At 39.0% G+C, this 57,671-nt stretch carries 48 protein-coding genes, 2 tRNA genes and 1 pseudogene (2 of these 51 only partly in view); 27 read left to right on the top strand and 24 right to left on the bottom strand.

The genetic code is table 11. The features are described 5' to 3' along the window. The 7 genes from AY601_RS15725 to AY601_RS15755 form a co-directional block, all read left to right on the top strand. Positions 1-581, top strand: the 3' portion of a protein-coding gene (locus AY601_RS15725) for a response regulator transcription factor (protein ID WP_335340580.1). The gene continues 151 nt to the left of window position 1, outside the view; 581 of the gene's 732 nt are visible here — the last part of the coding sequence; the start codon falls outside the window, past its left edge; it ends in the stop codon at positions 579-581. 8 nt (positions 582-589) lie between these two features. Next, the gene (locus AY601_RS15730; protein ID WP_068402764.1) at positions 590-1,954 is read left to right on the top strand and encodes a sensor histidine kinase; all 1,365 of its coding nucleotides are present in this window, start codon (positions 590-592) and stop codon (positions 1,952-1,954) included. Positions 1,955-2,023: 69 nt separating this feature from the next. Beyond that, positions 2,024-3,313 (top strand): TolC family protein, encoded by a 1,290-nt coding sequence (locus AY601_RS15735; RefSeq protein WP_068402766.1) that lies wholly within the window; start codon positions 2,024-2,026, stop codon positions 3,311-3,313. Positions 3,314-3,320: 7 nt separating this feature from the next. Further along, positions 3,321-4,424 carry an efflux RND transporter periplasmic adaptor subunit gene (locus tag AY601_RS15740; protein ID WP_068402768.1) on the top strand — a complete coding sequence of 368 codons (1,104 nt, stop codon included), beginning with the start codon at positions 3,321-3,323 and terminating at the stop codon, positions 4,422-4,424. Positions 4,425-4,454: 30 nt separating this feature from the next. Continuing rightward, positions 4,455-7,604: an efflux RND transporter permease subunit gene (locus AY601_RS15745; protein ID WP_068402770.1), complete on the top strand. Its 3,150-nt coding sequence runs from the start codon at positions 4,455-4,457 to the stop codon at positions 7,602-7,604. A 202-nt stretch (positions 7,605-7,806) separates the two neighbouring features. Beyond that, on the top strand, positions 7,807-8,052 hold the full coding sequence (locus AY601_RS15750) for a hypothetical protein (protein ID WP_068402776.1): 246 nt from the start codon (positions 7,807-7,809) through the stop codon (positions 8,050-8,052). A 2-nt stretch (positions 8,053-8,054) separates the two neighbouring features. After that, positions 8,055-8,741: a YgaP-like transmembrane domain gene (locus AY601_RS15755; RefSeq protein ID WP_068402778.1), complete on the top strand. Its 687-nt coding sequence runs from the start codon at positions 8,055-8,057 to the stop codon at positions 8,739-8,741. 27 nt (positions 8,742-8,768) lie between these two features. On the opposite strand, the gene AY601_RS15760 is transcribed toward AY601_RS15755, so the two are convergent. Further along, positions 8,769-9,251: a DUF5362 family protein gene (locus AY601_RS15760; protein ID WP_068402779.1), complete on the bottom strand. Its 483-nt coding sequence runs from the start codon at positions 9,249-9,251 to the stop codon at positions 8,769-8,771. A gap of 132 nt (positions 9,252-9,383) precedes the next feature. On the opposite strand from AY601_RS15760, the gene ychF reads away from it, so the two are divergent. Beyond that, positions 9,384-10,478: a redox-regulated ATPase YchF gene (gene ychF, locus AY601_RS15765; protein WP_068402781.1), complete on the top strand. Its 1,095-nt coding sequence runs from the start codon at positions 9,384-9,386 to the stop codon at positions 10,476-10,478. Positions 10,479-10,581: 103 nt separating this feature from the next. Here the strand turns inward: ychF and AY601_RS15770 are convergent, their stop codons facing one another. The 12 genes and pseudogenes from AY601_RS15770 to AY601_RS15830 form a co-directional block, all read right to left on the bottom strand. After that, complete coding sequence (locus tag AY601_RS15770) at positions 10,582-10,911, bottom strand: DUF1493 family protein (protein WP_157287956.1); 330 nt, start codon at positions 10,909-10,911, stop codon at positions 10,582-10,584. A gap of 293 nt (positions 10,912-11,204) precedes the next feature. Beyond that, complete coding sequence (locus AY601_RS15780; protein ID WP_068402785.1) at positions 11,205-11,387, bottom strand: hypothetical protein; 183 nt, start codon at positions 11,385-11,387, stop codon at positions 11,205-11,207. Further along, entirely contained in the window at positions 11,384-11,803 is a 420-nt protein-coding gene (locus AY601_RS15785; protein ID WP_068402787.1) for a DUF4304 domain-containing protein, read from the bottom strand. Before AY601_RS15785 ends, AY601_RS15780 begins: the two co-directional genes overlap by 4 nt. 9 nt (positions 11,804-11,812) lie before the next feature. Then, positions 11,813-12,205 (bottom strand): hypothetical protein, encoded by a 393-nt coding sequence (locus AY601_RS15790; protein WP_157287960.1) that lies wholly within the window; start codon positions 12,203-12,205, stop codon positions 11,813-11,815. Between the two features lie 7 nt (positions 12,206-12,212). Next, a complete protein-coding gene (locus tag AY601_RS15795) occupies positions 12,213-12,734 on the bottom strand; it encodes a hypothetical protein (RefSeq protein ID WP_068402791.1) in 522 nt (173 codons plus the stop codon). A gap of 8 nt (positions 12,735-12,742) precedes the next feature. After that, positions 12,743-13,396 (bottom strand): hypothetical protein, encoded by a 654-nt coding sequence (locus AY601_RS15800; RefSeq protein ID WP_068402793.1) that lies wholly within the window; start codon positions 13,394-13,396, stop codon positions 12,743-12,745. 9 nt (positions 13,397-13,405) lie between these two features. Further along, positions 13,406-13,669, bottom strand: a pseudogene (locus AY601_RS26100) (RHS repeat-associated core domain-containing protein); the annotation flags it as partial. Between the two features lie 37 nt (positions 13,670-13,706). After that, entirely contained in the window at positions 13,707-14,132 is a 426-nt protein-coding gene (locus tag AY601_RS15810) for a hypothetical protein (RefSeq protein WP_068402797.1), read from the bottom strand. Beyond that, positions 14,098-17,238 carry a DUF6443 domain-containing protein gene (locus AY601_RS26105; RefSeq protein ID WP_068402799.1) on the bottom strand — a complete coding sequence of 1,047 codons (3,141 nt, stop codon included), beginning with the start codon at positions 17,236-17,238 and terminating at the stop codon, positions 14,098-14,100. Before AY601_RS26105 ends, AY601_RS15810 begins: the two co-directional genes overlap by 35 nt. A gap of 4 nt (positions 17,239-17,242) precedes the next feature. Continuing rightward, entirely contained in the window at positions 17,243-20,611 is a 3,369-nt protein-coding gene (locus AY601_RS15820) for an RHS repeat domain-containing protein (protein ID WP_157287962.1), read from the bottom strand. Between the two features lie 638 nt (positions 20,612-21,249). Then, positions 21,250-22,623 (bottom strand): magnesium transporter, encoded by a 1,374-nt coding sequence (gene mgtE, locus AY601_RS15825; RefSeq protein WP_068402803.1) that lies wholly within the window; start codon positions 22,621-22,623, stop codon positions 21,250-21,252. 93 nt (positions 22,624-22,716) lie between these two features. Continuing rightward, complete coding sequence (locus AY601_RS15830) at positions 22,717-23,409, bottom strand: TetR/AcrR family transcriptional regulator (protein WP_068402805.1); 693 nt, start codon at positions 23,407-23,409, stop codon at positions 22,717-22,719. 257 nt (positions 23,410-23,666) lie between these two features. Here AY601_RS15830 and AY601_RS15835 point away from each other — a divergent pair, with 257 nt between their 5' ends. From AY601_RS15835 to AY601_RS15850, 4 genes are all read left to right on the top strand, one after another. Continuing rightward, on the top strand, positions 23,667-24,386 hold the full coding sequence (locus AY601_RS15835; RefSeq protein WP_198163539.1) for a LytR/AlgR family response regulator transcription factor: 720 nt from the start codon (positions 23,667-23,669) through the stop codon (positions 24,384-24,386). Between the two features lie 605 nt (positions 24,387-24,991). Further along, positions 24,992-25,984: a sensor histidine kinase gene (locus AY601_RS15840; protein WP_198163540.1), complete on the top strand. Its 993-nt coding sequence runs from the start codon at positions 24,992-24,994 to the stop codon at positions 25,982-25,984. 67 nt (positions 25,985-26,051) lie between these two features. After that, positions 26,052-28,883, top strand: a complete 2,832-nt coding sequence (locus AY601_RS15845) for a lantibiotic dehydratase (RefSeq protein WP_068402812.1) — start codon at positions 26,052-26,054, stop codon at positions 28,881-28,883. A gap of 161 nt (positions 28,884-29,044) precedes the next feature. Further along, on the top strand, positions 29,045-29,620 hold the full coding sequence (locus AY601_RS15850) for a hypothetical protein (protein WP_068402813.1): 576 nt from the start codon (positions 29,045-29,047) through the stop codon (positions 29,618-29,620). A 52-nt stretch (positions 29,621-29,672) separates the two neighbouring features. Here AY601_RS15850 and ligD read toward each other — a convergent pair whose 3' ends face one another. Further along, positions 29,673-32,321 (bottom strand): DNA ligase D, encoded by a 2,649-nt coding sequence (gene ligD, locus AY601_RS15855; RefSeq protein ID WP_068402816.1) that lies wholly within the window; start codon positions 32,319-32,321, stop codon positions 29,673-29,675. A gap of 120 nt (positions 32,322-32,441) precedes the next feature. Between ligD and AY601_RS15860 the strand changes: the two genes are divergently transcribed. The 3 genes from AY601_RS15860 (at position 32,442) to AY601_RS15870 (ending at position 34,275) form a co-directional block, all read left to right on the top strand. Then, positions 32,442-33,212, top strand: a complete 771-nt coding sequence (locus AY601_RS15860; RefSeq protein WP_068402818.1) for a Ku protein — start codon at positions 32,442-32,444, stop codon at positions 33,210-33,212. A gap of 297 nt (positions 33,213-33,509) precedes the next feature. Continuing rightward, a tRNA-Arg gene (locus tag AY601_RS15865) sits at positions 33,510-33,581 on the top strand. A gap of 184 nt (positions 33,582-33,765) precedes the next feature. Continuing rightward, positions 33,766-34,275, top strand: a complete 510-nt coding sequence (locus AY601_RS15870) for a helix-turn-helix transcriptional regulator (protein ID WP_068402819.1) — start codon at positions 33,766-33,768, stop codon at positions 34,273-34,275. 395 nt (positions 34,276-34,670) lie between these two features. Here AY601_RS15870 and AY601_RS15875 read toward each other — a convergent pair whose 3' ends face one another. Genes AY601_RS15875 through AY601_RS15890 form a run of 4 tightly spaced genes read right to left on the bottom strand, consistent with a single transcriptional unit; the run spans position 34,671 to position 39,384 of the window. Continuing rightward, on the bottom strand, positions 34,671-35,447 hold the full coding sequence (locus AY601_RS15875; RefSeq protein ID WP_068402820.1) for a hypothetical protein: 777 nt from the start codon (positions 35,445-35,447) through the stop codon (positions 34,671-34,673). Between the two features lie 40 nt (positions 35,448-35,487). After that, positions 35,488-36,216: an MIP/aquaporin family protein gene (locus AY601_RS15880; RefSeq protein ID WP_068402821.1), complete on the bottom strand. Its 729-nt coding sequence runs from the start codon at positions 36,214-36,216 to the stop codon at positions 35,488-35,490. Between the two features lie 24 nt (positions 36,217-36,240). Next, positions 36,241-37,755 carry a glycerol kinase GlpK gene (glpK, locus tag AY601_RS15885; protein WP_068402823.1) on the bottom strand — a complete coding sequence of 505 codons (1,515 nt, stop codon included), beginning with the start codon at positions 37,753-37,755 and terminating at the stop codon, positions 36,241-36,243. 42 nt (positions 37,756-37,797) lie between these two features. Continuing rightward, a complete protein-coding gene (locus AY601_RS15890; protein ID WP_068402825.1) occupies positions 37,798-39,384 on the bottom strand; it encodes a glycerol-3-phosphate dehydrogenase/oxidase in 1,587 nt (528 codons plus the stop codon). Positions 39,385-39,668: 284 nt separating this feature from the next. Here AY601_RS15890 and AY601_RS15895 point away from each other — a divergent pair, with 284 nt between their 5' ends. Continuing rightward, the gene (locus AY601_RS15895; RefSeq protein ID WP_068402826.1) at positions 39,669-40,439 is read left to right on the top strand and encodes a DeoR/GlpR family DNA-binding transcription regulator; all 771 of its coding nucleotides are present in this window, start codon (positions 39,669-39,671) and stop codon (positions 40,437-40,439) included. A gap of 9 nt (positions 40,440-40,448) precedes the next feature. Here AY601_RS15895 and AY601_RS15900 read toward each other — a convergent pair whose 3' ends face one another. Beyond that, positions 40,449-41,003, bottom strand: coding sequence for an acyl-CoA thioesterase (locus tag AY601_RS15900; RefSeq protein WP_068402827.1), 555 nt, complete (start codon positions 41,001-41,003; stop codon positions 40,449-40,451). A 56-nt stretch (positions 41,004-41,059) separates the two neighbouring features. On the opposite strand from AY601_RS15900, the gene AY601_RS15905 reads away from it, so the two are divergent. The 3 genes from AY601_RS15905 to AY601_RS15915 all read left to right on the top strand — a co-directional run bounded on the left by AY601_RS15905 (position 41,060) and on the right by AY601_RS15915 (position 44,561). After that, positions 41,060-41,584, top strand: a complete 525-nt coding sequence (locus tag AY601_RS15905; protein ID WP_232324614.1) for a TspO/MBR family protein — start codon at positions 41,060-41,062, stop codon at positions 41,582-41,584. Between the two features lie 84 nt (positions 41,585-41,668). Further along, on the top strand, positions 41,669-43,987 hold the full coding sequence (locus AY601_RS15910) for a patatin-like phospholipase family protein (protein ID WP_232324615.1): 2,319 nt from the start codon (positions 41,669-41,671) through the stop codon (positions 43,985-43,987). 43 nt (positions 43,988-44,030) lie between these two features. Next, a complete protein-coding gene (locus AY601_RS15915; protein ID WP_068402828.1) occupies positions 44,031-44,561 on the top strand; it encodes a hypothetical protein in 531 nt (176 codons plus the stop codon). Positions 44,562-44,714: 153 nt separating this feature from the next. Here the strand turns inward: AY601_RS15915 and AY601_RS15920 are convergent, their stop codons facing one another. Beyond that, positions 44,715-47,090: a BamA/TamA family outer membrane protein gene (locus AY601_RS15920; RefSeq protein ID WP_068402830.1), complete on the bottom strand. Its 2,376-nt coding sequence runs from the start codon at positions 47,088-47,090 to the stop codon at positions 44,715-44,717. Here AY601_RS15920 and AY601_RS15925 point away from each other — a divergent pair. The 3 genes from AY601_RS15925 (at position 47,081) to AY601_RS15935 (ending at position 48,171) form a co-directional block, all read left to right on the top strand. Then, on the top strand, positions 47,081-47,830 hold the full coding sequence (locus tag AY601_RS15925; protein ID WP_068402831.1) for a TrmH family RNA methyltransferase: 750 nt from the start codon (positions 47,081-47,083) through the stop codon (positions 47,828-47,830). The genes AY601_RS15920 and AY601_RS15925 overlap by 10 nt on opposite strands. 49 nt (positions 47,831-47,879) lie before the next feature. Further along, positions 47,880-47,950: transfer RNA gene (locus AY601_RS15930), tRNA-Cys, on the top strand. A 38-nt stretch (positions 47,951-47,988) separates the two neighbouring features. Then, entirely contained in the window at positions 47,989-48,171 is a 183-nt protein-coding gene (locus AY601_RS15935; protein ID WP_068402833.1) for a spore protein, read from the top strand. 104 nt (positions 48,172-48,275) lie between these two features. On the opposite strand, the gene AY601_RS15940 is transcribed toward AY601_RS15935, so the two are convergent. After that, positions 48,276-49,304 (bottom strand): quinone-dependent dihydroorotate dehydrogenase, encoded by a 1,029-nt coding sequence (locus AY601_RS15940; RefSeq protein WP_068402834.1) that lies wholly within the window; start codon positions 49,302-49,304, stop codon positions 48,276-48,278. Positions 49,305-49,461: 157 nt separating this feature from the next. Between AY601_RS15940 and AY601_RS15945 the strand changes: the two genes are divergently transcribed. Both AY601_RS15945 and AY601_RS15950 read left to right on the top strand, forming a co-directional pair. Then, the gene (locus AY601_RS15945) at positions 49,462-51,372 is read left to right on the top strand and encodes an ABC-F family ATP-binding cassette domain-containing protein (RefSeq protein WP_068402835.1); all 1,911 of its coding nucleotides are present in this window, start codon (positions 49,462-49,464) and stop codon (positions 51,370-51,372) included. Positions 51,373-51,377: 5 nt separating this feature from the next. Continuing rightward, positions 51,378-52,646: a DUF5103 domain-containing protein gene (locus AY601_RS15950; protein ID WP_068402837.1), complete on the top strand. Its 1,269-nt coding sequence runs from the start codon at positions 51,378-51,380 to the stop codon at positions 52,644-52,646. A 30-nt stretch (positions 52,647-52,676) separates the two neighbouring features. On the opposite strand, the gene amyA is transcribed toward AY601_RS15950, so the two are convergent. Then, on the bottom strand, positions 52,677-54,167 hold the full coding sequence (gene amyA, locus AY601_RS15955) for an alpha-amylase (RefSeq protein ID WP_068402839.1): 1,491 nt from the start codon (positions 54,165-54,167) through the stop codon (positions 52,677-52,679). Positions 54,168-54,243: 76 nt separating this feature from the next. Here amyA and AY601_RS15960 point away from each other — a divergent pair, with 76 nt between their 5' ends. After that, entirely contained in the window at positions 54,244-54,765 is a 522-nt protein-coding gene (locus AY601_RS15960) for an acyl-CoA thioesterase (protein ID WP_068402841.1), read from the top strand. Between the two features lie 21 nt (positions 54,766-54,786). Next, positions 54,787-55,977: a sodium:proton antiporter gene (locus AY601_RS15965; protein WP_068402843.1), complete on the top strand. Its 1,191-nt coding sequence runs from the start codon at positions 54,787-54,789 to the stop codon at positions 55,975-55,977. Here AY601_RS15965 and AY601_RS15970 read toward each other — a convergent pair. Together AY601_RS15970 and holA are read right to left on the bottom strand one after the other, a co-directional pair. Then, positions 55,974-56,378, bottom strand: a complete 405-nt coding sequence (locus tag AY601_RS15970) for an EVE domain-containing protein (protein WP_068402848.1) — start codon at positions 56,376-56,378, stop codon at positions 55,974-55,976. The two genes, AY601_RS15965 and AY601_RS15970, sit on opposite strands and share 4 nt — an antisense overlap. A gap of 102 nt (positions 56,379-56,480) precedes the next feature. Beyond that, on the bottom strand, positions 56,481-57,506 hold the full coding sequence (gene holA, locus AY601_RS15975) for a DNA polymerase III subunit delta (RefSeq protein WP_068402850.1): 1,026 nt from the start codon (positions 57,504-57,506) through the stop codon (positions 56,481-56,483). Positions 57,507-57,560: 54 nt separating this feature from the next. On the opposite strand from holA, the gene AY601_RS15980 reads away from it, so the two are divergent. Beyond that, on the top strand, positions 57,561-57,671 hold the 5' portion of the coding sequence (locus AY601_RS15980; RefSeq protein WP_068402852.1) for a type I restriction enzyme HsdR N-terminal domain-containing protein. It continues 351 nt past the right edge of the window; the window shows 111 of its 462 coding nt (coding positions 1-111); the start codon lies at positions 57,561-57,563; its stop codon lies off the right edge, out of view.

Consider the following 57,671-nt stretch of genomic DNA (forward strand, 5'->3'; position numbering starts at 1 on the left):
ATGGCATAATGGCCCTTTATACCTTTCAGGAAGAGAAATTCGATCTGCTGATCCTGGACGTCATGATGCCCGGAATGAACGGGATTGAAGTTTGCCGCCAAATCAGACAAACCAATAAAGAAGTTCCGATCCTGATGTTAACGGCATTAGGTTCCATTGACGATAAAGTACTGGGGCTCAACTCCGGTGCTGATGATTACCTGGTTAAACCTTTCCACTTCAAAGAGTTACTAGCCCGTATTGAGGCTATGCTCAGAAGACAACAAACCGTACAAAGCCAACTTAAACATACCCTTGGTTTTGAGGATATCCTGATGGATACCTATTCCAAAACTGTTCAGCGCGCAGGTAAAGACATTACACTTACCGCGAAAGAATTCACGCTGCTTGAGCTCTTCCTTAAAAACCCAAACCGCCTTTTATCCAGACAATATATTGCTGAGAATGCCTGGGATATTAGTTTTGATACCGGCACCAATGTAATTGATGTTTATGTAAACTTCCTGCGCAATAAGATCGAAAAGGGATTTGACAGGAAAATAATCCATACAAAAATTGGTATGGGTTATATCATGAAATAAATAATTCCATGAAGATTAAAGACCGCCTGGCTCTATATTTTACACTGATCAGTACAATTACACTGCTTTGCGTATTATCAGTGACGTATTTCACCTTTAAAAAAGTGATGGAGTCAGAGTTTTTTGACCGCCTGACCGACCGGACTATGGTAACGGCCAAACTCTACCTGGAAGCAGATGAAATTTCGGATGAAGCTTTAAATAAAGTAAGAACACAGTATCTGGAAAAGCTGAACGGAGAAGTCATCCGCATTTATAACGAGCGCAATAGTGCCACTTTTATTGGCGATGATCAGCAATTCTGGAGCAGTCATACTATTGACAGGGTAAGAGAATTAGGAAAAGTCCGTTTCAAAGAAGGAGAAAGACAGGTAGTCGGGATTTTCTATAAAGACAATCAGGGTGATTTTGTGATCCTTGCTTCTGCAATAGATCAAAGTACAACGCTAAGAATCCACAAACTATTAAAAGTAATGATTGGCGTGTTCATCATTATCTTTCTTGGCTTGCTGCTTTCCGGCAGATGGATCGCCAAAAGAATATTAGCCCCGCTTGATGTATTCATCGGCCAGGTCAAATTAATCAAGTCGAATAACCTCCATTTCAGGGTAGCAGAAGGGACCAATAAAGACGAGATTACTTTACTGGCACAGAATTTCAACAACCTGATGGAGCATCTGGAACACTCTTTTATTTTGCAAAAGACATTTGTTGCCAATGCCTCTCACGAACTGCGGACCCCGGTTACCCGGATGATTATCGGAGCTGAGATTGCGCTTTCCAAAGACCGCCAGAAACAAGATTATGAAAAAGCACTGCACTCGGTACTGGAAGATGCTGAAAAATTAGAAAATATCATTACCGCGCTGTTTAATCTCGCACAGGCCGATCTGGAATACAGCTCTTCACTCGCCGAGAAAATCCGTATGGATGAACTGATCTGGCAATTGCAAGCAGAATGGAACAAGCGTAAAGGCCCAAACAAACTTCTGGTGGAAATGACAAATCTCCCGATGACAGACGATACCCCTTTAATCCTTACCGCAAATTCTACCTTACTACAAATCGCACTCGACAATATCATCAGCAATGCGTTCAAATTTTCAGATGACCAGCAAGTTAGCTGCCATCTGGATATTTCACCTGCCGGAATGACTTTGACCATCAGTGATCACGGTGGGGGCATAGCTGAAGATAAATTGAAGGAAATCTTCAAACCCTTTTACAGTTCTTCTCATAAAGTAGAACATGCAGGCAATGGAATGGGCTTATATATGGCACACAAAATCATCACACTTTTTAACGGAAAAATCACAGTAACGTCATCTAATGCTATCGGTACTACTTTCCAGATTGAATTTCATTCATTTTAATCAGTTTTTAATATCCCTTTAATTCACCTTTAATTCCCCGAAATTAGATTTGTTTAAATATTTAAGCAAATGACCTCTAACTTCCTGAAAAATCAACTGTTAATCTTCGGCTTCGCTCTGCTAGGCTTCTCCGGAAATGCAGCAGCTCAGGCAACTGATACGCTCAAAATCAGTCTGCCCGAAGCAGAAAAGCTATTCGTACAGAACAATTATCAATTAATCGCCCAAAACTATCAGACCGATCAGGCCAGGGCAGAAATCATTACGGCCAAATTATTTGACAACCCGGAACTTAATGTAGAAACCCAGTTGTACAATTCCAAAACCAAAAGATTCTTCGAAACATCTAAAACAAACGGAGAATATCAGGCCTCCATTTCTCAGCTGGTTAAACTTGCCGGAAAAAGAAATAAAAACATTCAGCTCGCTAAATCAGGCGTAAAATTAGCAGAATACCAATATTTCGACCTCATGCGTACATTAAGATTTAACCTGCGGGCTAACTTCTACAAAACTTATTACGCACAGCAATCTGCAAAGCTTTATCAACAACAAATTGGCTCTTTGCAAAAATTGCTTTCTGCCTCAGAGCAGCAATTGAAAATGGGAAATATCGCAATGAAAGATATTATCCGGATCAAATCACTCGTATATAGTTTGCAAACAGAATATAATAACCTGGAAAACAGCATTGAGGATATGGAAACAGACCTTAAATTGATGACCAACCTTAAACCCGATGCGAATCTTGAGCTGACTGTAGATCCTTCAGAAGAACAAGCTTATCAATTGGATAAAGCAGTTTATACCAACCTGCTGGATTCTGCCCGTACTAACCGTGCAGACTTGAAAATGACGCAAACCGGAATTGATTACGCACAAAAAGCACTCAGCGTACAAAAAGCAAATGCTGTACCTGACGTACAATTCTCTTTAACCTACGATTTACAAGGAAGTTACCCAAATAATTATACCGGATTAGGGATGCATATCCCACTTCCTTTATTCAACAGAAATCAAGGAGAAATTAAAAAAGCGAAAATTGCTATTGATGCTGGGAAAAACCAATTGAATCAGCAAGAGTCTGCTTTACAAAATGAAGTCTTCAATAGCTATAAATCAGCTTTAAGAACAGAGAGTCTGTATAAAGGTTTCGATAAAAACTTTAGCAGTGACTTTGATAAACTGATTGGCGAGGTAATTAAAAACTTCAAAAGCAGAAACCTGAGTCTGCTGGAATTTATGGATTTCTATGACTCTTACAAAGAAAGCACCCTGCAAATGAATGACCTGAAATATCAGCGAATGAATGCGAAGGAAGAAATCAATTATGTAACTGGTACTACAATTTTCAAATAATACAAACATGCAAACCCAAATCAAAAAATTTACCAGGCTGACAATTGGTGTAATAGCCGCTTTTGTATTTTTACAAAGCTGTACAGAACACGTTAAAGAACCGCCTAAAGATGAAAAATTCGCCATTACTGATTCTCTGATCAACAGGTTACTGATTGATACAGTTAGAAATCCAAATAGCGAAACCGACTTGAGCTTCTCTGCCAAGATAGCTCCCAATGATGAAACCACAGCGAAAATATTCCCGATGGTAAGTGGTAATGTACGTTCAGTTCCAGTTAAACTCGGAGACCGGGTGAGTAAAGGACAAGTATTAGCCACCATGGGAAGTGCTGAAATGGCCGGATTTGATAAAGAAGCGATCAGCTCTTCTGCCGAGCTGAGAAACGCTGCAAGAAGCATGAAACTTGCTGAAGATTTATATAAAAGCGGCTTATCCTCTGCCAGAGATTTAGAAGAAGCAAAAAACAATTACCTGGTTAAACAAGCAGAAGAAAAACGTAGTAAAGCCGTGTTGAATCTGAATGGTGGAAGTACCAATGGGACTTATACTTTAAAATCACCAATCTCAGGATTTGTCATTGAGAAAAATGTAAACAGCAATATGCAGCTCAGACCTGACAATAGCCAGAGCTTGTTTACCGTAGCCGATTTATCGACTGTATGGGCACTGATTAATATCTATGAATCTGATATTGCCAGTATTAAAGAAGGTGATGAGGTGAAAATTTCTATCCTCTCCTATCCTGACAAAGTTTTCACAGGAAAGATTGATAAGATTTATAACATCCTGGATGAAGACAGTAAAGTGATGCATGCCAGAGTAAGTATCCCGAATCCAGGATATTTATTAAAACCAGGGATGATGGCCACCGTACAAATCGCTTCAAAATCTGATGTGAATCTGCCATCCATTAATGCAAACAACATCATTTTTGACGAGAATAAAAATTATGTCCTGGTATTGGATAAGGTAAAAAAAGTACGTATACAACAAGTAGAAATAGGGAGGAAATCGGGAGATAAGGCCTATATCAGTAAAGGACTACAACCAGGTGACCGTATTGTTGCCTCCAAACAGGTATTCCTTTATGAAAGCCTTAAAGACTAATTTTCTTACACCAGATAAAAATCCACTATAATGAATAAATTCATTAAGACGATCATAGGTTTTTCCCTAAAAAATAAGGTCTTCATTTTCTTTGCTACCCTGGTGATGATCGTGGCTGGTTATCTGAGCTTTAAGCACACCACCATCGAGGCTTTTCCAGATGTAACCAATACGAATGTTACGATCATTACACAATGGCCGGGCCGTAGTGCTGAAGAGGTAGAAAAGTTTGTAACCAGACCACTTGAAATAGCGATGAACCCGACCGAAAAAAGAACCAGTATCCGTTCTTCTTCACTATTCGGTTTATCTATCGTTAAAATAACATTTGAAGATGATGTAGATTATGCCTTTGCGAGAGTTCAGGTTAACAATCACATTGCCGAAGCAGATATCCCGGCAGGTGTAAATCCTGAAGTTGAGCCTCCTTATGGGCCAACGGGTGAGATTTTCCGTTATACTTTAAAAAGCGACAAAAAATCAATCCGGGAATTAAAAACATTGCAGGATTGGGTAGTGGAGAGAGAATTGCTTTCTGTACCCGGCATCGCCGATGTGGTGAGTTTTGGTGGAGAGGTTAAAACCTACCAGATTACTGTTGATCCGCAAAAATCTATACAATATGGCGTAACCGCAGCTGAACTTTTTGAGGCGGTATCCAAAAGTAATATCAACGTGGGTGGTGATGTGATCAACCAGGGCGGTCAGGCTTATGTAGTTCGTGGAATTGGCGTACTCAATAATATTGATGAAATCAATAATGTAATTGTAGACAATGTAAACGGAACACCAGTTTATGTAAAAACCATTGCCGACGTCACAGAGAGTGCTTTGCCAAGATTGGGGCAAGTAGGCCGCGACAATGACCCCGATGTCGTTGAAGGGATTGTAGTGATGCGTAAAGGCGAAAACCCGAGCGAGGTCCTGACCCGGTTAAAAGAGAAGATTAAAGATATCAATGATAATATCCTGCCGCCGGATGTGAAGATCAATACTTTCTATGATAGAGAGAACCTGGTGAATTTCGCAATCCATACCGTAATGCACAATATGATGGAGGGAATTATCTTCGTTACCGTTATTGTGTTCTTATTTATGGCAGACTGGCGGACTACGCTGATTGTGTCTATCATCATTCCACTGGCTTTACTATTCGCCTTTATTTGTTTGAAATTAAAGGGAATGTCTGCCAACTTATTGTCGATGGGGGCGATTGACTTCGGTATTATTATAGACGGGGCCGTGGTCATGGTCGAGGGGATTTTTGTTGCCCTTGATCACCGTGCACAGGCTACCGGAATGCAAAAATTCAATGGTCTGAGTAAACTCGGGATCATTAAAAGAGCTTGTTTAGAGAATGGTAAAGGTATATTCTTTGCCAAACTAATTATCATTACAGGGTTACTACCTATTTTTACCTTTGAGAAAGTTGAGGGGAAAATGTTCTCACCATTGGCATGGACGTTAAGTTTTGCCTTACTGGGTGCATTGATCCTCACTTTTACTCTGGTACCTGCACTGGCAAGTGTCCTGTTAAATAAAAATGTAAAAGAGAAACACAACTTCTTTCTGCGTGCCATTACCAACGGAACAATCCGGTTTTATAATGCTTGTTTCAAAGCGAGAAAACTGGTGTTCGGGATCTCACTGGTGATCCTGATCTTAGGCTTATTCAGTTTCAAATTCCTGGGTACAGAGTTTTTACCATCGCTTGATGAAGGTTCTATTTATGTCCGTGCAAGTGCACCACTAAGTATATCCTTAGATGAAACTAAAAAGCTATCTAATGAGATCCGCAAAATCTTCCTTCACTTTGACGAGGTTAAACAAGTGGTATCTCAGACCGGAAGACCTAATGATGGAACAGATGCGACAGGTTTTTATAATATGGAATTCCTGGTTGACATTTATCCGAAGGATGAATGGAAGCGCAAAGAGAGTAAAGAGCAACTGATTGAGCGCATGCAAGAGCGGTTAAAAGGTTATCCGGGGATTAGTCTTAACTTTTCTCAGCCAATCTCTGACAACGTAGAAGAAGCAGTATCAGGAGTAAAAGGATCGATTGTAGTCAAAATGTTCGGGAATGACTTTGGTTTCATCGAGAAACAGGAGGAAAAGATCGAGAACATCCTGAAAACAGTTAAAGGCATCCAGGATTTAGGGATTTTAAGAAACTTAGGACAACCTGAATTACAGATTAACCTGAATCAGACAAAAATGGCCTTGTATGGAATAAGGGCAGAAGATGCAAATGCTGTTATTGAAATGGCGATTGGCGGAAAAGCAGCGACCCAGATCTATGAAGGTGAACGCAAGTTTCAACTGAGGATCAGGTATCCGGATTCTTTCAGGCAAAATGAGGAATCTATTGGTAACCTGAGAATACAAAGTCTTTCGGGTGCAAAAGTACCATTGAGTGAAATTTCCACGATTAAAAAAGTAACCGGACCAAGTATTATATACCGTGATAAACACCAGCGGTATGGTGCGATTAAATTCTCGATCAGAGGAAGAGATATGGGAAGTACCATTGCAGAAGCACAAGCGAAAGTAAATGCAGCAATCAAATTACCTAAAGAATATAAACTGCAATGGGCAGGGGATTTTGAAAATCAGCAGCGTGCAACAGCGAGGTTATCTCAGGCTGTTCCAATCAGTTTATTGCTGATCTTCTTTATCCTGTTTGTCTTATTCGGGAATATTAAAGATTCATTGCTGGTCCTGAATAATGTTCCTTTTGCCATGGTCGGCGGTGTCTTGGCCTTGCTGGCATCTGGTGTCAATTTTAACATCTCGGCAGGTATTGGTTTTATAGCCTTATTCGGGATCTGCGTACAGAACGGGGTAATTTTACTGACCAAATTCAAGTCAAACATAGCAGAACTGAAGTACCACCCTACTTGGTCATTTCCAGATGCTTTGAAGGATGGTATTGCGACCAGGCTGCGTCCGGTAATTATGACCGCTATGATGGCAGCAATTGGCCTTATGCCTGCTGCATTGTCAACCGGAATTGGTTCTGAAGCTTCAAAACCTCTGGCAATTGTGGTGATCGGAGGTCTGATTACGAATACCTTATTTAGTTTATTTGTATACCCAATTGTATTTTATTGGGCTTATCATAAAAAAGCCAGACACCTGACAGACACCAGGGATACGGCAGGAGTAGCGCATCATTAAAGATGCGCAATCCTAAAAACTTTTTTTCAGTTGGTTAGGGTTGTGTTTGCATTAAGCAAAAGAATTGGCAGATTTTTGAAGCTTAATTGTGCAAACACTTTAAAGGGGTACCACGAAAGTGGCTACCCCTTTTTAATTTAAATCCATCTTTTGTGAAACAGTCCCGCTGTTGAAGTGTTAAGTAAGAATAAGCAATTAAATTATGGCAGATTTAGAATTACATAATCCGGAATTTGAAATTACAGCAGCGCTGAATGGAGCAGATCAAACCATTCAGGTACAACCAGATGAAACGAGCGATGGTGTTGAGTATTTTATCTGTAAATCGGAAGGTCAGGAAATTACTCAGATCAGACGGGACGAGGATAATAAATGGGAACAAATATGGGGAGACCTGAGCCAGGAAGATATTGATAGCATTGGACATCAAATTGAAAATAAATCATAATTATGGAAGCGCCAAAGACACATCTTAAATTACGTTCTGGTAAATTCTCAATTGAAAAACATGACTATTCAAATGTAGGCTTAACGGAACGTTTTGTCTCTGTATTTGCTGGAGCGATCTTATTAAGCAAGAGTCTGAGCAATCCTTTCAGGCCAAGATTTTTGTATGGCGCATATCTTACTTACAGAGGGTTTACCGGGCATTGTTTGTTTTATGAGCAATTGGGTATCGATGCCAGCAGGCCACAAGCCATTAATGTACGTGGTGAATTTGTAATCGACAGACCTGCTGCTGAAGTATACAGTTACTGGAGAAACCTGAAAAATCTGCCGGGAAGTTTGAATTACCTGATGGACGTGAAGATGATCGATGAACATTTATCAATGTGGAAAAGCAAGGTGCTGGGCAATTTAATCCCGGTTGACTGGAAGGCAGAAATTGTAAAAGATGAACCCGGACATTTGATTGGCTGGAAATCAACTGCTGATTCTGTATTGCGTCATGTAGGAAGAGTAGAGTTTGAAGAAACTCCGGATGGCCTGGGCACTGTGCTTAAGATTGTTATTTCTTACCACCCACCTGCAGGAGGGCTTGGAATAGGTGTTGCCAGGTTATTAAATCCTTACTTAGAGCATTTGCTGACGAAGGAGATTAAAACTTTCAAACACCAGGTAGAATTACCTGTATAAATATTATACAGGTAATTTTTTCAATGATTAAGCCGGTGCTTGTCCTGCAAAAGCGACAACCATAATAATCATCAGTATGTACATTGCGATCAGTGCAATAGTCAGCACCCCCCAGAATTTAAAGAATGATTTCAGCTTGCTTATGGCTTCGCCCAAGCTTGGCTGATCAGCAAATAAAACTGCTTTATTGGCCGAAGTAGAGAATTTATAAAGTAAAAAGCTAGGGTAAAACTGCAAAAGCCCTATTAATAAATAAAAGACAGTGAGTACAGTTGGCCCTAATTTCAACAAAGGATTTCCTGGCATTGCTGAGCTTAAAGTCGAATAAATCGCTCCTACGCTAAAAGCAGACATCACAAACATAGCTGCGAATACAAAGCCTACAATTGATAGAAATCTCGTCCATTTCGCAGCCTGATAGATATAACTGCGTATATCCTCCGTAATCCATAATGCATCTACCTCCGCATCCTCCTGCAATTCTGGTGTTATTTCCTCAAAGTTGTCCATGATCTTCTATTGTATTGAAAAATGTATTTTAATTTTTTAAACATAAAGAATATTTGGGTGTACCACAAGTTTATTGCGGGATGGATTTAAAAAAATTGATACCTTTGCGCCAAATCAAGAAAAAAATCATTCATGGCATTACAATGTGGGATAGTTGGTTTACCAAATGTTGGAAAATCCACCTTATTTAACTGTTTATCAAACGCAAAAGCTCAGGCTGCAAATTTTCCTTTCTGTACAATCGAACCTAATATTGGTATCATTACGGTTCCTGATGAGCGTTTAAACAAGCTCGCTGAGCTGGTAAAACCAAATCGCGTAGTTCCGAATACAATAGAAATTGTTGACATCGCTGGTTTGGTAAAAGGTGCATCCAAAGGTGAAGGATTGGGAAACCAGTTTTTAGGAAACATCAGAGCTACTAACGCGATCATTCACGTTCTTCGTTGTTTTGACGATGGAAATGTAATCCATGTGGATGGTTCTGTTGATCCTATCCGTGATAAAGAAATTATCGATACTGAATTACAGCTTAAGGATTTGGATACGGTAGAAAAACGTATTCAGAAAGTTGAGAAACTGGCTAAAACAGATAAAGAAGCTAAAAAGACTTTCGAAATCCTAAGTGTGATCAAGCCTCATCTGGAAAGCGGACAATCTGTTCGTTCGGCAGCTTTGACTGAAGAAGATTTCGACTTTATCCAGGATTTAGGTCTGTTAACACAGAAACCTGTCATGTATGTTTGTAATGTAGATGAGAATTCTGTAATTAATGGAAATGCCTATGTTGACTTGGTAAAGGAAAAGGTGAAAGGCGAAAACGCAGAAGTATTGATTATCTCTGCTAAAATTGAATCTGAAATTGCTGAACTGGAAAGCTATGAAGAACGTCAGGAGTTTTTATCTGATTTAGGATTAACTGAATCTGGTGTAAATAAACTGATCCTTGCGGCTTACCGTTTACTGAATTTATATACTTATTTCACTTCAGGTGTTCAGGAAGTAAGAGCCTGGACAATTACTAAAGGTTTTACTGCGCCTCAGGCTGCTGGTGTAATCCACACAGATTTTGAAAAAGGGTTTATCCGTGCTGAGGTAATTAAATATAATGACTTCATTACTTTAGGATCAGAAAATGCTTGTAAGGATGCTGGAAAACTTGGTGTTGAAGGTAAAACTTATGTAGTTGAGGATGGTGATATTATGCACTTCCGTTTCAACGTATAATCAATTGATAAATGAACTCCGGCCTGTTTGTTCAGGCAGGCCGGAGTTATTGCAATTGCGAGGCTGTAATGAAATTTTAGACAGTGCTATAGTCTTTTACTCTCTAAGAGTTTATTACTTGTTCATCAAGACGACCTGCAATCATCGCTTTTTCAAGATGTTTTATTCTTAATTCCAGACGTTTTTTTTCTTTCCTTCCTATGAAGAAATTGATGATAGCTGACAGAATAAAATCTCCTTCTCCACTAAAATAATCTGCTACCATAAAATTTGACACATCGACGTTAAATTCTTTGCCAAACGCAACGATAAGTTCAAATGCATCATCACCAGAGATACCCAGATCATCTTCTAATAAAGCTTCATCCGATAATTCTTCTATGGTTACACCAGCCTGTTTTATTAAAAAGATATAAAGAATGTCTTTGTCCATCAGGTTAATTTTAAACAAGTTTTTTTTATACAATTTCAACTATAATATAAAGTTTCTTCCTGGCAATATCCAGTATTGTAAGTTCATGGCTTCTGTTAAAGTTAGGAATTTTCGCCTTTTATACGTTCCGATTTTCAGGAGGGGTTACAATATTAATAACTTCATCTTTTTCATTTGAATGTATTTTATATATCAACTCTCCATTATCTTTAAATTCAATAGAGATATTTCCATATATCTGAAGTGATTTTACATCTAATGGATCCAGAATCCAATTACCAATTATTGTATCCTTAAGCATTAATTCCTAAGTCAAGTAAACAATCTTTGATGTTTTGTTCAAATGGTTTTCCTTTGGATAAAGATTTCAACTCTTCAATCTTTTCCCCTAAATCATTACTACCCCTAGCCTTAAGTAAGGCAATTAAATAAAGATACATTTGTTGCTCGGTTAGACCAGCAGAAGTTCTATTCATCCAATTTTCTTCCAAATTTTTATCAGTAATATGTTTTTTATCTCTGGTATAGCTATAGATATTAATACATTAGTCACTTCGGTTATTAAATAATCTAAAGAAATATTATCGTTAATATGCCACCAATAATCTTTCTGTTCAGGTAACAAGAAACCTATTCGCTGGCGCCAATGACAATCGGCTACCAAGGGTTTCGACTTTATCCCTGGTTGATCGAATATTTTTAAAGAATTGGAATAAACACCAATATTTATGGTAAACAATGTGATTTCAGAAGAGCTATCTTTACTTTTCTGAAGGTTTATTACTCCTATATTTCCATCACTATTGTAGTAAAAATTACTGCCTTTCTTTTTGAACCCCAAATCTTTAATAGCATTACTGATTTCTGATAATAATATTTTATACTTATCCATTATTTTAATTTATGGTTTTCTAACTACTTGAATCGGATATCCTCCCTTAGTATTAACATCAAGCCAAATATCCTTTAATCGTTGCATGGGGACATATCGTGAACTTCCAACTTTAGTCTCAATACCACCAAGTATTTTCCCGCCAGAACTTACTTCTATATCTATATATCTTGCTCCGTAATCATATCTTCCCCATTCCCTCTGTAATTCCTTACCATTATAAAGATAATTATTTCGCTGACCAAACATCCAGCTGTTAAAGGTCTTGCCAAAAGGATAGTAATCATCATGTTGTACCTCACGCGGCGCATTGTTGAAAATATCAAATGACAACCTGCTATTGCCCAGATGATCTTTCAAATCATATTGATACAAATAATTTGACCCGCTTTTTCTGGTCAACTCAAACTCAATGCTGATTCAATCTTATTTCTTCTTTTGTTGATTCTGGCCAGGTAAGAAGTATCATTGCAGTACCAGGCATAATCAGATTAAAAAGATATTTCTTTCCTCTAAAATTATATTTCAATCTATTCTCTTTTGATTTTATATTATATATACGACAGATTAAATATTCTTCATTTAAAAAGTAGAAGGGGATTTCCCCTTCATATTGAACATCAAAAGCCTGAGGGTGAAGTTCTCTAAGCTTAAATCTTATGAAAATTCTATGTTTTGACAGCATAGTATATAATTTATTATATCCTTCAGAAGGTAGCATCAATCGTCCAACATGGTATTCAAAAGGAATTTGGTCTTTTATAAACTTACCCGTACTGTCTTTAACTATGAAAAATCCATCATGAATATCCATTTCGGGTATTTCATCATCAATCTGTAAAACAAAATTAAATTGCTTAGTAAATTGTTGCGTATGCGCATTAAAACTAATTAGCATAAGTAAACCACAGAATAATATTATTTTTTTCATAATTCAAATTAAGGTTTCATAATTTTTCGCATCACTTCTGTACCTATTTGAAGTATACGATTTCCAGCTTTATCATAAAAAACAGCTCCATGATCAGCTTGTATAATATAAGTATTACCAATGTCATCGATTCCTAGTTTTGGAACAGATAAATGTCCCATGATCAAATTATTGTCGAACTTGCTAAATACGTTGACTCGGTCTAAAGGTCCTGGCCTTTGGGCCGAAGAATAGGTATCGTTTCCATCTTGGTCTTTAATAATTCCAAGTGGATGGGAATGTATGGAGGTATTACCTTCTCCTGGAGGGATGGGCATTTCACCACTAGCTATTATTTCACCACCTACATTTTCATATTTATTACTACCAGACTCACCTCTTATTATTTTACCTAAACTTGTCACAGCGGAACTCTCTTCTTTGAAGCCACCATTTGTAACCGTACGTTTTAGTACATTAAGCCCTTCTTCCAGTACAGTTTTTGTTGTTGAATAGTCCGATTGTACTAAGCTAGAATGAGTAAATCTACCTGCCTTTGTGTTTGCTTTGATCTTATCTATATCTTCTTGTTTGCTAACAAACTTTACCTTTCCATTAATACCATTTTCATCTTCACCAAGTAATGTTCCATCTAATCCATAATATTGATCAAATGGTATCATTCCATTAGGATCGGTAAATCTTATTGGATTGTTTCTCGTATAGTTGTAAGGCGAGTATTTGCGATCAGATTCAGACATTTTGTCAACCACATCCCATCTTCCAACCACTGGATCATAGAACCTTGCCCCGTAATCATACCTTCCCCATTCTGTTTGTAACTCCTTGCCATTATAAAGATAATTATTTCGCTGACCAAACGTCCAGCTGTTAAACGGCTTGCCAAAAGGATAATAATCATCATGCTGTACCTCACGCAGCGCATTGTTATAAATCCATTAACGAAAGTGGTAATTTACAATCTCAATAAACTTAAGATGATACCCACTCAACTATAACAGGTGGCCCACTAATAACATCAATAATATTATCAGAGTTACAGATTGCGTAATGTATTAATTCCATATCATCAAATACACCCCCACTTTCTTGTTTTATCCATTCAAGAAATTTAGAATTTGTTGAAGTATTAAGTGTACTTAAAGAAGGGTTATCATTTATTGTCTTTAGTCTTCCTGCTTCTTGCACAACTCTATAAGCAAGTACCCCATCAAATCTTATTCTGAGCGTCTTGTCTAATAATCCGATTTTTTTCAACATTATAGTTAACGCCCCCATCTCATTATGTAATTCGAAAAAATATAATACTCCTGAATCCCCTATAATTGGTTCCCATATTTCATAATTATCATTTGCCATTCTATTAATATCTAAATTTTGTTTCAATTTTTCTAGCATTAGGGTTATACACTTCTAAAGTTGGTCTACCGTCTAAGCTTTTATTTCTAACATTAACTGTTTTTCCATCTTGTGTTTTGCCTATTCTTCCTCCTGGAATTGATTTATTAGGCCGTTCAGAACCAGGCTCAACAATATCATCAAAGTCTTTATCAGCTTGTTGTATTCCACCATCTCTATTAATTATTTCTGTACCATTTCCAGTATGTCCTTCAGATTTTCCACCTTTCTTTAGGTCATCAATAGTTTTGTTGGCCATTCTCATACTATGAGCAAGATTCAACAAATTGTCAACTACACTTATTGCCCTTCCTAGTGGAGTAAAGGTTGTAAAAGTAGAATTTATTGCTGCTTGGCCAGCTAGTCTTGTAGCCTCAGGCAAGCGATAAGCTATAAACGACCCTTCACCAAATAATGGTGTTACAGTATAGGCAACCATTCCTTTATGATTACCTGATTTTATAACAACCTCTTTTAATTGTATTGGTTTTACTGGCGAAAGTGGAAGTACTTTCTTACTTGTATCGACATCCATACCATCCGGGTCTGTCATCAAAACCGGGTTGTTCATGCCGTAGTTATATGGTGATACGTGATCGAAATTCTCCGCCATCGGATCTACCACATCCCACCTACCGGTCAGGGGGTCATAGAACCTTGCTCCGTAATCGTATCTTCCCCATTCTCCCTGTAATTCCTTACCATTATAAAGATAATTATTTCGTTGACCAAACGTCCAGCTGTTAAACGCTTTGCCAAAAGGATAATAATCATCATGCTGTACTTCACGTGGCGCATTGTTAAAAATGTCAAATGACAACCTGCTATTGCCCAGATGATCTTTTAAATCGTATTGATACAAATAATTTGATCCGCTTTTTCTGACCAGTCCCTCTTCAGTTTGTATAAAATCAATGGCGCTTCCTGCGTATTGTATCCCGGCAATATATTCAGTGACTGCCAATCCAGTGACTTTTCTTAATTTATTCCCAGTTGCATCATAGGTATAAGTAGTGGTTATCCCTCCACTGATCACAGTCACAGGAAGATCCAGGAAGTTATAAGTGATTGTGCTGGTCCCATCAGTTAATGCATTTCCATTGCTATCATAGGTGTACGAACGGGTGATACCACTACTGACACTGCTTAACCGGTTACCGGTATAAGTGTAGTTCTGTACCGCTGCATCCCTTTTGAGTGACAGGATATTGCCCATCACATCATAACTGATTTCCTTTTCATGGTTCCCGGTTCCTGAAACCCCATCGGTCAGCCGGCCAAGTTTATCATAGCTATAGGTATAAGACTTGCCCAGGCTTCCCGGCGTTCCCCACTTTTGTTCGGTAATGTCACCATTGTAGCGTGGTATGCTGCCATCATTGTATTTGAGCTGCAGGGCAAAAAGCGGAGCCGAACTGCCGGTTAACCAACCCCGGCTGTTGTAGCTGAATGTCGTGGTCTGCAAACCATTGTGCAGACTTTTGGTATAAACCTGACCGAGCTCATTGTAAGCCACTTCGGAAAGCAAAACTTCGGTATTGGCATCCATTTGCTGGTACGTTTTCGTTTTACGTCCCATGTGATCATAGAGATAACGCATGGCGATTTGTACGACCTGGCTACCCCCTGCAAAATGTTTCCGGGTACTGCTGGCCAGCTCCCCGCTAAACAGGTAGGTATTGCTGACCTCGTCGTAATTGCCATTACTCACCGTAACCCCCAGGTAATGCTGGCTAAAGTATTTCTCCAGCTGTCCTTTATTATTATAAAAATTGAGACTTAACAGCAGGTTTGAGGTACCCAGTACATTTACTTTAGTCCCTGTCAAAAGCCCATTGGTCATCGTGCTGGCCGCACCATAACTATAAGTCGCTCCACCCGGGAAATTGTAATTGTCATAATAATTGATGCTTAAGGTCGTGCTCCAACTTGTCGGGTAAGTATTGGAAGTATACCCTGTACCAGTCAGTATACTGGTTTCCCATAAATTGCTATTGGCATCCACAGCTGCCTGCTGAACCGTTCTGTAACTGGTATTAGCCGCACTGCCTGCATGGACATAAATCCCGCTTATTCCCGGGCGGCCAAGTTCATCGAACTTAAAAATTGTCCATTCCTGGGGCGACTTAGCGCGCTGGGTAGCGGTCTGGGACATCACCAGTTGATAGAGTTTATTGTAAACCATAAACTCCCAGCCCCTTGCCGGGATTTTCTTCTCGACAACCTGTCTTTTGCCATTGTAATGGTAAGCATAGATATACCGGTCAAATGCTGCATTGCTCTCGGAAAACACGGTGGCCGTGAAGCCCGGAGGAAGGACATACCTCAGGTTGCTGAGTTCATCATACACATAATAAGTGCTCAGGTAACCACTGTTATCCTGAACCCTTTTTAAAAGGACTTTCCCCTCAAAGTCAGTATAGGTGATATTCTTGTTCCCATTTTCATCTGTCAGGGTATCTGTATACAACCTTGCTTTAGGGAAATACCCCGTCCCCACAGCGCCGGTATCTGTTATCTTCCATAACCTCACATCACTGGCTGCATTAAATCCATAACCCTGCTTCCTGGTATGAGTACCTCCAATTTTCCAGTCCGCTCCGGGAAATCCCTGCTGTTGTAGCCTATTCAGCGGAGAGGCTTCAAATTTGGTTTCTGAGTAAGCCACCTGTCCGGAGCCACTAACAATACCCACTACACCGGTAGGCGGGCTATTGTAAAACGTCTGCTGATCGGTCAGCGCGCCCGGCTGGTAAATCCCGCTGCTTACGCCAGAGACATAAGGCAAATATTGTTTGACCTCGCGTCCAAGGGTATCATAGGCGATGGGCTGGATCATATCCTTACCAAGCGGACTACCTTGCCGCTGCACCACCTGCATCGGCCTGCCCAGACCATCCAGATACTGGATCGTGACCTGTGCATTACTTTTATTGCCCATAGCAGTATTAACTGCTGCCTCTGTAGTTAAACCACTCGTACGCACCTTAGCGGTCTGAATATAATTTTGATCTGAAGATTGTGCCATCACCTGACTGGACAAACCAGGCAAAAGCATCAGCAGTGCATAAATTCCTAATAATTGATATAGAAAAGTTCTGTTCATGATCTTAAGGTTTATAGTGATACCATGTGTTCTCTTGAATATCCCCGTTTAAATCTTTCATCCGCTTTAACCGGCCATAGCTATCATATTCATAATAGACCGTTTCCCCTTTGGGATCGGTTGAACTGGTGACCTTCGCTTTTGGATTTGTACTGGCCAGCCCGGTCCTGATCTTTTGAAGCTCTGTCCGCATTGCCGCATCACTGGAAGGATTATTGATTACATTGGTATCTACCAGCGCAATAACAGCAGCATAAGTACTACTTTTCACACTAGCGACAATAAACCTCCGCCGGTATCCCCAGACCAGCACTTCTTTGGGTTCACCATCTTTACTTTGCTCTACTACATTACCATTGTCATACTTATTGAACAGCAGCCTGCGCAGGTAACGGCCATCCTTACTGGCAGAACTAATCGTAAAGTTTGCCGGACTAAAATCTGTCAGTCCGGCTGAATTGTTCAAGGCATACACCGTGTCGGCAGCAGGCAAAGCGGACTTGAAAGCAATCAGTTGTGCCTGGGTTACTTTCACTGCCCCTGCCGTATAGCGCTTCACATAAGTCTCTACGGGCTGGGAAACCACGTTTTTGGTCTGAAGGAGTTTCACGCCCTGGGAAAAAGGAACTGAAGTCGCCCCACTAATCGTATAATCATAGGGGTACTTCAAATACGTGACCGTACTGTCACCTGATGAAACGATCTTCGTAATCCTTGAAGCGGTAGGATAAAGCTTATTGTCATAGGCATATTTAGTGACTTCTTTCAGCGTATCGGTACCGTTGAAATAAAGGATAGAATCCCTGCCTGGAACTACATTGTCCTGCCTGGCATCTATTTCGGCCCACCATTGACTTACACCGTGATCCGAACCCGGGGGCATGATTCCAGTCAAATAAGCACTTTTGGTAACCGGTGCATCTGCAGGATTGCTGAAAAGATTGGTCAGCAGATGTACTTCTCTTTTTATTTTCCGGTTATTTCCATCATAATAATCCGCACTTTTCAAGTTCCCTCTCCAGACCGCATTGTCTTTACTTAATAAGCCATCCTCATCCGGCACATATTCATCGGCAAGTACAGAAAACTCCATCACTGTTTTTCTGCCATCATTCATCTTTTCCGTAACATGGTCATAACCTATCGGGCCATTCTTTCCGCTGCCCAGTGGAATCGTATTGTTGTGGTAAATCTTAAAATACCGGCAATACTGCGGGGCGATATTGGTATAGGGCTGGCCATTGACATAAGTCAGGGTCCGGTACTCTCCCACATAAGTCCAGGTGTTGACACATTCATAGGGAATCAGCAGTTTTCCTGAGGTTTTTCCCTGGTAGGTATAGTCATAGCTCTTCTCAAAGAAAGATGCATTGACCGGGCTGGTAAACCTGATCTTTTTGATCCTGATCCCGCCCATATTGTACACATTGGTTATGCCAGGCTTACGGTAAGAGAATTTGTTATCCACTGTAATCAGAGCCCTGATCCCTAAATTATGTACCTCGGTTTCCAGTTTATATCTGCCTGTGGTTAAAAATCGGGTATGGCCTTCTGTAGAAGTTCCGCTGGGTCTGGCTGTAGTAAAAGCCAGGTTAGTGGCTGGGTTACCAATGACAGTAACCGGGTTAAAAGTCCTGGTCTCTACCAGATCGAATACTTTGGTCAGCAGGTTAAATTTATAAAGCCTTACAATTCCTTGCTGCACTGCCGGATCCAGTGTGTTATATAAATTATTCCGGTAACTGGTCAGATCAAGAATTTGATTGGATAACCCAATTGTGGTATTGACAGTGACTGTTTGATCCTGATGGATCATAAACTCATTGCTATGCAAGATTGGCTGGAAACTACCAGACCAGTTGTCGGAGCCTGCCTCCGAACTCCTTAAAGAATCAGGAATAAATACAACGCCGGCAAAATAGATATCAGAGGTAAAATCATGCCCTTCGTATTCAAATTCCGTTAAGCCACCAGTAGGATACGTAATTTTCTGTAAAGAGCCAATCTGCGCATACTTCCAGTCTGCATTACTGTAACTGCTATTACGGTCATTGCTATAAGTCAGAATATCTTTATAGCCATATTTTGGAAAAATACGGTGCCCGCCAAAACCAAAAGGAAAGTCTTCTCCGTTATAATAGCCCCACATATCCGCACCGTTACCTACAATACCGGGCATTGTTCTGCTCATATAACTGCCGTAATAATCAAAAGAATAAGGTCTCTGATCATCAATTTTTACGCTTTTCAACAGCATCTTTTTACTGAGAGAATCGGTGGTGACCGTATCACTATAAGTATAACCAAAACTGGCTTTATGAAGCGTGGTACTACCACTAAAAATCTTCATACTGTCCAGCCTGACCTTATAGACATCGGTACGCCTTGTTTTATCAATATAAAATTTAACCGTATCTGTTTGATAAATGATTTGTTTTAAAAAAAGATTATCCTTACTGAGCGGATTGGCCATTACCCTTTCTGAACCTTGTTGCTCGCAACCAGGGTTTTGGATCCCGACAGGAACTTTCGGTGAATTATTAAAATCAAATACCTGGTCATAATAAATGGTTGGGCCATTGCTGATCCGGTAAGGATTGATCAGGCCAAAAGGTTCATACTTAAATTCTACAGTTTCATTCCTGAAAGGATTGATCGCTTTGGTCAGGTACCAGGTACTGATGTACCAGTGCGGGTCATTGGCCTGGGATTCATATTGTTTAAACTCATAGATCATGCCGTTGGCATCAGTGATTTTAAAATTATCCACAGAAAACTCAACCTTCAGGTTACTGGCTGTTTTCATCATTACAGTCCCCTGGTTGGTAAACATAAAACTTCCGGTATAACCCATGAAATTGTAATAAAACTCGTCGAACTCCATATCAACTTTAGTAAAAGAAAGATCCGAGGCAACGTCTTTATCCATTCTTCCGTCCAGTCCGGTCAGACCTTCATGCCCCGGCAGTCCGATCACATTTTTGTAACCTACATTACTTACGTCAATCCCACTTGGAGATTCCATGCCATCTGGCAAACCACGCACCACGCGCACGATCGCCCCGACAGCATTCAACAGGAAACCAGCACCTACCCAACCCGGGATTTCGCGCACTTTGATCCCGGAAGCATGGTAGGATAAGGAAATCGGAACAGTAAAACTATTACTCTTGAATTCATACAGAGGGATGTTGATTTCAGGAGTTCCGGTAAAATTACCCACAGGCATTTCTACGAACTTGCCCAATGCTTCAGCATTGGGAGAAAGGGGTTGCTGAATGGAATTTAATAGTCCAACCTGTGCAAAACCAGCAGGACCAAACATGATACTAAAAAGAAAGTAGAACAGAGATGATTTGAAAAGCATTTTCATGTCTATTTTAAGTTTAATTGTGAGAACTTAGATTTGAAAAGATATATTCCTATACTATATACAGTATACTTTTACAACACGATCTCCCATACGGATCTTTATTTTTTTTCCACATTTTCTCTTTTGTTTCTATTTTATCAAGATTAGAGCAGAGGAGCCCCAAGATCGTTCCAGCGATGAATAGCTTGTCTTTCCTATCCATATGCCTGTTCAGCTATATTTCTGCACTATACAGATACTAGTCTCCATACCTTTAACGAAGATCAGAAGCTAATTACTGGCTATGTTCTCCAGCAGTTTGAAGCGGGTTTGATACGGGTCGAGGCGTTTCAAACCCGTATCAAACCCGCTTCAAACTGCAACCAGAACCCGTCAAATACCTTGTTGAAATATAATCGTCTCACAATCGAACTAAACGTCTGTGTTGCTAGTGTATGAATTTGTTATTTATGCGAAAACACAGTTAAACCAACATTTAGAAAAGGCTTAAATCATAGATATTTTTGTTCATACTCAAGAATAAAATGCTTTCTGTATTATACAGAATGGAAGGAGAGCTTCCAAAGAAAAAAAATAACCGCATCAAAAGAATTGATGCGGTTATCAGAAAAGTGTTTTTTAGTAAAATCAGTCTTTATTTACAATAAGACCCCTGTTAGGAACATCACCGCCACAGAGAAATAGATAATCAGTCCGGTAACATCAACCAGTGTAGCTACAAAAGGAGCCGATGAAGTTGCAGGGTCAGCACCCAGCTTTTTAAGTAATAACGGTAACATAGAACCTGCAAGAGATCCCCATAATACAACACCAACAAGGGCTACACCTACGGTAACACCTATCAATGCCCAATGGGGTCCATATAAATTAGAGAAGAGTGTCCAGACAAAAATCCTCAGGAAACCTATCGAACCCAGTACAAGCCCCAGCATTAATCCTGAAATAATTTCTCTGCGCATAACACGCCACCAGTCTCCTATCGTAATTTCTCCTAATGCCATCGCCTGAATAATCAGCGTTGAGGCCTGAGAGCCACTATTACCACCACTGGATATAATCAATGGAACAAACATTGCAAGCACAACCGCTTTAGCGATATCCGCCTCAAAATGAGCCATTGCTGTTGCTGTTAACATCTCGCCAAGGAAAAGTACAACCAGCCAGCCAATACGTCTTTTAAACAGCCCGAAAATAGGCATATCAAGATAAGGTTCATCCAGCGCCTGGGTACCCCCTATTTTGTGCATATCTTCTGTATACTCTTCATTCGCAATCCACAAAATATCATCAACAGTTACAATACCAAGCAACACATGATTATCATCTGTTACCGGCAAAGCGACCCTGTTATTCATCCTGAAGACATTAATTGCTTCTTCCTGCGGATCATTTGCATTCAGTGCGATAGATCTGTTATCGGTAAGTTCGCCGACTGGGACTTCAGGATTAGCGAGTAAAATCTCCCTGATCCTGATATCATCCAGTAGAATACCATTTTCATCTATGACGTAGATCACATCAATCGTTTCCGAATCTTTTCCGTATTTTCTGATATGTTCCAGAACCCTTTTAACAGTCCAGTCCGTTTTAACAGCTATATAATCGGGTGTCATTAACCGCCCGACACTATCTTCTTTATAACCAAGCAGAGATAAGGCTTCTACCCTGTCTTTAGCTGGCAATAAAATGATTAATTTCTTTACCGCATCTCCTTTAAGTTCAGAGAACAATGAAGTTCTATCATCAGGAGGCAGCAAATTAATAAGCTGTGCAAGTTTTTCTCCGGGAAGTTTTTTTATGATTTTTTCCTGAGTAGGAAAATCCAGAATTCTAAAAACGTTAACTGCCCTTTTAACAGACAGCGTATCTATGAATTTAACCGCATATTGGGGAAGTTCGTCTATAAGATGTTCAACGTCCGAGATATTAAGCGCGTCTAAATATTCCCTTAACTGTTCATCGCCTTCACGCTCAATTAGTTCAACAACTTCTTCAACAACCTTTTCTTCCATAAATAGCGCTTTTATTATTTACATGTTTCTTTTGCTTTACCAAGATTGCAAAAGTGATGTTTTATTTTTAAAAACGCATTACGTAAACTATAATTAATTGTAATCCTTATCGTTTATAACATCTCCGAATGTCCATTCTACAATCTTTTCCATAGAATGCTGCAATTCATTTTTAGTTTCACTTTGGCTTCCTAAAACAAGATGGTTAGTGCCTGCTACAAGGAGTGTAGAAACTATATTAAAATAAGTAATGCAATTATCAAATCCCTGTTCTTTTGCTGGCTGTAATTTTCTTTTGAGTAAACGGTTACTGCCTGATCTTTTTTTAATGTTTAGATTATAATTAGAAGTATCATTCAATAACGCAGCCTGCATCTGGCAATGATTATAAAAATAACTAAACCTCTCTTTTAAAAGTGTATTGATCAATTGCTGCATAGAAACGGTAGTATCTTCAGATGCAGCGGGCTCTGTCAGATTGTTTGTCCAAAAGTTATTTTCTACTACGCAAGATTTCACTAGTTCATTGAAATCTCCAAAATAGCGGTATATAAGGATTTTTGAAACCCCTGCTAATTTAGCCACTTTATTAACACCCAATCCGCTAAAGCCATCCTTTTTAAGGATCACACCTACTGCATCTAATAACTTTCTTTTTGTATTTTCTTTGTTTTTCATAGGTCGGATATTATTTTCATGATTCAATCCCGCTTCATCATAAATAAATGAAATGTGCATGAGCGTAGCAATTTGCATACTCATGCAGTTCCATTTATTGTTCTTCATCAGTATTTATATAACCAGGCGAGTTATTAATTCATGCGGATATTACAAAGATTTGTCGCAATAGCTGTGCAATTGATTTAGCTGCTTAAATACAAGATATGTGGAAGGCCTATGGAAGGGGAAAATTTTATATAAAGCTGTCCGAATTTTATATAAAATGGCCCTTTTCATCAAAAAGCATCTATCATTACATTAATGCATGTATATTTATGTGCTTTGATTAAGAACTTAAACAATAAAAATAATAGCTTATGGTAATGAGTTGTATTGTTATTGACGACGAACCTCATGCAATTGATGAGTTAAGTGAGTTGATTGCACTGGTGCCTCATCTGAACTTAGTAGAGAGTTTCCCGGATGCCAGGCAGGCAATTGCCTATTTACAGGAAGCGGAACATGTTGATATTATCTTTTCAGATATCAGTATGGCTGTTCTTAACGGAATAGATGCTGCTGAAATACTAAATAATTACTGCCATTTCCTGGTTTATGTTACAGCACACAGAGGTTATGCTCCGGAAGCTTTTCAAGCTAGGGCTGATGGCTACCTGCTTAAACCTGTGAGTTATGTTTCTTTCACTCAGAAAGCTGAAGATCTGACGCTTAAGCATCAGGATATTATCAAACTGCAGAGAGACGAGCAGCAGTTCCTGTTTATTAAAGGCGGACAGAAGAGTAGTTTTATCAAGATAAAATATAGTGACATTGTTTACATCGAGGCGATGTTGAATTATATCATGATCCATACCACTACCGGTCATGAAATAACTTATATTGGTCTTAAAGCAATGGAGGATAAATTGCAGATCATGGATATCTTTTTCAGAATCAACAAGTCCATTATTATCTCTTTGAATTATCTGGATCGTGTAGATGGAAATATTGCAAGATTAGCTCCGGGACAGAGTTATCAGATAGGTGACAAGTACAAAAGCGTGTTCCTTGATTTTCTAAGGAAACACACTTTGAAATCTTAAAATTTATATGTTTTCTGGTTTGAATGATGTTGGCCAATTAGGCCCTCCTGACAAACTACTGGTTGGGTCTGCAGGAGGATAGGTTGGACGGCCAATTAATGGTTTCTGATACAAAAACAATATTCTTTTTGACAATGTTATTTTTTTCCTGACCAAGCTCATAATTATATGATTTATAAAATGATATCATAATATAACCGTAAAATTTGATCAAAAGATATTGCTAAAAGGTATGATTACATAGGTTAAAATTTCAAAGTGTGTTTCCTCGATTTTCCAAGGAAACACACTTTGAAATCTTAAGGTTTATATGTTTTCTGGTTTGAATGATGGGGGTGGGAATCCAGATCCTGCCGATAAAGTACTAGTAGGGTCTGCTGGGGGATAAGTTGGACGACCGATTAATGGTTTCTGGTACAAAAACAGCGTTTTTTTTGTCAATGTTAGTTTTTTTCTGGTCAAACTCATGGCTATAATTATTAGTTTATAGCCAATGTTATCCCCAAAAGAAAACCTGTACATTTTTATTATATTACATACTTTAATTATTATATAAAGCCCTATTTATGCTCTTAAAGGAAGTTCGTATCCACATAATATGTTGGGTGATATTTATCTTATATGAGATTAGTATTTTGAAATTAATGAGGCTGGATTATCAGCCTTCAATTACCTATGTTCTTTATTATACACTCAACATTAGTTTATTTTATTTTCATGCTTTAATAGTATTAAAAAGAGGGACAATTAATACTAAAGCAGATTACTGGCGTTTACCAATATTCATTGCATTAGAATTAATAGTTCATTATTGCCTTGCAATATCAATTAGCTGGATATTAATAGAACAGAAATCGGCGATACAATTTAAAACCGTCTTTTCTGTAAAGGCTGTTGCCGGTACTGTTTGGAGAGGCATCTATTTTATCCTATATGCCTCAGCCTATTACCTATTATTCAGCTATAATGATAAAAGGAGAAGAGAACTCGTTCAAACCATAGAAAACGAGCAACTACAAAACAAACTGCTGCGTGCAGAACAAGATTTCCTGCGTGCTCAGATCAACCCTCACTTACTTTTCAATACCTTAAGTTTTATCAAATACGCGGCTAAGAAAAAACCGGAAGAAGCGAACGAAGCCATTATGAGATTATCCAGTATTATGGGATTTGCTTTGGAAAACAACAGCCAAACCATTCTTGTCTCGAAAGAGCTCGAACAGGTGGAAAATATTATCAAGCTGAACCAACTGCGGTTCAATCATACCTTGCACATCAATTACGTTACCCAACTCAATAACGATCAGGTTACAATTATCCCTATCATTTTACTGACCCTGGTAGAAAACATCTTTAAACACGGAAACCTGCTCGACAAAGATTACCCGGCAGAAATCAGGGTAGCATCAATGGATGAATATTTAACTATCCAGACCAGCAACCTACCAAATTATGACAGCAATGTAGAAAGTGGTAAAACCGGACTGGCAAATATTACCTCCCGGTTGGATCAGTTCTATAAAAACAATTACAAATTCAGTCACGAAATGGCCGGAAAATTATTCAAAGTGGAGCTTGTGCTGAAGCTGAAAAACTAGCTAAACCTTTCCGTTAAACCAGTATCTTATTGTTTAATTATTTATTTAAATATCTAAACATTAGTGTATGAAATTAACGATCTCCCCTGTCAGTATCACGCGTACGCCGGTATTTTCTCATGCAGAAGAACTGTGTAACGTCTGGGATGAACTTAAAGACTATATCCAAGAGTCTTCCCCCTCCTTTTTTGAAATGATCAGAGCACATGAGTATTCCGATCTGAAAACTCTCGATCCAAAAATCAAATTTACCATCTGGAAGTATTTTAACCGTGCAAAATTCAGGGCTACGCCTTACGGGAATTTCGCAGCATTTTCGATCATTCCTATTGATCATGAAAACAGTAATGAACCAGTAACGTTGTCTAAAAAACATATTGTCCATCGTTTTATCAATTGGCAGGAAAAGGAACACTTCAATACTGATCCCAAATGGTTAATCAACCAGGCGCGTTTCCTCACCACCAATACCACCGCCTATATTGGAGGTGGAGAGTTACGCTACTTAAATATCGAGAATGGCTCCTTTGAATTATCAGCCATTGATGCGGAAGAAACCACGCAGCTGACCCTGGATTTTTGCCGCACCAAACGTACGGTGGAAGAGATACAAAATTTCCTGCGCACTGAGTATAATTTAAGCAAGGCAATGACGACCTACTTTTTAGAGCAGCTTGTTACTTTTCAGCTTTTAATCACCAATTTTCAACCAAACATTATCGGCCCGGATTACTATGGCCGGATTGGCTATGCACAGCAAGAAAAGAAAAACGATTACATTATTTCAGAAAGAAAAAGGATAAAAGGCCAGCTATCGGAAAGGAGGCTTCAGGTACTGGCAGAATTAACTGATTTTCTTTCTAAACATACAGAGCCAAGTAAAAATGCTTCTCTGGATGATTTCAGAAATAATTTCGTTAAAAAGTTTGAACACAAAGAAGTTCCGCTCCAGATTGCCCTTGACCCCGAAATTGGTATTGGCTACCGGTCGATGAACCTGAACAAAGATGAAGGTCAGCTCATTCAGGATTTAAAAAAGAACAGAGCCTATAAACAGATAAACCAAATTGCCTATACGCCTTTATATCAGTTTATGCTGAATCAAATGATACAACATCAAACCATTCAGTTATACGATTTTAAGGAACAGGGAACAAATTCACCGCAGCCCGTTGCCAATACAATCAGCGTCTTGCTGCAATGCACAGAAGATTATATCATCATAGAAAATATTGGCGGATGTACAGCAAATTCGCTTTTAGGGAGATTTTCTTTGGCCAGTGAAGAAATTACTGCAATAGGTCACCGGTTTGTTCAAATTGAACAGCAGGCTAATCCAGAAATCCTATTTTTTGATATCGGCTATCAGCTAGAAAAGCACGCAGATAATATCAACCGGAGAAAGGCCATTTATAATTACGAATTACCCATTTTAAGCTGGCCTGAAAGCAAACATATTTTAGCGCTCAATGATATTATGGTCAGTGTAAGAGGTGAAGAATTAATACTTCATTCCGTAAAATATGGTAAACGGCTCATCCCGAAATTAGCTTCCGCTTATAATTATGGCCGTTCAGATCTGGCGGTTTACCGCTTTCTTTCCGACTTACAACATCAGGGCCTGCATTCTAGTCTGAGTATCAATCTCTCTACTATATTTCCAGGTCTGATACATTACCCAAGGGTACAATATAAAAATGTAATTCTATGCCCTGAAAAATGGCTGGTCCCTAAATCTATCAGTCAGGAAACCAATACAAATAATTCATTAAATGAACTATACAATTGGCTGAGCACAATTAATTTAAAAAAGTCTTTTAAAGGTGGGGATGGTGATCAAACCTTAGTTTTTAATCCCCAGATACAGGAAGATATGAGTTCATTTGTACTCTTCTGCAAGAATAAAACAGACTTATATATTGAAGAAGCTTTTATTCCTGCGATGTCACAGGTCATTGATGAAAACAACGCCCCCTATTTACCAGAATTCATCATCAACCTGGAACACACAGCACAACTTTACCGGCCTTATCCATTGAGAGGTACCTGGAATAATGAACAATATTTTTCTAATTTATATTTACCGGGAGAAGAATGGCTTTATTTTGAAATCTACTGTCACGCTACTAAATCCAACGCTATTCTTCTGGAAATTAAGAAGCAATTCATTCATCCTTTAAGGAACAAGCTAAAGAAATGGTTCTTTATCCGGTATAATGATCCCGCCGATCATATTCGCTTAAGATTTCAATTGAAGGAAGTTAAAGATGGATATGAACTCACAGCTAGTCTTTCCCGCTTGATTGCACCTTATATCACTTCCGGGACTGTAGCAGATCTCCAACTTAAAACCTACCGGCAGGAGACCGAAAGATATGGCTTGAAAAGAATGGACCTGGTAGAAAAATGTTTCGGGGCAGATAGTGATTACATATTAGCGATTATTGCCAAACCTGTTGAAATTAATGATCTCTATATTCTATCTATCAGTTTAATTGAAAACGTGATGCAGAATGCGATATATACACTGGGAGAACAGCTGCAATTCGCAGAAAGGATGCATAGTAGCTTTGCCGCTGAATTTAATATCCAGTCTGATGCGACCAAAAAGATTAATCAGAGTTATAAAGACTTTAATTTTGACGGGCTGACTATAGTGCTAACAAAATTACAACAGAAAAAAGCTGCACAGACGGAACAAGCTTTTTTAAATAGTTTAAAGGCATGCCTGGAAACCGAAAAAAATAACATGCTCTCAGATTTATTCCATATGCACGTCAACAGGATTTTTCATGATAACCAGCGTATGCATGAGATGATTGTCTATAATTTCCTGACTAAACGTATCAAGATGAAAATTGGCAGGTTACAGAATAAAAGTTTGCCCCAGCCTGTATAATTTATACAGCAATTATGCTAGACGACTCAAAAGCAATAAGTTCTGTCAAAAAATAATTTAAAAAACAAGCTATGCATTGAACAAAATTACTATTTTTACAGCAGTGGTAACATGAGTGTTTTCTCTGTAAATTCAAATGAAGCTCTATTAATAGATAATCTATGAAACCTTCAATTAAAAATTATTATAACGCTCCTTCAGTATTGGTTAAAAGCCTTGAAGCTATCGAAAGCTTTCAATCTGCACACAAGGTTTTTCTTAAAAAAAACACAGAAGATTCCAGAAAATCAATGGCCCAATCATTGCAAACAGTCAAGCAATTGCAAGATGAGTTATCTGCTCCTGATGAATCTGCCGACGATATCAGGGTAGCTTTTTTAAAGCAGGTCATTGCACTGGAACAAAATATTGATTATATTCATAAAGATGGGCTTTATCCCGACTTATACAGAGATAGCGAGTCTTCTTTCAGGCTGCTTAAAGATATTGTGGATAGTTTCAAAATATCATTGTTATCTAAAGGGGAATCTTATCCATTTGTAGAACTCTCTACGAGTAATAACGAATGGAAAGATCATGGTGTAGTCGCTTTTTGCAGGGATGTAAAGAATAACCTCAATCCTATAAAATTTAGGAGCCTATGGGATGCGTTGCAATGTTACGAGAAGAATAAAACACAGCTCACTTATACTTTTGAGATTTTATCAATTACAGGAAATCTGGGCAAACAATCTTAAATACAACAAACACACCGATACCAGGCTATTCAATTTTTATAGAATAGTCTGGTTATTTCAATTGCCTGCCTTTAATAATTTTCTTAAGATCAATTCCTTTCCCTAATACTGGTTTAAAAATATCACCCGTTTCTTTGACTCTGGATAAAGCATTGGAAATTGTAAAGTCTTTCATTTCCAACCCCTTTTTCACTTCGTCCCAATGTAATGGCATAGAAACCGTAGCGCCAGGTTTAGGGCGCAGAGAATATGGAGCAGCAATAGTGGCCTGAGGACGGTTCTGCAAAAAGTCAAGGTACATTTTCCCCTTCCGTTTGGAAACAGCACGCTCCAGACTTGTATATGCAGGTATCTCCCGGTTAACCAGCGTAACAATGATCCTCGCAAACTCCTTACTCTGCTCATAAGTGTATTTGTTGCCTAAAGGAATATAGACATGCAGCCCGGTAGAGCCACTGGTTTTACAATAGCAGGGTACACCCATATCATCCAGCACAGCCTTGGTTACCTGTGCTGCTTCGATTACCTGCTGGAAAGAATTCTTATCCGGATCAAGGTCAATAATACACCAGGTCGGATAATCGGGTTTTTTAATGGTACTGCTCCAGGGATGAACTTCAATACAGCCAAGGCCTGCGGAGTACAATAACGTGGCTTTATCTTCCCCTAGCATAAAATGCTTATCTGAATCATCCCCCTCAGCATGATAAAGGTAAGTTTTAACCCAATCAGGGACTTTTCCAGTCACATCTTTCTGATAGAAACTTTCTCCGGTAATTCCGTTTGGATAACGGTTTAAGGACAAAGGCCGGTCTTTCATATACGGCAATATAAAGGATGACATCTGCTCATAATAATTAATCAGGTCACGTTTGGTGAATTGTTCAACTGGCCAGAATATCTTATTCAAATTGGTAAATTCCAGGGAATGTCCGTTTACTTTTTTTACCTGGGTTTCTTCTTTTGGATTCAGCAATTGTTTCATTCCGTTCAGCTTAGTTAAATCATCATCAGTACCAGCCAAAATAGCTGATGTATCTGCTTCTTTTTCAAGGACAACTTCTTTAGCGTCTTTATCTTCCCGCATTCCTGCAAAAGATGGGTGCCGCATTACACCATCAGTAGTCATTTCCGCAAAATTAACTTCACAGATCATTTCTGGTTTCAGCCAGAATGCCTTCGCCTTACCCAAACCAGCTCTGAATGGATTGGCTTTATTATAAGCTGGTTTCTCAGTGAATGCTGGTTCAGCAATAAGCAATGGTTCAAAACGAGCCAACAATTCTTGCTGCATTTCCATACTAAATCCTGTACCAATTTTTCCCGTATAAATAAATTTACCACCTTCAAACAAGCCAACCAATAATGAACTAAAAGGTTTACTCGTGCCTGCATTCTTCGTATATCCGCCAATAACTACTTCCTGACGCTTACTTGCTTTGATTTTAAGCCAATCATTGGTGCGCTCGCCAGCAACATATAAACTATCTTTTCTTTTGGCCATAATACCTTCCAGTCCAGCCTTTTTTGCAGCAGCCAGAAATTCTATGCCTGAGGTTTCGAAACCCTTACTAAGCCTCACAGGAGAATTTTCAGGAATCAGCTGAGCAAGTATAGCCTTTCTTTGCATCAAAGATAAAACGGTAAGATCATGCCCATCATACCATAAAATATCAAAAACATAATATAGCAACTCTCCATTTTGATCGCTGTGCCAGTTCTGTAAATCCCCGAAACTAGCCTTTCCTTTTTTGTCAACGGAAACGACCTCACCATCTACAATTGCATTGACATTCCATTCTAGTAGCGCCTGATAAATCGGGTAAAACTTTTCCTGGAAAGATTTATTGTTCCTGGACTTGAATTCTACGCTTCCTTTATTCATTAAAGCCACCGCCCGGTAACCATCCCATTTCACTTCATACAACCAGCCCTCTTTGTCAAATGCCTCATCTACCAAGGTAGCCAGCATAGGTTTTACCTGATCGTAAAAAGGGGTTTTCACGATTTTATTCTGTTTAGGTTTAACAGCTTCAGCCAGCTTGGATTTAACAGCTTCAGCCTCCGGTTTAACGGCGTCAGGCTGCTTAGGTTTAATCGTTTTTTTTCCATAAACCTGAACAGGTTTCTTCGCCATTTGCTCAATAGTCTTTTTGGAGATTACCGATTTATCCTTCAGCAAAATATCGTCACTTTTGGCATATTTATCTTTATGCTTAATTAAAAGCCAGCTATTCTCCCCCATTCCATGGGTCCTGACCAGCGCAAAAGAACCTTTCAGCTTTTTGCCATGCAAGGTGAAACTAATTTTACCACTATGCAGCTGGTGTCTCAGGTTTCGATCCTGATCTTCAATAGTCCCATCTACGGGCTCGTCCGGCTCATAAGTTCCCTCATCCCAGACAATAACAGTTCCTCCACCATATTCCCCTTTAGGAATAAGACCTTCAAAATCTTTATAGTCGTAAGGATGGTCCTCAACCATCATGGCAAGCCGCTTCACTTCTGGATCTGTGGAAGGTCCTTTTGGAACGGCCCAGCTTTTCAATACCCCACCCATCTCCAGTCTGAAATCATAATGAAGATGTGAAGCATCGTGTTTCTGAATGACAAAGCGCAATTCTTTTCCACTTCCTTTCCCCCCTTTAGGTTCAGGAGTCTGCGCAAAAGATCGTTTCTTTTTATAGGCTGTTAAACTCATCACAAAGGTTTTAAATGACAATCTGGTTCCGGATGATAACAACAAGAAAGATTCAAAGTTTTCAGGAAGAGAAAACAAAAGAAATGGCGCGTTGTTAAATTAATAATTAAAGCATTTAGGATGAGATCACTTTGGAATGGAGCTATTGGATTTGGACTGGTAAATATCCCGGTTAAACTTTTCTCTGCCGTACAGCAGAGTCAGCTGGATTTAGACATGCTGGACAGTAAAGATCATTCCAGGATTAAATTTCAACGGATCAATGAAAAGACAAGAAAAGAAGTTCCTTTTGATAAAATTGTAAAAGGATATCTGCTGAATGAGAATTATGTAGTACTCGATGAGCAGGATTTTGAAGATGCAGCTCCAGATAAAAACAAAATGATCTCCCTGGAGAATTTTGTGGATTTGAAGGAAATCAATCCCATTTATTATGAGACTTCCTATTATGCCCAACCCGAGAAACAGGGTAAAAAAGCTTATGCCTTGCTATTGAAAGCTTTGGTGAAGTCTAAAAAAGCTGGTGTAGCCAGATTTGTGCTGAGGAATACAGAGAATTTATGTATCATCCATCCACTAAATGAGGTTCTGGTAGTCACAAAGATCAGGTTTGCTGAAGAAATAAGATCTGGCGAAGAGCTGAAAATACCTGAGACTGATACCATCACAAAAAAAGAACTTGAAGTGGGCATGGCGCTGATTAAACAATATAGTTCAGCATTTGATATCAGGGGTTTCAAAGATGAATACAGTAAAGAACTTTTGAAAATTATCAAGGCGAAAGCCAAAGGCAAAAGAGCTACTGTTAAAAAATTGAAACCCCGTGAAAGTAGTAATGATGATCTGTACAGCCAGCTGATGCAAAGCCTGGAAGGCAGAAAAGGAGCTTAACAGGCAGCTGCCCTTTCCTCTAGATAGAATAGCAAACAATACCATATTTACCAGGGGGAACCTTTGCCTGAAATAAGCAAGTACATTTTTACTTTCAATTTCTGAATTATTAAGATGAATAATAAGCTATTGATGTAAAGTTAATTTTGGGAGCCGGGCATAAAATGTAGAAACTGATATTTCAAATGTTGTTTTTGATATTGCTAACAATTTATTTCGTGCGATTCAAACAAATTGAGCGTCTATTTTTCAGGAGAATTCAGAATAAATGAATCAAATTTATATATTTGCCGAAATGTTCCTGTAGTTCAATGGATAGAATTTTGGTTTCCGGTACCAACGATGGGGGTTCGAATCCCTTCGGGAACACAGTATTTTGATTTCAAAAGCCTAATAATCTGATTATTAGGCTTTTTTATTTGTGTTTTTGCCGTTTTCAGCTTTAGAACACTCTAATTACGATTTTTATAAATCGCAGACGAGGCAGGAGAAAGGCTGATTAAGAAATACCTTTCCTAAATTATAGATAAGATGAATACTTAAGATCGTAAATATGAGTATCGCAAGAGATAAAAAAAGAGAAGACTTCGATGTGACTATCGCCCCGAGTGATGGGCACAAATGGAGCAAAGAAGAAAAGGCTTTGATGGAAGAGCGGGCACAATTGCTTCACAGCAAGCGCTCACCGGAACGCATCATACGAAATCAGATGCTGGCGGTGCTTTACCGCATGGAAGAATATGTGCAAAATGATAAGATAATATTGGAGGAAAGAATGACTATTGAAGATTTTGTCATGACTTTCTGCTCGGTTCTTGGTCTGGGTAAGACCCAGTTTGCTACTTATCTTGATACCGATGTTTCAAACCTGAACAAGTACCTTAAAGGACAGCGTTCCTTCAATAAAGATTTAGCAATGAAGCTGTCTAATTTTTTTCATATTCCTATTGATCTCTGGCTGCAAGTTCAGCTTAAAAATGATCTGATCGCTTTCCATGAAGAGGAAAAATTAGCAGAGAAATATAGCAAATATGATTACGAGAAAGTTTTAAAAATGGCCTGAAAGGGCCATTTCTTCTTTCCTCCCTTCCAACAGATACCTGATACCTATGATAAAGTCCTTTAAATTATTCTAATAGGGGTATTAAAGGATATTCACTACTCCACGATAAAACTTGAATCTTCCAAATATTTCAGGTAACAAAACCAACGAATGTTACCACTTTTCAGTTAAAAACCTCGATTTATCAGCATAAATATCAATTATTTAGCGCATTCACGTAAGGAAAACGGGTGTTGGTGTAATAATGAAATGATAAGTCAATGGATAAGCTTAATATTGAATTGTGAATCATCTACCTATGAACACACACAACAGTAATGTATATATTTTACACTACAAAAAAACCAGCCTTCCAGCTGGTTTTTTGTGTTTACAGGAAGAACTAAACTACTTTGTCAGAATGCGTTGACGATTAACTGGATCGCTCCATATTTGTGCTCCGGGCTAAACATTGCAGTTGCTGCGATTGGCATATGATGCGTAAAAACTACCAGGTCTTTATTTAAGGTAACCCCTGCATTGACCACATTCGGCTTAGAACCATAAAAGTTCTCGTCTCTGCCAAATGCAAATCCGCCACCTGCAAAAAGATGAACATTGGTTCCTCCTTCTTTCCAGACCCTATAATCAAGTACCACATAATTGGAATAATTATTTGCCAGCTCTCCATTACTCTTTACATGCGTATCCCTGCCCTGTACAATTGTACTCCAGTTAATACTGATCGGGAAAGCATCTCCGAATTGATATCCGGCAGTTACATCGATAAAGTGTGAAGTAGTAGCTCTTTTATAATCAAACAGGTTAGCGTCAGGGAAATCCGTTACATTGTTAATGTCCCAGACCGAGAAGTTAAAACCTTTTTTAACATAACTCACATAATAATCAAATTCCTTGTACTCCCCGTTAAAACCTGCCCCGCCCCAAAAACCAGCAGAGAAACTTCCGTCCTTAGTGGTATAGTGCATATCCACATCAGTGATCGGGCTATTTGAAACTTTAAATCCGCGCCATAAGTATAGATTACGTACTTGAAGGTTCACATTAAAGGGTTTATATTTTTTTACTGCGACTGTGTCAGTTTTTGGCGTTGTCAGATCCTGAGCCTCCGCAGAAACGCAAAGGCATAGCCCTAGTATAGCCCAAAGGCTACCTTTATAAATAGTTTTCATAACAATCTGTTTAAGAAATTCTGTTTTGTTTAACTGCTGATTAGTGAAGTTGTAAGTACAGAAAAGCTGCTATCGCTGCCCCCGCAATCGGGCCTAAAATAGGAATCCAGGCATAAGTCCAGTCACTGGTGCCTTTGCCTTTGATAGGCACCAAAGCATGAATAATCCTGGGTGCCAAATCACGTGCCGGGTTAATTGCATATCCGGTTGTCCCTCCCAGGGAAAGCCCAATTACCCAAACCAGAAAAGCAACAGGAACAGCTCCGACAGAGCCCAAACCAACAGGGACCTTAGTCGGTGTAATTTCAGCTCCGGTGATATAAAAAACCGTAAATACCAATACAAATGCACCGATAATTTCACTGGTTATATTTGAAGTGTAATTACGGATCGCCGGGCCGGTACAAAAACAGGCCAGCACGGCTGCAGGATCATTATCCTTGTTAAAATGGTCTTTATACATGACCCAAACCAGGAATGCGCCCATCCCCGCTCCTATTAATTGTGCAGCGATGTAAGGGAGCACACTTGCCCAGGCGAATTTTCCAGCTATCGCAAGACCGATAGTAACTGCAGGGTTTAAATGTGCACCACTGTAAGGGCCAGCAACTGTTACGCCGACAAAAACTGCCAGTCCCCAAGCAGTGGTAATGACCATCCACCCGCTATTATTTCCTTTGGTATCATTTAATACGACGTTGGCTACTACGCCATCGCCTAAAAGTATAAGTAACATTGTACCTATAAGTTCTGCTATGAATGGAGTCATTCTGGTAAAATTAAGGATGAATAATTAGTTTGAATCTGTATCAGGTAACTCTTCATTCCAGCTTTGTGCGGCATGAATTGCTCTTTTCCAATCCTTAATCCCCTTTTTGATCACCGTTTGATCTCCTGTAGGAACAAACTCTTTTTCAGACTTCCATAACTGCTGAATCTCTTCAACGCTATCCCAGAAACCAACCGCTAATCCTGCTAAATATGCAGCACCCAAGGCCGTAGTTTCTACAACATTCGGACGGATCACTTTACAGTTCAGTAAATCGGACTGAAATTGCATCAGCAAATCATTCGCTGTTGCCCCGCCATCCACTCTCAATTCTTTGATTTCCATTCCCGCATCAGCTTCCATCGCTTTTAAAACATCTCTGGTCTGATAGGCTATAGATTCAAGTGCAGCAAGCGCTATATGTGCAGACGTACTCCCTCTGCTCAACCCTACAATTGTACCTCTGGCATCAGGTTTCCAGTAAGGTGCACCCAGACCAGCAAAGGCAGGTACAAAATAAACACCTTGCGTATCTTTAACACTTGCAGCAAGATTCTCTACGTCAGCAGATTTTTTAATCACGCCTAAACCATCACGAAGCCATTGTACTACAGCCCCTCCGATAAAAATACTTCCTTCAAAGGCATATTGTATTTTACCGTTAATTTTCCAGGCTACAGTAGTTAATAAGTTATTTTTTGATTCCATGAATTTATCACCAATGTTCATCAGCATAAAACAGCCGGTACCATAAGTGTTTTTAACCATGGCTTTTTCAATACACATCTGTCCGAAAAGTGCAGCATGCTGATCTCCTGCAATTCCGGCGATTGGTATTTTTGAAGCGAAAATAGTAGTCGTTGTTTCTCCATAGATTTCGCTGGACTGCTTAACCTCAGGAAGCATACTTTTAGGGATATCCAGCATTTCCAACAGTTCATCATCCCATTGCTCCGTACGGATGTTAAACAACATGGTACGGCTTGCATTGGTAATATCAGTTACGTGTACATGGCCCCTTGTAAATTTCCAGACCAGCCAGCTATCTACCGTTCCAAATGCCAGTTCTCCTTTATTTGCCCTGTCCCGGGCCCCTTCTACGTTATCAAGAATCCATTTTATTTTAGTACCTGAAAAATAAGAGTCAATTACCAATCCCGTTTTAGCACGGACCATATCAGTTTTACCCTCTTTTTTAAGCTGATCACAGAATTGTGCAGTACGTCTGTCTTGCCAGACAATCGCATTGTAAACAGGATCACCTGTTGCACGGTCCCAGACAATTGTAGTTTCACGCTGATTCGTAATCCCGATTGCTTTAATATTAGAACCATTGATCCCCATTTTCACCGTTGCTTCTGCCGCTACACTGGCCTGGGTAGACCAAATCTCATTCGGGTCATGCTCTACCCATCCTGATTGTGGAAAAATCTGGGTAAATTCCTTCTGTGCAGTTGATTTAATTTGTCCTTTATGATCAAAAATAATTGCACGAGAGCTCGTTGTGCCCTGGTCCAGAGCCAAAATGTAATCTTCCATAACTTTATTGATTTATATTGGTTTAATTGACGCTGAATTATTCTATTCAGGCGTATAAGGTTCTAATAAATAAGATTGAGCGAGTTTTCTGAAGGTTTTTACCTGCTCATTTTCCCAGGCTTCATCATACTGAAGTTCTGTCGCTACCAGTTTAGCTACAGCAGGGGCCATATCAATCGCAGCACGTGCATCCAAGAATAACGCTCTCACCCTTCTGGCTAAAATATCCTCTACAGTACGGGCCATTTCATATCGGACACCCCAGATTACTTCGGCTTGAAGATAAGGTAAACGCGCATGCAGCTTTTCTTTCCAGGCTGGGTTTTCATCGCCTAAAGCTAATACCCCTGCCTCATCACTTCCGTAAACATATAAGTGATCATTGCGGTTTACATTTGCTTTACTACCGTGGATAGAAAGCTCTTTTGTTTTTGTAGGACGGGCTGGTAATTTACCAACTTCTATTGCTTTATTAATGGTGTCCTCCCCCATCCTGCGGTAAGTTGTCCACTTCCCACCGGTAATTGTAATCAGTCCCGATGTAGTGACGATCAGTTTATGACTTCTTGAAATTTCTTTTGTTTTAGAGGAACCATCTTCTGGGGCTGCTAAAGGACGTAAACCTGCAAATACACTCAGCACATCTTTACGCGTAGGCGCTTTAACCAGATATTTTGCCGCTGTACGCATAATAAATTCGATCTCCTCTTCTAACGCTACCGGCTCCAGGCTATGCTGGTCTAATGGCGTGTCTGTAGTTCCTACTACTAATTTATCATGCCATGGCACCACGAATAAAACCCTGCCGTCATCCGTTTTAGGGATCATGATCGCATCCTCGCCAGGCATAAATGAACGCTCAATGACCAGATGTACACCCTGGCTTGATCTGACCAATGGCTTTTTACCCGGTTTATCCATTTGTAAAAGATCATCTACAAATACTCCGGTCGCATTAATCACCGTTTTACCTTTCAGCTGATAGGTAATGTCCGATTCTATATCAGTCGCCACTACACCAGCTACTTTATCCTGCGCATCTTTAATTAAGCTTGTGACCCGGATATAATTTAAGATCGTAGCCCCTTGTTCCAGACTGGTCTGTGCAAGATTCACCGCAAGACGGGAATCATCAAATTGTCCGTCATGGTAAACTACACCTCCATATAAATGGTCAGGCTGTATAGTAGCAAGTTTGCTGATTACCTCTTTCTTAGAAATATGCCTGGCACGGCCGAAGCCCAGTTTACCAGCAAGCAAATCATATAATGTTAATCCTATCGTATAAAAAGCACCACCCCACCATTCATAATTCGGAATAATGAAAGATTCATTTTTCACTAAGTGAGCTGCATTTTTCAAAAGCAAACCACGCTCATATAACGCCTCTCTAACCAGTCCGATATCGCCTTGCGCTAAATAACGCACACCTCCATGGACTAATTTAGTACTCCGGCTGGATGTCCCTTTTGCAAAATCAGCCTGTTCTAACAATAAGGTCTGGTAACCCCGGCTGGCTGCATCAAGCGCAGCACCTAAACCTGTTGCACCACCACCAACTACAATGACATCCCAAACCTTTTCCGGATCAACAATATTTCCTATGAGTTCTTTTCTACTTGTATTCATGTGTAATGGCCTCCTTATCATAGCTAACGATTTGTTTCGCTTTCTATTTCAAATTTATAAAATAAAACATTTCAAAACAAATAAAAATCAACAAGAACCTTCATTTATTTCAAAAATCCTTCAAAACACAATATAAAGCTTGTTTATCTACAAAAAGAAGAAAACAATAACTCAAAAACGAAACAAAACGAAACACAAGATGAAATATATAAGTCCGTAAACTGGAAAAACTTCCGGTTTTTGCTTATTTTTGGTTAACGCAACCTAGAAATACCCAAACCGGAATGAAGAGTATTACAGAAAGACATCAGCTGATTTTAAAAAAACTCCAGGAAACAGGTTTTGTTAATGTACAGGAACTCAGCACACAAATGAGAGTTTCTGATGTTACCATCCGAAAAGATCTAAAGCTTCTGGAAGATAAGAAATTACTTTTCCGCACGCATGGCGGAGGTTCTAAAACAAACCCTTATACAAACGACAAACCGGTTGCCGAAAAGGAGCAAATTCATGCAGATAAAAAAAAGCAGATCGCTAAAGCTGCTGCAGATATGATTGGTCACAATGATTCCATCATTATTGCTTCAGGCACTTCGATGCTTGCCTTAGCCAGAGCTATACATCCAGAAAAACATCTGACCGTTGTGACTTCAGCATTAAATGTTGCCCTGGAATTATCACACCATTTACATGTGGAGGTTTTACAGCTTGGCGGTCAGTTAAGACAAAATTCATCTTCAGTAATGGGCCCTTATGCAGAACAGATTTTAGAAGACGTATCTTGCAGCATGTTGTTTTTAGGGGTAGACGGGATTGATATCGAGACCGGATTAACGACAACCAGCTTGATGGAAGCACGTTTAAACCAAAAGATGATCAATGCGGCACAAATTACTGTAGTGTTGGCAGATAGCTCTAAAATGGGAAAAAGAGGGTTAGGAAAGATTTGTTCCCTGGATCAGATTCAACATATAATTACAGACGACGGGATATCCCCCGCCCTGGTTAAATTGATGGAGAACAAAGGAATCAGCGTAACTATTGTCAGAGACTAAATTCCTGGATTAATCCAATTCAACTTTACAACGCTCTCTGCTTAAGGCATCCATAAAGCTATGGTGTTCATAAGCAGTTTGTTTTAACATGGCCTCGTCTTTTTTATAAGTATTCTTCAGCTCTTTCCTGTTCTTTGCCTGAAAGAAACGCCTGATATCTTCTCTGTTTTTTAAAAGCAATGCAGGGACTTGTTTTGGTTTATTATCCTCACCGATAGCCACCATCGTAAAATAACTGGTATTGGTATGCTTGATCACGTGTGTTTTAAGATTTTCTGAAATGACCCGGATGCCGATAATCATAGAACTGTTCCCTACATAGTTTACCGAAGCCATCAAAGAAACGATCTCCCCTACTTCTACAGGTGCGAGAAAATCAACTACATCAATAGATGCCGTGATACAGTATCCATCGGCGTGTTTTGCAGCACAAACGTAGGCTACCTTATCCATTAAGCCCAAAATAATTCCTCCATGTATTTTACCCCCGAAATTGGAGTAAGAAGGAATCATCAGTTCTGTTAAAGTAACCTGGGAACTTGCAACTGGCTTATAGTCTGACATGTTATTTATTTGATTGCAATTTAGCTTTTTTTGTAAAACAGACAAATCTGGTGGGCATGATTATTGAGCGCAAAGAAAATAAATACTTGTCTATGACCATTGCCCAAAAACGCTTTAAATTCGTTCCGTTCCTCATTAATATGCTGATTCCTCTATCTTTTGGTGCCATTGGTGGGTTCATTACTCAAAAGACAATCAAAACATGGTATCCTTTTTTGGAAAAACCATCTTTTAATCCTCCTAACTGGTTATTTGGCCCGGTATGGTCTTTATTATTCATCCTGATCGGGGTATCAGCTTACCTGGTATGGAATAAAAGAGCACAGATTAAACATTTGCCAAGAACGATAGCATTCTATTTTATCCAGCTTATCCTGAATTTATGCTGGTCTTATTTGTTCTTTTATCATCAACTGATTGGTGCTGCGCTGATTGAGATCATCTTTCTACTGGCAGCGATTATAGTGAATGGCATAGTTTTCTATAAAATTGACAAAACTGCAGGCTTACTCTACATCCCTTATTTTTTATGGGTGAGTTTCGCAACCTTGTTAACTTACAATATTTACGTACTAAACTAGCCTGCTTACGCTTCTTTTAAGTTATAATCAATTTTACCCCCTAAATATAAACTGCTTCTAAAAGAAAACCTGTAATTTAGGAAAGTGATTTGCTTAAAGAAAATCTTTCTTGGTTTACTCTGTTTTTGCACATTTCAGGCTAATGCGCAAAAGGTTGGATTAGTCCTTAGCGGAGGCGGAGCTAAAGGTTTAGCCCATATCGGGACGCTGAAAGCACTGGAAGAAAATCACATCCCTATTGACTATATCACAGGAACTTCTATGGGAGGGATTGTTGGCGCACTTTATGCAGCTGGCTATTCTCCGGAACAAATTGAAAAGATAGCGCTCACAACTGATTTTCAGGACTGGGTAAGCGGGAGGTTCAAAAGTGATTATAGCTTCTTTTTTCAGAAAGGTAGTATCAATGCTTCTTTGATTACTGCCAAGCTTTCTATTGACACCGCATTACGGGTAAACTTCCGGTCCAACCTGGTCAATGACATCCCTTTAAATTTCGCGTTAATTGAGTTGCTGTCACAAGCTTCGGCCATAGCCAAAGATAATTTCAACAACCTCTTTGTGCCTTACCGCTGCATGGTATCGGATATATTCTCACAAACCAGTATTACGGTCAAAAGCGGCAGTCTGGCCGAGGCTGTCCGCGCAACGATGACTGTACCAATGATCTACAGACCGATTAAACTGGATAATCAATATGTATTTGATGGTGGTTTATATAATAATTTCCCTGCCGATGTCATGCAAAAAGAGTTCAAGCCTGATTATATTATCGGGGCAAATGTATCTTCCAAAAATTTCAAAGAATATCCTAAAACAGGCGATGAACGGCTGATCAACAGGCTGATGCTATTCATGTTTTTATCTAAATCTGATTCTACCTTAGTTGGTAAAAATGGGATCTATATCCAACCAGATCTGCAGGACTTTAGTTCCAGTAATTTCAGCCCGGTTGCTGACCTCATTAAACAGGGATATGATGCAACGATGGCAGATATGCCCAGAATACTCAAATCGGTACAACGCAGAGTCAGTTCAGAAGAGCTTGCACTCAAAAGAAGTATTTTTAATAACAAGAAGCCGCAGCTGGTTTTTAGCGATGTCAAAGTAACGGGTGTAAATAGCCAGCAGAAGCGTTACATCGAACGCTTGTTTAAAAGCGACAAACCAACCTTTAATCTGGCAGACATTAAACAGGGCTATTATAAACTGGTAGCAGATGAGACTTTTGAAACTATTTATCCGAAGATAACTTATAACCCCGAGTCTGACAGCTATATATTCGGCATTCTCGCAAAACCCAAAAGGAGTTTTAAACTTGACTTTGGCGGTAATATTTCCAGCAGGCCAATCAGCAATGTATTCCTTGGTCTGCAGTATAATTACCTCGACCGCAAAGCCTACACTTTCGGTACCAATTTTTACTCAGGTCGTTTTTATGAATCTATTCAACTCAATGGCCGTATTGATTATCCTTCAAAACTGCCTTTCTTTTTAAGCGGGGAAATGACTTACAATCACTTCAACTTCTACAATACCAGCCAAATCTTCATTGAAAACCCACACCCAACCTATATCGAGCAGTCAGACCGGAAAATTGAAATTAAAGCAGGCATTCCACTGAACCGCAATACCCGGATTACACTCAGTACTTCATTCATCAATAACAATGATCATTATAGCCCTACCAATTCCTTTAATATTGGCGATATTCTGGATAAAACCGTTTTTAACGGATCCAGAACTACGGTAGCATTTGAACAGAATACTTTTAACCGGAAACAATATGCTACACGTGGCAGAAATTTCCTGCTTAGTGTCAATTACCTGAATGGCATAGAAACCTATACACCAGGCAATATCTCCAGAAATAGTGGCGTTTCTACGAGTATCGAAGAAAACGAAAAACACAGAGCCTGGTTTAATGCAAAACTGAGTGATGAGAATTATTTCTTCCACAAAGGCAAATACACGCTTGGATACCTGGTAGAAGGTGTAGTATCGAACCAGCCACTATTCTCAAACTACTATTCTACACTGCTTGTAGCCCCCGCATTTTATCCACTACAGGATAGCAGATCTTTATTCCTGGAAAAATTCAGAGCAAGTACTTACGTTGCAGGTGGCTTAAAAAACATTTATAAGATTCGCAAGAACTTAGATCTCAGAGTAGAAGCATTTCTATTTCTGCCTTACCAGGAAATTACTCAGAATGGTTTTCAGGATGTAAAAAACAGCCCGACATTTAACCATATTCATTATGCGGGAACTGCAGGCCTGGTTTACCATACACCGGTCGGCCCGGTTAGCATAAGCTATAATTTATACGATGATCCGATAAAAAGAAACGGCGTTTTACTACATTTGGGGTATCTCATTTATAATAAACGCTCCATTGAGTAAGACCATAAGGTGCCTGCTCCTGGATAAACCCATATCAAGAAAAATGAAAACAATATATTACTGTTTATTATTCCTGCTGATTTCCAGCGCTGGCTATGCCCAAAAGTCAGATATCGACAATTTCATCGTTAAAGAAAGTTTACTCAAAAACAGCAAACTCGCTATTATTGCGGCCGATTCACTTGATCGTCCGCTTGAAAAAATTAATGGTCTTTATACCTTTACGGTAAGTGGTTTTACACAAACCTTAAAGTTCAATGATGGTGTAGCAATTCTGCCTTTGCAAATTGACAAGTCAGCTTTTGTTTATGTCAAACATCAGAATGATAAGGGTACGCACAGCAAATTGCTTTATATCTATAAAAAAGAAGGAAGCCTGAACCCATTCACGATTAATAGCGTCTGGATGATTCTTTTCCCTGTACTGCTGGTTTTCATTGCTTTTGCCTTCCGGAAACTGATTATTTATGCAGTGGTTATCTTATTGATCTTTATCTATTTTAACCATAGCAATGGCCTGGATCTCTCTACCTTCTTTGAAACTACATTTGATACTTTAAAAAAGGCATTCTAATATAATTCAGCATAAAAAAGCAGGGATATATCCTATCGATATATCCCTGCTTTTTTATGCTGAATTATTCGTCCCCCCTATAAGAGCATTTTCTAATATTCAATTTTCAGAAACTCAATTTTACTTTTGATACAGCCTCTTTTTTTGTGTTCTTTAAAACGGCAATCCTATCCCAAAATTATATTGGAAAAACCGGTAACTATCCGGGCTGTTAGCCAGTTTATAAGAGTCTTGAAACTCTTTCCTTCCGCTAAATAATTTCTCAATCACCCATTGATTTTTAGGTTCAAACTGAGGATCTCTCAGCTTCAGACCAACATCAAACCTGAAGACAAAATATTGTAAATCATATCTGAAACCTACACCGGTACCTATACCAATCTGATTGCCCAGGTTTTTAAAATTAAAATAGGTTTCAGGATTTGGGTTGCCCGGAGATATATTCCATACGTTACCAGCATCCAGGAATACGGCACCTTTAAGCTTCGCACCAAAAAAGTTATCAATTAATTTATAACGGTATTCCAGGTTAGCTTCAATGTGCATCTGGCCCAGTTGATCTATACCATAAGAGATTCTGCGCTGTTGTTCGGTAGGCAAACTGATTCCGCGGTTATAATTACCAGGCCCTAAAGTTCTGGCTTGCCAGGCTCTGACCCCACTGGCACCACCAGCAAAGAATAATTTCTCAAACGGAACTGCTACAGAATTCCCATAAGCGACCCCGACACCGCCGTTGATACGCGCAATAAACTGCCTGTCTAAACCTAAGCTTTTGTACCAGCGTATATCGACTTCGGGACGCACATACTGATTAAAAGGTAAACCCAGAATCTTCGCGTAATCTCCCTTAGAAGGATCATGCTTCGTATCAATAATCCTGGAGATCCCATCCAGCATATTACCAGCGATGTCTATATTTCCACGGAAATAAATAAAACTTTTATTCAGCAATAACTTATTGGCATTCAGGGAATAAGCATATTTCATCCCAATGGTCAGATCTTTTCTGGTCAGCAGGTTGATATTGTAAATATTGTTCAAAAAAGTAGTCCTGCCCTCTACCGTAGTCGTATCAATCAATAAACCTCCAAACCTATATTCAAAATTCAGCGGCGTAAAAGAGTGAAGTTTCGATTTTGTCTCCACCCATTCATAGGTAATAGAATTCAATAATGCCCTGCGTACAAAGAAATCTTTCTGCAGAGAATAGATATAACTTGTAGAAAAAGTGGTTGTCGGCATTCCATTTTTCCCCATCATCGGAATACTGAATGGAACCATCAGCCTGGGTACCGCCAGATTAGCACTCACCGAGAAATCACGTTGGTAAATATCACTGAATAGAGAACCTCCCTGTCCGATCCTGGATTGAAGCCCGCCTTTCACCTGGAATTCAAAACGTTCTGCCCCTCTGAAAATATTATTATTTGTATAAGTATTACTCAGCGTAAACCCTACCGTACCCGCATTAAAAGGAACTTCTCCCTCTACCCTGTTGCTCATCCGCTTTTGCGGTGTTAACTGAATCAGCGGATTCAGGATATTTGCACTGTCTTTAGATTTCACATATTCGATCTTCACGTTTTTAAAGACATTCAGCTCATATAAACGGTCATAGGTTAAGGTCTCCTTATTGATATCATAGACCTCTCCCTGTTTTAGGAAATCGTACCTGACAATTGGGTTTCTCCTGAAACGTTTCGATAGATCAGTATAACGGATGCCTCTGAAAATACGTGGATTTAAAGTAATTGAATCTGTGAAGCCTTCGGTCGATGGCGCAACCAATATATTGGTTTCACCAATCATATATTGCGTATGACTTCCTTTATTTGCAGGAGTATCAATAAAGAGCGCTACATTGGCCTGACTCTTATTCAGGGTGGAATCCACCTCAAATCTCACATAAGGTCTGGAGAAGTCATAATAACCATGTTCTTTCATCATGGTATAAATCTGTTCCCGCTCAACTGAAAGTGAATCGTCATCATATTGGACGCCTTCATGTAAATGCGTATTAAACGATTTATCCTCTTTATACAACTTATTGACAGCCTGGTCAGGAATAGTAGTCGTTACTTTCCCTATAAAAAATGCTGGTCCGGGTGTTGCAATGAAATCGACTTGTGCACGCTGGTTTTTGACTTTGATTTCAGATTTGACTTTCGCCATAAAATATCCTTTGCTCATCAGGTATTTTTCAATCTGACCTCTGGAAATTTCGACCAGGGTACTATCTAATACAGGTGCCTTTTTTCCTACCGCCTTCGTTTTAAATAAAGTGTAAAATATATTGTACAATCCTACATTGATCCCAAGGCGGGATGCAGGACGAATATCTTTCTGAATATAATTCAGTGCTTCTTCTTTATATCTGGAAGGGATACTATCTATTTCAACTACTTTTACTATTGATTGATTACTCTCAATAAATTTTGTAGAGGAACAGGCAGCAGCAAAAAGAATAATAAATAGTAATATTGCGGGAAACTGGAATTTCTTTTTACAAATAGAATATGCTTTCAAAGTCTCAGATAAGTTTTATAAAATCGTTACATCAAAAAAAGTACCGCAAAGCGCATGGGCTATTTATTATTGAAGGAATAAAATCAATAGTAGAACTCATTCCTTCAGCTTACCAGATCCATAGCCTCTATTTTCTGGCCCAATATCAGTCTTTACTACCTAAATTACCTTCAAATATAAAGTTATTTGAAGTAAACAACGCCGAATTAGAGAAGATTAGTACTTTACAGGCCCCACAAGGCATCCTGGCACTGGTCCATATCCCTGAAACTACAGCATTCGATAAAAGCACACTGCAAAACAATTTTTCCCTTGTCCTGGATGGTGTACAAGATCCCGGCAACCTGGGTACCATTATCAGAACAGCAGACTGGTTTGGATTTAAAAATGTAATTTGTTCTCTGCATACAGTAGAAGTTTATAATCCGAAAACTGTACAAGCAACGATGGGTTCTTTATGCAGGGTAAATGTAAGTTATCAGGATTTACCGGTTTGGTTAAAAGACATTAAGCTTCCTGTTTTTGGCGCAATGCTGAATGGAAATAGTCTTTACGAAACAAAATGGGGAACTGAGGGGCTTGTCATTTTAGGCAATGAAGGACAAGGCGTGAGTGATGAAGTGAATATTTTAATTAATAATCCGGTAACGATTCCAAGAGTTGGAGAGGCTGAGTCATTGAACGTTGCAGTGTCGGCAGCAATCTTTTGTGCAGATATTAGTAGAAATTTGCAGAAATAAATTGCAGGTTAAGTATTAATTGCTATTTTTGCAACCTGAATTCAAAACAGGTCGAGTGGCCGAGTGGCTAGGCAGAGGTCTGCAAAACCTCGTACAGCGGTTCGAATCCGCTCTCGACCTCAGATTTATATTAAATAAAAAAACTAAAGGTTAAGACCATGGCAGTTACAAGACTAAAAAGAAAAGACAGAAAGAATAAAACAACTTCACGTTTAGAAGTTAAAACTTTGAAACTAGCTACAAACATTGAATTAGGTAGTCGTTCACAACAACCTAAAAAAGATCAGTTAGCTAAAAACAATCTTTTATTAGATCAACTTTCTGCAGCTTTAAGAGCGTAAGTTCTAAAGTTAAAAGCATAAAAAAAACCTTTCTGAAATCAGAAAGGTTTTTTTTATGCCTGATGTTTTTTGTACAAGCATTATTTTCTAACAGGCATTGGTTATCAAACCAATGCCTTACAGATTCTTTTCACAATACCTGGTCCTTCGTAAATGAAACCAGTATACAATTGCACCAGTGAAGCACCCGCTTCAATTTTATCTTTAGCATCCTGTGGAGAATGAATCCCTCCTACGCCTATAATCGGGAATGCTTTATTTGATTTCTGGGATAAATACCTGATCACCTCTGTTGAACGTACGGTTAAAGGTTTACCACTTAGCCCACCTGCTTCATTCGCAACTGTTGCTGCTGTAGTTAAGCCTGATCTGTCAATCGTAGTATTGGTGGCAATTACACCGGCAATACCAGACTCCATCACAATCGCTACAATATCATCCAATTGTTCATTGGTCAGATCAGGTGCAATCTTTAATAAGATCGGTCTGGATATTCCATCTTTATGGTTACGTTCCTGTAAAGTCTTAAGCAATAGGGTAAGCGGCTCTTTTTCCTGCAAAGCTCTTAAACCCGGCGTATTTGGAGAGCTGACATTGACTACAAAATAATCTACCACATCGAATAAGCGGTCGAAACATTTCACATAATCAGAAACAGCATCTTCATTCGGTGTATTTTTATTTTTACCGATGTTCCCGCCAATCACAATACTTTTATCTTTCAGCTTCAATACCCGAAGGCGCTCTGCCAGCGTATCTACCCCTTTATTGTTAAAACCCATCCTGTTGATGATCGCCTCATCTTCAGTAAGCCTGAACATCCTGGGCTGATCATTTCCCGGTTGAGGCAAGGGCGTTACCGTCCCTACTTCAATAAATCCGAAGCCAAGATCACTCAATGCTTCAATGTATTCTCCGTTTTTATCAAAACCTGCAGCAAGACCTACAGGGTTCCTGAATTTGATACCAAAAACTTCACGTTCCAATCCTTTGACATGAATATCAAAACTACTTCTGATGATAGTTTTACCTAAAGGGAAGTGTTCATGAAACCATTTTAGTCGCTGGACTACGAAATAATGAACTTTCTCCGGGTCAAATTTGAAAAACAAAGGCTTGATTAAACGATACATAGGTGCGAAGATAGGAACGATTTCATAGGATTACAATTGCCTTATTCATCTTTTGAGACAAAAATCGCATGAACTTGTAATAAAAACGTAGAAATCCACTGCTATATGCACTGTGTTCAAACAATATGCGCCTAAAAATTGTATTTTTGCACCCAACATGATTTCGATAAACGACTTAACATTCCTTATAGGTTCCCGGGCTTTATACGACGAGGCGAACTGGCATATCAAACCGGGAGAAAGAATTGGCCTTATTGGTGCCAATGGAACGGGAAAATCTACACTCTTAAAAATAATTGTAGGAGAATACGCACCCTCATCCGGGTCAATTTCAATGTCTAAAGATTTAAAAATAGGCTATTTGAACCAGGATTTACTTTCGTATGAATCTCACCATACCATTTTGCATGTGGCGATGGAGGCCTTTGAACGCCAGAACCAGATACATGATGAGATTGAAGAACTTTTAAAAAAGATAGAAACTGATTATTCCGAAGATGTATTAAACAAACTGAGCGATAAGCAACAGGAGTTTGAAGCATTGGATGGTTATAACATTGAATATAAAGCAAATGAGATCCTTGCAGGTTTAGGATTCAGCACGGCTGATCAGCATCGCCCGCTGAATACTTTCTCCGGGGGATGGAGGATGCGTGTAATGCTTGCGAAGATCCTTTTACAGACTCCCGACATTCTATTACTGGATGAGCCAACCAACCACATGGATTTACCTTCCATCAAATGGTTAGAGACTTATTTAGCAGGATTTGAAGGTGCGATTGTAATTGTATCTCACGATAGATACTTCCTGGATAAGATTGTAAACCGTACCGTGGAATCCCGCAAAGGGAAATTAACCACCTATGCTGGTAACTATACCTACTATCTGGAAGAGAAATCTCTACGCGGAGAGATCCAAAAAGGAGAATTCAAGAATCAGCAGGCTAAAATCAAACAGGAAGAAAAACTGATTGAACGTTTCAGAGCTAAAGCGAGTAAAGCTAAAATGGCGCAGTCCCGTATGAAAGCACTGGATAAAATGGAGCGTGTAGACGATGTGGATGATGACAACCCAACCGTAAACTTCAGCTTTAAGTTTACCAAGCCTTCTGGCCGTCACGTAATCCGCATTGAGAACGCAACCAAGAGATACCCTAACATTGACATTCTGGAAAATGCAGAAGCTGTCATTGAAAAAGGTGATAAAATTGCTTTAATTGGTGCCAACGGTAAGGGTAAGTCTACCTTATTAAGAATGGTTGCCGGCGTGGAAGCTTTTGAAGGATCTTGTGAAACAGGACATAATGTAACAACTACTTTCTTTGCACAGCATCAGCTGGAGTCTTTACATTTGGGTAACACCATTCTGGAAGAACTACAGGCTTTCGCTCCTAAACATACAGATACTGAGCTTCGTTCTATTCTGGGCTGTTTCCTTTTTACCGGAGATGACGTGTTTAAGAAAATTAAAGTCCTTTCCGGAGGTGAGAAATCAAGGGTTGCTTTAGCGAAGTCATTAACAACAGATTCCAACTTCCTGATTCTGGATGAGCCAACGAATCACCTGGATATCCAATCGGTAAATATCCTGATCCAGGCTTTGAAACAGTTCGAAGGAACATTCATTGCCGTATCCCATGATAGGTATTTCTTAGATAATGTAGCCAACAAAATCTGGTTTATCGAAGAAGAGCAGATCAAACAATATCCTGGAACTTACGCAGAGTATGAAGTTTGGAACAGTAAAAGAGAGATTCCTGTTGCCAAAAGCATCCCTGTAAAACAAGAGAAAGAAGTAAAGCCTAAAGCGGAACCGAAACCTGTTACAGTAAGCAGCCAGCAGCAATTGAAAAAACTAAACGATCAGTTACAGAAAGTCGAACTGGAAACTGTGGAGTTAGAAAATAATGTAAAAGCTATTGAAACTGAACTTGCTGATGAAGCAGTTTATGGAGATCAGGCTAAACTTGCTGAGGCTAACAAAAAATATCAGCATGCAAAACAGCTGTTGGACACTGCCCAGAGTAAATGGGAAAATCTTGCAGCAGAAATCATGGAATTAGAATAATAAAAATGATCAGAACCGGAATATTGCTCTTTTTATGTTTGTTTAGTCTGCAAACTTTGCAGGCGCAGCAGAAATTTACGTATGATAACCATGTTTATTCTTCGCAAATTAAAACTGTACAGCTTTACAACACACAAAAAGAGCAATCTATCCCGGTGATCGCTTTAGGGACTTCAGAAAAGCTGAACTTTTCTTTTGATGACCTGAGAGGTGGAAGCAAAAACTACTGGTATACAGTAGAACATTGCACCTATGACTGGAAATCTTCTAACTTATCTGTCCTGGATTATCTGGATGGCATGAATGAAGACCGCATTATTGATTATGCATATTCTTCTAAAACACTTCAAAAGTTTACCCATTATTCTCTTACTTTTCCTAATGACCAGGTTAAGCCTAAAATTTCAGGCAATTACCTGTTAAAGGTTTATGAAAATGGTGATGTGAACAAGCCAGTTATATCACAGCGTTTTTATATCACAGATCCGCAGGTAAATATTCAATCTGAGCTGATTCCCAGTAATGATGTGGCTTTAAGATTCAGTCATCAGAAGGTGAATATTACTATTCTGTATACCAATCCAATCCAAAATCCATATCAGGATATTAAACTGGTGCTGATGCAGAACGGCAATCCGCTAACGGCAAAGTTAAATACTAAACCTACTTTTGTTAAACCGGGGTCACTGATTTATAATGACTTGGATGGCAATAATTTCCCGGGAAGCAATGAATTCAGAAAGTTTGATTTCCGCAGTGTACGTTATAAAGGCGAACATGTACAGGATCTGTTTACAGATAGCACAAACAACGTTGTTTTATTTACAGATCTGAATGGTAGCGCATTAAAATATACCCAGCAAATTGATGAGAATGGAGCGTTCTTTATCCGCAATCAGGATAATATAGACAATGATACCGATAGCGATTATGGACATATTCAGTTTAGCTTAAATACGGTTGCCCCGGGTAAGGATGGTGATATTTATGTAGTCGGCAGATTCAATAATTTTACGCTTACTGACGAAAACAAACTGAGTTATATCGCTGCTAAAAAGAAATATTATGGCAGCCTATATTTGAAACAGGGTCTATACGATTATCAGTATGTATGGAAAGACAATGCTACAGGAAATGTAGATTATACAGCTCTTGAAGGTTCTTTTTTTGAGACAGAAAATACTTACCAGGCTTACGTATATTTCCGCAGACCAGGCAGCAGATGGGATGAACTCATCGGATACAGCCTGTTTAATAATCTGCAGAAAAAATAATATACGCGTCTAAACCCTTTTTGTGAAAGCTTAAATTCCTTTTATAATCCAGACAGAAACACTTCCGGCTTCACAAAAGAATTCTGCCCAGCCATTTTCATCGATCGTCACTTCTTCTTTTCTATAGCCTAATACGTCGATGAATGTTTTGCCGGCATGTCCTGCCCCCATTTCCATTTTTTTAATACCCTGCTCACCATTGCTCAGTACCACTGCAATACCTGAATTTTCAATTTCTGGTATTCCCGCTCTGGTCCAGCCGATACAGTTCGGATGATCCAGATAATCACGTTGAAAACCATAAGCCAGATCTCTCCGCAGTTTAGTCATTAAAGGAAGACTTTCCAGTGCAACCAGCTCAACCTTTGCTTCATTCCCCTCTTCATCGTGATCCGTATATTTCGCACCGTATAAATCTGTATAGAATACGCAAGGTATCCCCTGCTCTCTTAATAGGATTAAGGCATAAGCCAATGGACGAAACCAGAAATCAACATAAGTCTCCAGATCTTGCAGCGGTTGTGAGTCATGGTTATCTACAAATGTAATTGACAATTGCGGATGAGATTCTACCAATGTATTTTCAAATATTTTACTCAGGTCATAAGTGTCACCGGCATCAGCTGCAGTATGAAAATTAAGGTGTAACATCGAATCAAACAATTGCATTCTACCTTCAGTGAGGTCAATATAACTCCTCAATTTCATCACGTCATCGACCACCCAGTTTTCAGCAATAATAAAAAACTGTTTATCAAACTTCGCATTCATGTGGTCAAGCCACTCTTTCAGATAATCTGTCGCTATATGTTTAACCGCATCTAACCGGAATCCATCTACACCGGTAGTTTCATAATACCATTCTCCCCATCTTTTTAACTCTTCACGAACAGCCTGGTTTCTGAATTCGATATCATTGAACATCAGGTAATCATAATTACCCAATTCATCAGAAGGTACATCTTCCCAACCTTCTCCATACTCATTTTGTATAGAGAATATGGAAGTTTCCTGTAAATCCTCAGCCCAGTCAATTCCGCTAAAACAACTTTTGTCCCAGATAAACTCTGAATATTTCCCCTTTCTGCCCGGGAAAGTGAACTTTGTCCAAGCCTCAATTTCAAAAACATCTGAAGTATATTCTTCCCTGTTATTCTCAGCAACTCTCCTTACAGGTATCTTTTCCAGCTCATCGGCTCCAGCTTTATGGTTAAACACAACATCCGCAAGCACCATAATTTGCTGTTCTTGTAGCGCATTGATTGCTTTCACGTATTCATCTTTAGTACCATACTTGGTCGGCACACTGTTTTTTTGATCAAATTCACCTAAATCAAACAGATCATAACAATCATAGCCAACAGAATCTGCACCTTCAGTAGATTTATAGGATGGCGGGAGCCAAACTCCGGTAATCCCGATTTCTTTTAGCGCAGGAGCCTGTTCTGTAGCTTTTTGCCATAATTTTTGTTCTTCGTGATAATACCAGTGAAAATACTGGATCAGCGTTTGGTTACTCATATATAAACAGCTTATTAATTAGGTGAAAACAATAGCATAACATGAAGTCTGACATTTTGTTTACTTTTGCAGCAATATGAGCACAATAGTAAAAAACCCTAAAAATTCATTCACGATCATGAATGAATTGGTACTACCCAATGATACCAATACGCTAAACAATTTAATGGGTGGCAGGTTACTGCACTGGATGGATATCGCAGCTGCGATTTCTGCACAAAAACACTGTAACCGTATTGTTGTAACAGCTTCTGTTGACAATGTATCGTTCAAACAACCTATTAAGTTAGGCGATGTGATTACTATTGAAGCTAAGGTAACCCGTGCTTTTCATACTTCTGTAGAAGTGCGTATGGACGTATGGGCAGAAAATATCCCTTCAGGTACCCGTGTTAAATCTAATGAAGCCTACTATACTTTTGTAGCAGTTGATCAGAGTGGCCGAACAATTCCTGTTCCTGAATTGTTACCTGAAACAGAAGATGAAATTGAACTATTTGCAGGCGCATTAAGAAGAAGACAATTACGTTTGATCTTAGCCGGCAAAATGAAAGCTAATGACGCTATTGAACTAAAGGCTTTATTCTTCAACGAATAATCAAAGTAATTAAACAATCATATGACCACGTACACTACATTGATTATTCTGAGCGGACTGGTCATATTTTCTTATCTTTTTGATTTAGTAGCCAGTAAAACTAAATTACCTTCTGTCTTATTACTCCTTTTACTGGGAATAGGTTTGCATGTTTTAGTAGATCAGCTGCACATTCAAACTTTCGATTTCTTAAAAGTATTACCAACTCTGGGTACGGTAGGCCTGATCCTGATTGTTTTTGAGGGCGCATTGGAATTAAAGTATGAGCGGGAAAAGAATAAGCTGATCAGAGGGGCTTTTCTCTCCGCTTTTTTTATCCTTGCCGCAACGGTCTCTGCTATCACGTTCATTATTTATCAGATAACCGGGCAGGATTTTTATCGCTGTTTCACCAATGCTATTCCTTTTAGTGTAATCAGTTCAGCAATTGCCATCCCATCAGCTGCTGCGCTGACCGGTAAAAGCAAGGAATTTATTATCTATGAGTCTTCCTTCTCTGATATACTGGGTATTATCTTGTTCAATTTCGCAGTGACCAATCCGCATCTCTCTATTTCTTCTTTCACAGGGTTAGGTTTAAGCACATTATTAATTATCATATTATCGATCATCTCTTGCATCTTATTGCTGTATTTGATGGGGAAGATCTCGCATCATATTAAGTTTTTCCTGATTATTTCCATACTGATCCTTGTATACGCAGTCGGTCAATCTTACCATTTGTCTTCATTGGTTCTTGTACTTTCCTTCGGATTATTCTTAAATAATGCCGATGCAATTGAACATTTCTATTTCCGGAGTATGTTTATTTACAAGAATTTATCGAGGGATCTGGAACAACTGCACCAATTATCTGCTGAAACTGCTTTTATTATCCGGACCTTTTTCTTTGTGATTTTTGGTTTTACGATGAATGTTTATGAGCTGAACAATGGGATCACCCTGATGAATGGCGTCTTCATTCTGATGACCATTTACCTGATCAGAATCATCTACTTAAAGCTATTCAGAAAAGAGAACAGTGGTACGGAGAGCGTAATTGCTCCCCGCGGACTGATCAGTATTTTACTATATTATAATTTGCCCCCTTCATTAAGACTACCGGAGATCGGTACTTCTTTCTTGTTCCTGGTCGTATTAGGTTCAAGTTTAGTGATGAGCATAGGACTTTTGGCCAGCAAAAAAATGGTGAAAGCTGAAATTCCTGCTTAGCTTCCCATTTCCAGGATCTTATCAAATTCAGTAGCTTTAAGCTCCATCACTGATAAACGGCCTTGTCTGACTAAGGAAATATCTTTAAGACTTTCTTCAGCTTTAACCTGCTCCAGGGTAACTGGGTTTTTAAGCGTTTCTACGGGAACAAGATCTACCACTACCCAGTTTGCATCATCCGTAGTTGGATCCTGATAAAACTCCCTTACAACTTTGGCTATCCCAACCACATGTTTCCCCTCATTGCTATGATAAAAAAGGACAAGATCTCCCTCTTTCATCAATTTGAGATTATTGCGCGCCTGATAGTTACGTACACCGTCCCAAAAGGTTCTTCCGTCTTTGTTAAACTGTTCCCAGCTATATTTAAAAGGTTCTGATTTGACTAAGAAATAATTCATTATTCAAAACTAATAAAAGAGAAAGGATATGTGGTTAAATAAATAATACAAAATCAGCGTAAAAAATTATTCAACTTATTTGTTACGGTCTGGAAAATTCAGCTAATGGATCATCTTAAACAACAATTCTTTCAGTAATTCTCCGTCTGTAATATTACCTGTACTATCCACTCCTTTACTCTTCAGATCATATTCTCTGAGCAAACTGATAATATCAAATGTTTTATTGAGGTTATAATTCCTCGCCGCAGTTTCATAGTCCTTTACAAAATATGGGTTTACCCCAAGTTCTTTGGCTGCGTCCCCTTTATTTTGCAAATAATGATATTTCAGGATTTTTGAGAAATAGCTATTTAAGTTTGCCATGACCATCACCATTGGATTGGCTTTCGGATTATCAGCGAAGTAATTAATAATCTGATTACATTTCAGCACATTACGCGAAGCAAGTGCCTTCTGCAATTCAAAAACATTGTACTCCTTACTAATACCAATATTACGCTGTACCAGATCAGTATCAATGATAGTTTCTTTACTGATATTCAGTAATAGTTTTTCCAGCTCATTTGATATTTTAGATAAATCAGCCCCCAGATATTCTGCCATCAGGGCCGAGGCCTGCGGGGCAATCTTTGCACCCATACTCTTCACGAGTTCCTCAATCCACTGCGCCAGCTTATAGTCCCTTACCGGATCAGACTGAAAGACAACTCCACTTTTAGTAATTGATTTGAATATCTTTTTACGCTTATCAAAATTCGCATATTTATAGCCCAGCACAAGAATAGTACTGTCCAGCGGTTTCTCAAAATAATTCTGAATAAACTCAGCCTCTTTACTGCTTCCCTCTGTTTCTTTAGACCACTTGAGATCCTGCGCCTCTTTCACAACAATCAGTTGATAGTCTGACATCATCGGATAACGTTTCGCAGCATTTAAAATCGTAGCCATATCCGTATCTTTACCATACAATACGGTCTGGTTGAAACCTTTCTCCATATCATTCAATATATGATCTTCCATATAATGAATAATCTGGTCGATATAATAAGGTTCTTCACCATGCAAAAGATAAACAGGCTTGAATTTTTTAGCTTTGAGGTCTTTGATAATATCAGCAGCAGTCATAATTATTCAAATGTAACGGCTAATTACTAATTTTTAAAGGTTATTTTTGCACAAATGGCATTTACACCTACAGCATTGAACTTACCGCAGCATCCTTTCCGGATAACCCAGAAAGAAGAGCAGTACTTTATTTTTGATGAAGTGCGTAAAAAACATCTTGTTTTA

Origin of the sequence: Pedobacter cryoconitis, assembly GCF_001590605.1 — a bacterium.
GTDB classification, from domain to species: Bacteria; Bacteroidota; Bacteroidia; order Sphingobacteriales; family Sphingobacteriaceae; genus Pedobacter; species Pedobacter cryoconitis_A.

What these genes read in the sequence shown, in the direction of transcription:
- AY601_RS15730 (WP_068402764.1), top strand. Translation starts at nt 590, where the DNA reads ATGAAGATTAAAGACCGCCTGGCTCTATATTTTACACTGATCAGTACA.
- AY601_RS15735 (WP_068402766.1), top strand. Translation starts at nt 2,024, where the DNA reads ATGACCTCTAACTTCCTGAAAAATCAACTGTTAATCTTCGGCTTCGCT.
- AY601_RS15740 (WP_068402768.1), top strand. Translation starts at nt 3,321, where the DNA reads ATGCAAACCCAAATCAAAAAATTTACCAGGCTGACAATTGGTGTAATA.
- AY601_RS15745 (WP_068402770.1), top strand. Translation starts at nt 4,455, where the DNA reads ATGAATAAATTCATTAAGACGATCATAGGTTTTTCCCTAAAAAATAAG.
- AY601_RS15750 (WP_068402776.1), top strand. Translation starts at nt 7,807, where the DNA reads ATGGCAGATTTAGAATTACATAATCCGGAATTTGAAATTACAGCAGCG.
- AY601_RS15755 (WP_068402778.1), top strand. Translation starts at nt 8,055, where the DNA reads ATGGAAGCGCCAAAGACACATCTTAAATTACGTTCTGGTAAATTCTCA.
- AY601_RS15760 (WP_068402779.1), bottom strand. Translation starts at nt 9,251, where the DNA reads ATGGACAACTTTGAGGAAATAACACCAGAATTGCAGGAGGATGCGGAG.
- ychF (WP_068402781.1), top strand. Translation starts at nt 9,384, where the DNA reads ATGGCATTACAATGTGGGATAGTTGGTTTACCAAATGTTGGAAAATCC.
- AY601_RS15770 (WP_157287956.1), bottom strand. Translation starts at nt 10,911, where the DNA reads ATGGACAAAGACATTCTTTATATCTTTTTAATAAAACAGGCTGGTGTA.
- AY601_RS15780 (WP_068402785.1), bottom strand. Translation starts at nt 11,387, where the DNA reads ATGAATAGAACTTCTGCTGGTCTAACCGAGCAACAAATGTATCTTTAT.
- AY601_RS15785 (WP_068402787.1), bottom strand. Translation starts at nt 11,803, where the DNA reads ATGGATAAGTATAAAATATTATTATCAGAAATCAGTAATGCTATTAAA.
- AY601_RS15795 (WP_068402791.1), bottom strand. Translation starts at nt 12,734, where the DNA reads ATGAAAAAAATAATATTATTCTGTGGTTTACTTATGCTAATTAGTTTT.
- AY601_RS15800 (WP_068402793.1), bottom strand. Translation starts at nt 13,396, where the DNA reads ATGATACCATTTGATCAATATTATGGATTAGATGGAACATTACTTGGT.
- AY601_RS15810 (WP_068402797.1), bottom strand. Translation starts at nt 14,132, where the DNA reads ATGCTAGAAAAATTGAAACAAAATTTAGATATTAATAGAATGGCAAAT.
- AY601_RS26105 (WP_068402799.1), bottom strand. Translation starts at nt 17,238, where the DNA reads ATGAACAGAACTTTTCTATATCAATTATTAGGAATTTATGCACTGCTG.
- AY601_RS15820 (WP_157287962.1), bottom strand. Translation starts at nt 20,611, where the DNA reads ATGAAAATGCTTTTCAAATCATCTCTGTTCTACTTTCTTTTTAGTATC.
- mgtE (WP_068402803.1), bottom strand. Translation starts at nt 22,623, where the DNA reads ATGGAAGAAAAGGTTGTTGAAGAAGTTGTTGAACTAATTGAGCGTGAA.
- AY601_RS15830 (WP_068402805.1), bottom strand. Translation starts at nt 23,409, where the DNA reads ATGAAGAACAATAAATGGAACTGCATGAGTATGCAAATTGCTACGCTC.
- AY601_RS15835 (WP_198163539.1), top strand. Translation starts at nt 23,667, where the DNA reads ATGAGTTGTATTGTTATTGACGACGAACCTCATGCAATTGATGAGTTA.
- AY601_RS15845 (WP_068402812.1), top strand. Translation starts at nt 26,052, where the DNA reads ATGAAATTAACGATCTCCCCTGTCAGTATCACGCGTACGCCGGTATTT.
- AY601_RS15850 (WP_068402813.1), top strand. Translation starts at nt 29,045, where the DNA reads ATGAAACCTTCAATTAAAAATTATTATAACGCTCCTTCAGTATTGGTT.
- ligD (WP_068402816.1), bottom strand. Translation starts at nt 32,321, where the DNA reads ATGAGTTTAACAGCCTATAAAAAGAAACGATCTTTTGCGCAGACTCCT.
- AY601_RS15860 (WP_068402818.1), top strand. Translation starts at nt 32,442, where the DNA reads ATGAGATCACTTTGGAATGGAGCTATTGGATTTGGACTGGTAAATATC.
- AY601_RS15870 (WP_068402819.1), top strand. Translation starts at nt 33,766, where the DNA reads ATGAGTATCGCAAGAGATAAAAAAAGAGAAGACTTCGATGTGACTATC.
- AY601_RS15875 (WP_068402820.1), bottom strand. Translation starts at nt 35,447, where the DNA reads ATGAAAACTATTTATAAAGGTAGCCTTTGGGCTATACTAGGGCTATGC.
- AY601_RS15880 (WP_068402821.1), bottom strand. Translation starts at nt 36,216, where the DNA reads ATGACTCCATTCATAGCAGAACTTATAGGTACAATGTTACTTATACTT.
- glpK (WP_068402823.1), bottom strand. Translation starts at nt 37,755, where the DNA reads ATGGAAGATTACATTTTGGCTCTGGACCAGGGCACAACGAGCTCTCGT.
- AY601_RS15890 (WP_068402825.1), bottom strand. Translation starts at nt 39,384, where the DNA reads ATGAATACAAGTAGAAAAGAACTCATAGGAAATATTGTTGATCCGGAA.
- AY601_RS15895 (WP_068402826.1), top strand. Translation starts at nt 39,669, where the DNA reads ATGAAGAGTATTACAGAAAGACATCAGCTGATTTTAAAAAAACTCCAG.
- AY601_RS15900 (WP_068402827.1), bottom strand. Translation starts at nt 41,003, where the DNA reads ATGTCAGACTATAAGCCAGTTGCAAGTTCCCAGGTTACTTTAACAGAA.
- AY601_RS15905 (WP_232324614.1), top strand. Translation starts at nt 41,060, where the DNA reads ATGATTATTGAGCGCAAAGAAAATAAATACTTGTCTATGACCATTGCC.
- AY601_RS15915 (WP_068402828.1), top strand. Translation starts at nt 44,031, where the DNA reads ATGAAAACAATATATTACTGTTTATTATTCCTGCTGATTTCCAGCGCT.
- AY601_RS15925 (WP_068402831.1), top strand. Translation starts at nt 47,081, where the DNA reads ATGCTTTCAAAGTCTCAGATAAGTTTTATAAAATCGTTACATCAAAAA.
- AY601_RS15935 (WP_068402833.1), top strand. Translation starts at nt 47,989, where the DNA reads ATGGCAGTTACAAGACTAAAAAGAAAAGACAGAAAGAATAAAACAACT.
- AY601_RS15940 (WP_068402834.1), bottom strand. Translation starts at nt 49,304, where the DNA reads ATGTATCGTTTAATCAAGCCTTTGTTTTTCAAATTTGACCCGGAGAAA.
- AY601_RS15945 (WP_068402835.1), top strand. Translation starts at nt 49,462, where the DNA reads ATGATTTCGATAAACGACTTAACATTCCTTATAGGTTCCCGGGCTTTA.
- AY601_RS15950 (WP_068402837.1), top strand. Translation starts at nt 51,378, where the DNA reads ATGATCAGAACCGGAATATTGCTCTTTTTATGTTTGTTTAGTCTGCAA.
- amyA (WP_068402839.1), bottom strand. Translation starts at nt 54,167, where the DNA reads ATGAGTAACCAAACGCTGATCCAGTATTTTCACTGGTATTATCACGAA.
- AY601_RS15960 (WP_068402841.1), top strand. Translation starts at nt 54,244, where the DNA reads ATGAGCACAATAGTAAAAAACCCTAAAAATTCATTCACGATCATGAAT.
- AY601_RS15965 (WP_068402843.1), top strand. Translation starts at nt 54,787, where the DNA reads ATGACCACGTACACTACATTGATTATTCTGAGCGGACTGGTCATATTT.
- AY601_RS15970 (WP_068402848.1), bottom strand. Translation starts at nt 56,378, where the DNA reads ATGAATTATTTCTTAGTCAAATCAGAACCTTTTAAATATAGCTGGGAA.
- holA (WP_068402850.1), bottom strand. Translation starts at nt 57,506, where the DNA reads ATGACTGCTGCTGATATTATCAAAGACCTCAAAGCTAAAAAATTCAAG.